57 protein-coding genes (2 of these 57 running past the window's edge) are annotated in these 57,186 nt (G+C 57.5%); 28 read left to right on the top strand and 29 right to left on the bottom strand.

Translation table 11 applies throughout. The features are described 5' to 3' along the window. The 3 genes in view from WNY39_RS14920 to WNY39_RS14930 are tightly spaced (each overlapping or abutting the next) and all read right to left on the bottom strand, a layout consistent with a single transcriptional unit that may run on beyond the window. Positions 1-412: the 5' end (the start) of a TIGR01620 family protein gene (locus WNY39_RS14920; protein ID WP_342846753.1), read on the bottom strand. The gene continues 602 nt to the left of window position 1, outside the view; the window shows 412 of its 1,014 coding nt (coding positions 1-412); it begins with the start codon at positions 410-412; its stop codon lies beyond the left edge, outside the window. Then, positions 412-855 (bottom strand): GNAT family N-acetyltransferase, encoded by a 444-nt coding sequence (locus tag WNY39_RS14925; RefSeq protein WP_342846755.1) that lies wholly within the window; start codon positions 853-855, stop codon positions 412-414. The genes WNY39_RS14920 and WNY39_RS14925 overlap by 1 nt, the downstream gene beginning before the upstream one ends. Beyond that, positions 852-2,264 carry a YcjX family protein gene (locus WNY39_RS14930; protein ID WP_342846757.1) on the bottom strand — a complete coding sequence of 471 codons (1,413 nt, stop codon included), beginning with the start codon at positions 2,262-2,264 and terminating at the stop codon, positions 852-854. Before WNY39_RS14930 ends, WNY39_RS14925 begins: the two co-directional genes overlap by 4 nt. Before the next feature lie 93 nt (positions 2,265-2,357). Between WNY39_RS14930 and truA the strand changes: the two genes are divergently transcribed. Beyond that, positions 2,358-3,128, top strand: a complete 771-nt coding sequence (truA, locus tag WNY39_RS14935; protein WP_342846759.1) for a tRNA pseudouridine(38-40) synthase TruA — start codon at positions 2,358-2,360, stop codon at positions 3,126-3,128. On the opposite strand, the gene gndA is transcribed toward truA, so the two are convergent. Next, positions 3,125-4,552 (bottom strand): NADP-dependent phosphogluconate dehydrogenase, encoded by a 1,428-nt coding sequence (gene gndA, locus WNY39_RS14940; RefSeq protein ID WP_342846763.1) that lies wholly within the window; start codon positions 4,550-4,552, stop codon positions 3,125-3,127. The two genes, truA and gndA, sit on opposite strands and share 4 nt — an antisense overlap. Positions 4,553-4,701: 149 nt before the next feature. Between gndA and WNY39_RS14945 the strand changes: the two genes are divergently transcribed. Continuing rightward, positions 4,702-5,160, top strand: a complete 459-nt coding sequence (locus WNY39_RS14945; RefSeq protein WP_341233438.1) for an NUDIX hydrolase — start codon at positions 4,702-4,704, stop codon at positions 5,158-5,160. 94 nt (positions 5,161-5,254) lie between these two features. After that, positions 5,255-6,736, top strand: coding sequence for an inorganic phosphate transporter (locus WNY39_RS14950; protein ID WP_342846766.1), 1,482 nt, complete (start codon positions 5,255-5,257; stop codon positions 6,734-6,736). Here WNY39_RS14950 and WNY39_RS14955 read toward each other — a convergent pair. From WNY39_RS14955 to WNY39_RS14965, 3 genes are all read right to left on the bottom strand, one after another. Beyond that, a complete protein-coding gene (locus tag WNY39_RS14955) occupies positions 6,733-7,722 on the bottom strand; it encodes a 2-dehydropantoate 2-reductase (protein ID WP_342846768.1) in 990 nt (329 codons plus the stop codon). The two genes, WNY39_RS14950 and WNY39_RS14955, sit on opposite strands and share 4 nt — an antisense overlap. Then, positions 7,719-8,624, bottom strand: coding sequence for an ornithine carbamoyltransferase (argF, locus tag WNY39_RS14960; protein ID WP_342846770.1), 906 nt, complete (start codon positions 8,622-8,624; stop codon positions 7,719-7,721). The genes WNY39_RS14955 and argF overlap by 4 nt, the downstream gene beginning before the upstream one ends. Before the next feature lie 74 nt (positions 8,625-8,698). Further along, positions 8,699-9,874, bottom strand: a complete 1,176-nt coding sequence (locus WNY39_RS14965; protein ID WP_342846772.1) for an aspartate aminotransferase family protein — start codon at positions 9,872-9,874, stop codon at positions 8,699-8,701. Between the two features lie 427 nt (positions 9,875-10,301). On the opposite strand from WNY39_RS14965, the gene WNY39_RS14970 reads away from it, so the two are divergent. Then, complete coding sequence (locus WNY39_RS14970; RefSeq protein WP_342846774.1) at positions 10,302-10,877, top strand: GcrA family cell cycle regulator; 576 nt, start codon at positions 10,302-10,304, stop codon at positions 10,875-10,877. A gap of 73 nt (positions 10,878-10,950) precedes the next feature. Here the strand turns inward: WNY39_RS14970 and WNY39_RS14975 are convergent, their stop codons facing one another. From WNY39_RS14975 to coxB, 9 genes are all read right to left on the bottom strand, one after another. After that, positions 10,951-11,535 carry a GNAT family protein gene (locus WNY39_RS14975; RefSeq protein ID WP_341233432.1) on the bottom strand — a complete coding sequence of 195 codons (585 nt, stop codon included), beginning with the start codon at positions 11,533-11,535 and terminating at the stop codon, positions 10,951-10,953. Beyond that, positions 11,535-12,797 (bottom strand): pitrilysin family protein, encoded by a 1,263-nt coding sequence (locus WNY39_RS14980; protein ID WP_342846776.1) that lies wholly within the window; start codon positions 12,795-12,797, stop codon positions 11,535-11,537. The genes WNY39_RS14975 and WNY39_RS14980 overlap by 1 nt, the downstream gene beginning before the upstream one ends. Continuing rightward, complete coding sequence (gene thrC, locus WNY39_RS14985) at positions 12,794-14,182, bottom strand: threonine synthase (RefSeq protein ID WP_342846778.1); 1,389 nt, start codon at positions 14,180-14,182, stop codon at positions 12,794-12,796. Before thrC ends, WNY39_RS14980 begins: the two co-directional genes overlap by 4 nt. A gap of 8 nt (positions 14,183-14,190) precedes the next feature. Continuing rightward, entirely contained in the window at positions 14,191-14,871 is a 681-nt protein-coding gene (locus WNY39_RS14990; RefSeq protein ID WP_342846780.1) for an SURF1 family protein, read from the bottom strand. A gap of 118 nt (positions 14,872-14,989) precedes the next feature. Beyond that, positions 14,990-15,793, bottom strand: a complete 804-nt coding sequence (locus WNY39_RS14995) for a cytochrome c oxidase subunit 3 (RefSeq protein WP_341233428.1) — start codon at positions 15,791-15,793, stop codon at positions 14,990-14,992. Between the two features lie 21 nt (positions 15,794-15,814). After that, entirely contained in the window at positions 15,815-16,390 is a 576-nt protein-coding gene (locus WNY39_RS15000; RefSeq protein WP_342846781.1) for a cytochrome c oxidase assembly protein, read from the bottom strand. Beyond that, positions 16,390-16,566 carry a cytochrome C oxidase assembly protein gene (locus tag WNY39_RS15005; protein ID WP_219578781.1) on the bottom strand — a complete coding sequence of 59 codons (177 nt, stop codon included), beginning with the start codon at positions 16,564-16,566 and terminating at the stop codon, positions 16,390-16,392. The genes WNY39_RS15000 and WNY39_RS15005 overlap by 1 nt, the downstream gene beginning before the upstream one ends. Beyond that, positions 16,563-17,501, bottom strand: a complete 939-nt coding sequence (cyoE, locus tag WNY39_RS15010) for a heme o synthase (RefSeq protein ID WP_342846784.1) — start codon at positions 17,499-17,501, stop codon at positions 16,563-16,565. Before cyoE ends, WNY39_RS15005 begins: the two co-directional genes overlap by 4 nt. A 63-nt stretch (positions 17,502-17,564) precedes the next feature. After that, positions 17,565-18,461 (bottom strand): cytochrome c oxidase subunit II, encoded by an 897-nt coding sequence (gene coxB, locus WNY39_RS15015; protein ID WP_342846786.1) that lies wholly within the window; start codon positions 18,459-18,461, stop codon positions 17,565-17,567. A 176-nt stretch (positions 18,462-18,637) separates the two neighbouring features. Here coxB and tldD point away from each other — a divergent pair, with 176 nt between their 5' ends. The 6 genes from tldD to WNY39_RS15045 all read left to right on the top strand — a co-directional run bounded on the left by tldD (position 18,638) and on the right by WNY39_RS15045 (position 26,406). Then, on the top strand, positions 18,638-20,059 hold the full coding sequence (tldD, locus tag WNY39_RS15020) for a metalloprotease TldD (RefSeq protein WP_342846787.1): 1,422 nt from the start codon (positions 18,638-18,640) through the stop codon (positions 20,057-20,059). 102 nt (positions 20,060-20,161) lie between these two features. Beyond that, positions 20,162-21,325: a DNA-processing protein DprA gene (gene dprA, locus WNY39_RS15025; RefSeq protein ID WP_342846789.1), complete on the top strand. Its 1,164-nt coding sequence runs from the start codon at positions 20,162-20,164 to the stop codon at positions 21,323-21,325. Positions 21,326-21,579: 254 nt separating this feature from the next. Next, positions 21,580-24,222: a type I DNA topoisomerase gene (gene topA, locus WNY39_RS15030; protein ID WP_342846791.1), complete on the top strand. Its 2,643-nt coding sequence runs from the start codon at positions 21,580-21,582 to the stop codon at positions 24,220-24,222. Between the two features lie 100 nt (positions 24,223-24,322). After that, on the top strand, positions 24,323-24,898 hold the full coding sequence (locus tag WNY39_RS15035) for a L,D-transpeptidase (RefSeq protein WP_342846793.1): 576 nt from the start codon (positions 24,323-24,325) through the stop codon (positions 24,896-24,898). Between the two features lie 187 nt (positions 24,899-25,085). Then, positions 25,086-25,781, top strand: coding sequence for a CoA transferase subunit A (locus WNY39_RS15040; protein ID WP_342846795.1), 696 nt, complete (start codon positions 25,086-25,088; stop codon positions 25,779-25,781). A 1-nt stretch (position 25,782) separates the two neighbouring features. After that, a complete protein-coding gene (locus WNY39_RS15045) occupies positions 25,783-26,406 on the top strand; it encodes a 3-oxoacid CoA-transferase subunit B (RefSeq protein ID WP_342846797.1) in 624 nt (207 codons plus the stop codon). A 58-nt stretch (positions 26,407-26,464) separates the two neighbouring features. On the opposite strand, the gene WNY39_RS15050 is transcribed toward WNY39_RS15045, so the two are convergent. Then, complete coding sequence (locus WNY39_RS15050) at positions 26,465-27,268, bottom strand: lytic transglycosylase domain-containing protein (RefSeq protein WP_342846799.1); 804 nt, start codon at positions 27,266-27,268, stop codon at positions 26,465-26,467. A gap of 366 nt (positions 27,269-27,634) precedes the next feature. On the opposite strand from WNY39_RS15050, the gene WNY39_RS15055 reads away from it, so the two are divergent. The 17 genes from WNY39_RS15055 to WNY39_RS15135 all read left to right on the top strand — a co-directional run bounded on the left by WNY39_RS15055 (position 27,635) and on the right by WNY39_RS15135 (position 44,520). Continuing rightward, positions 27,635-27,826, top strand: a complete 192-nt coding sequence (locus WNY39_RS15055) for a hypothetical protein (RefSeq protein ID WP_342846801.1) — start codon at positions 27,635-27,637, stop codon at positions 27,824-27,826. A 111-nt stretch (positions 27,827-27,937) separates the two neighbouring features. Next, a complete protein-coding gene (locus WNY39_RS15060) occupies positions 27,938-28,111 on the top strand; it encodes a hypothetical protein (RefSeq protein WP_341233416.1) in 174 nt (57 codons plus the stop codon). Between the two features lie 157 nt (positions 28,112-28,268). Then, positions 28,269-29,132: a Flp pilus assembly protein CpaB gene (gene cpaB, locus WNY39_RS15065; RefSeq protein WP_342846804.1), complete on the top strand. Its 864-nt coding sequence runs from the start codon at positions 28,269-28,271 to the stop codon at positions 29,130-29,132. Between the two features lie 196 nt (positions 29,133-29,328). Then, positions 29,329-30,768, top strand: coding sequence for a type II and III secretion system protein family protein (locus tag WNY39_RS15070; RefSeq protein WP_342846806.1), 1,440 nt, complete (start codon positions 29,329-29,331; stop codon positions 30,766-30,768). A gap of 61 nt (positions 30,769-30,829) precedes the next feature. Further along, positions 30,830-31,450: an OmpA family protein gene (locus tag WNY39_RS15075; protein ID WP_341233669.1), complete on the top strand. Its 621-nt coding sequence runs from the start codon at positions 30,830-30,832 to the stop codon at positions 31,448-31,450. Positions 31,451-31,718: 268 nt separating this feature from the next. After that, on the top strand, positions 31,719-32,957 hold the full coding sequence (locus WNY39_RS15080) for an AAA family ATPase (RefSeq protein WP_342846808.1): 1,239 nt from the start codon (positions 31,719-31,721) through the stop codon (positions 32,955-32,957). A gap of 38 nt (positions 32,958-32,995) precedes the next feature. Continuing rightward, complete coding sequence (locus WNY39_RS15085; protein ID WP_342846809.1) at positions 32,996-34,435, top strand: CpaF family protein; 1,440 nt, start codon at positions 32,996-32,998, stop codon at positions 34,433-34,435. 11 nt (positions 34,436-34,446) lie between these two features. Next, entirely contained in the window at positions 34,447-35,409 is a 963-nt protein-coding gene (locus WNY39_RS15090) for a type II secretion system F family protein (protein WP_341233411.1), read from the top strand. A 37-nt stretch (positions 35,410-35,446) separates the two neighbouring features. Then, positions 35,447-36,388: a type II secretion system F family protein gene (locus WNY39_RS15095; RefSeq protein WP_342846924.1), complete on the top strand. Its 942-nt coding sequence runs from the start codon at positions 35,447-35,449 to the stop codon at positions 36,386-36,388. Between the two features lie 44 nt (positions 36,389-36,432). Next, positions 36,433-36,984, top strand: coding sequence for a tetratricopeptide repeat protein (locus WNY39_RS15100; protein WP_342846926.1), 552 nt, complete (start codon positions 36,433-36,435; stop codon positions 36,982-36,984). A gap of 29 nt (positions 36,985-37,013) precedes the next feature. After that, complete coding sequence (locus tag WNY39_RS15105; protein WP_342846812.1) at positions 37,014-37,868, top strand: tetratricopeptide repeat protein; 855 nt, start codon at positions 37,014-37,016, stop codon at positions 37,866-37,868. Between the two features lie 6 nt (positions 37,869-37,874). Then, positions 37,875-38,369 carry a prepilin peptidase gene (locus tag WNY39_RS15110; RefSeq protein ID WP_342846813.1) on the top strand — a complete coding sequence of 165 codons (495 nt, stop codon included), beginning with the start codon at positions 37,875-37,877 and terminating at the stop codon, positions 38,367-38,369. A 65-nt stretch (positions 38,370-38,434) separates the two neighbouring features. After that, positions 38,435-39,742, top strand: a complete 1,308-nt coding sequence (locus WNY39_RS15115; protein ID WP_342846815.1) for an ATPase — start codon at positions 38,435-38,437, stop codon at positions 39,740-39,742. 4 nt (positions 39,743-39,746) lie between these two features. Further along, positions 39,747-40,541 carry an NAD(P)-binding domain-containing protein gene (locus tag WNY39_RS15120; protein WP_342846817.1) on the top strand — a complete coding sequence of 265 codons (795 nt, stop codon included), beginning with the start codon at positions 39,747-39,749 and terminating at the stop codon, positions 40,539-40,541. Positions 40,542-40,642: 101 nt separating this feature from the next. Further along, positions 40,643-43,093: a ligase-associated DNA damage response DEXH box helicase gene (locus tag WNY39_RS15125; RefSeq protein ID WP_342846819.1), complete on the top strand. Its 2,451-nt coding sequence runs from the start codon at positions 40,643-40,645 to the stop codon at positions 43,091-43,093. 290 nt (positions 43,094-43,383) lie between these two features. Then, the gene (gene pdeM / locus WNY39_RS15130) at positions 43,384-44,049 is read left to right on the top strand and encodes a ligase-associated DNA damage response endonuclease PdeM (RefSeq protein WP_342846821.1); all 666 of its coding nucleotides are present in this window, start codon (positions 43,384-43,386) and stop codon (positions 44,047-44,049) included. Between the two features lie 51 nt (positions 44,050-44,100). Beyond that, complete coding sequence (locus tag WNY39_RS15135; RefSeq protein ID WP_342846823.1) at positions 44,101-44,520, top strand: PaaI family thioesterase; 420 nt, start codon at positions 44,101-44,103, stop codon at positions 44,518-44,520. Here WNY39_RS15135 and WNY39_RS15140 read toward each other — a convergent pair. Then, positions 44,517-45,248: a LytTR family DNA-binding domain-containing protein gene (locus WNY39_RS15140; RefSeq protein ID WP_342846825.1), complete on the bottom strand. Its 732-nt coding sequence runs from the start codon at positions 45,246-45,248 to the stop codon at positions 44,517-44,519. The genes WNY39_RS15135 and WNY39_RS15140 overlap by 4 nt on opposite strands. 114 nt (positions 45,249-45,362) lie before the next feature. Here WNY39_RS15140 and WNY39_RS15145 point away from each other — a divergent pair, with 114 nt between their 5' ends. Then, entirely contained in the window at positions 45,363-45,761 is a 399-nt protein-coding gene (locus WNY39_RS15145; RefSeq protein WP_342846827.1) for a DUF2306 domain-containing protein, read from the top strand. Here the strand turns inward: WNY39_RS15145 and folD are convergent. The 11 genes from folD to tolQ form a co-directional block, all read right to left on the bottom strand. Further along, positions 45,758-46,660 (bottom strand): bifunctional methylenetetrahydrofolate dehydrogenase/methenyltetrahydrofolate cyclohydrolase FolD, encoded by a 903-nt coding sequence (gene folD / locus WNY39_RS15150; protein ID WP_342846829.1) that lies wholly within the window; start codon positions 46,658-46,660, stop codon positions 45,758-45,760. The two genes, WNY39_RS15145 and folD, sit on opposite strands and share 4 nt — an antisense overlap. A 94-nt stretch (positions 46,661-46,754) precedes the next feature. Continuing rightward, positions 46,755-48,431 carry a formate--tetrahydrofolate ligase gene (locus WNY39_RS15155; RefSeq protein ID WP_342846831.1) on the bottom strand — a complete coding sequence of 559 codons (1,677 nt, stop codon included), beginning with the start codon at positions 48,429-48,431 and terminating at the stop codon, positions 46,755-46,757. 162 nt (positions 48,432-48,593) lie between these two features. Next, positions 48,594-49,175, bottom strand: a complete 582-nt coding sequence (locus WNY39_RS15160) for a sulfurase (RefSeq protein ID WP_342846833.1) — start codon at positions 49,173-49,175, stop codon at positions 48,594-48,596. Between the two features lie 117 nt (positions 49,176-49,292). Beyond that, on the bottom strand, positions 49,293-51,209 hold the full coding sequence (gene ftsH, locus WNY39_RS15165) for an ATP-dependent zinc metalloprotease FtsH (RefSeq protein WP_341233397.1): 1,917 nt from the start codon (positions 51,207-51,209) through the stop codon (positions 49,293-49,295). A gap of 78 nt (positions 51,210-51,287) precedes the next feature. After that, positions 51,288-52,547 carry a tRNA lysidine(34) synthetase TilS gene (gene tilS / locus WNY39_RS15170; protein WP_342846836.1) on the bottom strand — a complete coding sequence of 420 codons (1,260 nt, stop codon included), beginning with the start codon at positions 52,545-52,547 and terminating at the stop codon, positions 51,288-51,290. Between the two features lie 4 nt (positions 52,548-52,551). Continuing rightward, positions 52,552-53,370, bottom strand: coding sequence for a tol-pal system protein YbgF (gene ybgF, locus WNY39_RS15175; protein ID WP_342846838.1), 819 nt, complete (start codon positions 53,368-53,370; stop codon positions 52,552-52,554). Between the two features lie 29 nt (positions 53,371-53,399). Further along, positions 53,400-53,921 carry a peptidoglycan-associated lipoprotein Pal gene (gene pal, locus WNY39_RS15180; protein ID WP_341233394.1) on the bottom strand — a complete coding sequence of 174 codons (522 nt, stop codon included), beginning with the start codon at positions 53,919-53,921 and terminating at the stop codon, positions 53,400-53,402. Between the two features lie 81 nt (positions 53,922-54,002). Next, positions 54,003-55,304 carry a Tol-Pal system beta propeller repeat protein TolB gene (gene tolB, locus WNY39_RS15185; protein ID WP_342846928.1) on the bottom strand — a complete coding sequence of 434 codons (1,302 nt, stop codon included), beginning with the start codon at positions 55,302-55,304 and terminating at the stop codon, positions 54,003-54,005. Positions 55,305-55,321: 17 nt separating this feature from the next. Continuing rightward, positions 55,322-56,452: an energy transducer TonB gene (locus tag WNY39_RS15190; protein ID WP_342846841.1), complete on the bottom strand. Its 1,131-nt coding sequence runs from the start codon at positions 56,450-56,452 to the stop codon at positions 55,322-55,324. 2 nt (positions 56,453-56,454) lie between these two features. Then, on the bottom strand, positions 56,455-56,934 hold the full coding sequence (tolR, locus tag WNY39_RS15195; RefSeq protein ID WP_219578819.1) for a protein TolR: 480 nt from the start codon (positions 56,932-56,934) through the stop codon (positions 56,455-56,457). Between the two features lie 3 nt (positions 56,935-56,937). Continuing rightward, positions 56,938-57,186, bottom strand: partial view of a protein TolQ gene (gene tolQ / locus WNY39_RS15200; RefSeq protein ID WP_342846845.1) — the 3' portion only. It continues 447 nt past the right edge of the window; only the last 249 of its 696 coding nucleotides appear in the window; its start codon lies off the right edge, out of view — the gene reads right to left on this strand; its stop codon occupies positions 56,938-56,940.

Genomic DNA, 57,186 nt, shown 5'->3' on the forward strand with positions numbered 1-57,186 from the left:
CCGCTTTCAAATCATCCTGTGCCAACGCTTCGCCAACGTCGTGGTGCAACCCGTCCAACCGTGCCAACCGGCTGAACGCCGCAAGTTCGCGCAGGCACAGCAGTGCAACCACCACCAGCAACGCGCCAATCAGCACGGTCATCGCCAGCCCGATCACCGGATAGCGGGCCATGAGCCCGGTGATAAAGTTCCACGCCGTGATCGACACCAATGCGCCGATAAATGCCGTCAGCAACCACCAGAACAGCTTGACCAGTTTTGACGGTTTGCGCGCCCCTAATCGCGCGGCAATTTGCATCGCTTGGCCCTGCGGTGCAGGCGCGCCGACGTCGGGTACGGGCGGCGCTTCGGAGACTGACGGGCGCGGGGCGACGTCTTCCTCAAGATCAAACAATACAGGGCCTTTGGCCATCACACAGTCTCCCGTTGCCATTCGTATTGAATATCAGGCAAGCGTTCATCGTTGCCGCTGCCATCCGTGCGCTGCACTTCGACGAACCCGTGACGCAGGTAGAACCGCTGGGCCGCCTCATTGGCCTGAAACGTCCATAATTCCAAACGGTCCACCGCGCTTTGCGCATGGCGCAGCAATGCCGCGCCAACGCCCTGCCCGCGTTTTTCTGCAATCACATAAAGCGCATCCAGATCGTCGCCATTCCTTGCGCAGAACCCGATCACCGTGCCGTTATCCTCGGCCACATGGACCCGTCCCAGATCAATCATACGCGCCGCATGGGCGACGTCTTCGGCGCGGGTATGAATGCGCGGCATCCAGTCGGATGTGTCAACGAACTCCGACAGGATCGCGCCCACCGCGCCTGCATCCAAGTCGCGCGCCATACGCAAGTTGGTCACAACCGGTCACCGATCAGAAACTCTGCCGCGCGGTCCAGCCGGATATGTGGTGGCCCGTCGCCGGGGCGCAGGTTTAGTTTCGCCGGGGCGAACCGCATGATTTTGTAATCCTGATCCAACCATTTTTCTGCCCCCGCCCGCGCGGGGCTCAGCAGATACGCGGGGTCTTTGGGCAGCTCACCGGGATAGAACGCCGCCTCATTTCCGGTCTCAAGCAGACTGCCGCGCACAACGTCCAAGGTTTCACCATCATGCTGCATCGACGCTTCGGTCGTGGCGCGTAGGGATGCCAGCGACATGGCGGAGGTCACGGCCCCCGCAAATCGCGCACGGTCACGGGCGTCGCGGGTCAATGCTTCCATAATCGCGGTCAGGCTGGCGTGCTGGGAATGGTGCAAATGATCGGCTTTGGTCGCGGCAAACAGAATTTTCTCGACCCGTTTCCCACGCAGGATCTGCGTCAGGAACCCGTTGCGTCCGGGTCTAAAGCTGCTCAGAATTTCGGTCATCGCGGCGCGCAGGTCTTCGACAGCACGGGGCCCCTGATTGATCGCGCCTAGCGCATCGACCAACACGACTTGGCGGTCTATCTTGGCAAAATGATCACGGAAAAACGGTTGCACGACTTTGCGTTTATACGCCTCGAACCGCCGCGCCATTTCGCGCAGCAGCGATCCGCGGGGGCCACCCTCGCCGGGTAGGGGCGCAAAGGTCAACACCGGCGATCCGGCCAGATCACCGGGCAGCAAAAACCGCCCCGGCGTGCAGTCGGAATAGCCATTGGCCCGCGCCTCTTGCAGATATCCGGCAAAGCTCGCGGCAAGCGCCTGCGCTGTGGGTTCATCAAGGGCCGCCTGCGCATTCGTGCCTGCAACCAGCGCGCGGTAGTCTTCTGCCTCGTCGCGCCCCTCGATCCGTTTTAAAACCTGCGCAGACCATTGCGCATAATCCACATCCAGCAGTGCCAGATCCAGTAGCCATTCGCCCGGGTAGTCCACGATATCCAGATGGATCGTGCGCGGCCCTTGAAACCCCGCGAGCAAGCCATTTGGCCGCACGCGCAAGGATAGGCGCAGTTGCGATATCGCGCGGGTGCTTTCTGGCCAATGGGGCGTGGGGCCGGTCAAAGCGGCAAGGTGATTTTCATATTCAAAGCGCGGCACAGTGTCGTCAGGCTGGGGCTGCAAAAACGCGGCCTCGATCCGCCCTTCGGATGCGGCGAGCAATCCCGGCATACGGCCACGGTCCAGCAGGTTCGCAACCAGCGAGGTGATAAAAACCGTCTTGCCCGACCGCGCCAGACCGGTGACGCCCAGACGGATAACGGGTTCAAAGAACGCTTCTGACACGCCGTCTTGAACGTTTTCCACCTGCCGCCAAATACCGTCGGCAATTCTTGAGAGTACCAAAGCCTGCGCCCGCCCTTACCTTGCTGTTGAAAGTGAACATAAGCACGGGGTGCAGGGATTGCCAGAAGCCACCACCCACGCTAAGCCCGCGCCATGTATCGCTATGCCCTGAAAATCGAATACCACGGCGCACCCTTTCACGGGTGGCAACGCCAGAACGACGTCCCTTCAGTTCAGGGCGTGATCGAGGCTGCGCTGGCCAAGATCGAACCCCGCGATCACAACATCGCAGCGGCGGGCCGTACTGACAAAGGCGTTCATGCAATAGCACAGGTCGCCCATTGCGATATGGAACGCGACTGGACCCCGTTCAGATTGGCCGAAGCGTTAAACTATCACATGAAGCCTAATCCGGTGGCGATTGTGGACTGTGTGCAGGTCGATGACACGTTCCACGCGCGTTTTTCCGCGCAAGAGCGACGGTATTTGTTTCGTATCCTCGTGCGCCGCGCGCCAGTTGCCCTGCAGGCGGGTCTGGTCTGGAATGTGAAAAAGCCGCTTGATCTGGATGCCATGCGCGAAGGGGCAAGCCATCTGCTGGGCAAGCATGATTTCACGACATTCCGGTCGACAATTTGCCAATCCGTGACGCCCGTCAAAACCGTTGACCGCCTAGAGATGACATGGGTGGACACCCCTATGGGCCCCGAAGTGCATTTCGATGTGCGCGCACGGTCGTTCTTGCACAACCAAGTCCGCAGTTTTGTTGGCACGCTGGAACGGGTCGGCGCAGGGTCCTTGCGCCCCGAAGACGTCAAAACCATGCTTGAGGCGCGCGACCGTCAGGCCTGCGGGCCGGTATCACCGCCACATGGGTTGTACCTGTCCCATGTCGGATATCCTGTGGATCCGTTCGCGGGTTAGGTTTTGGCGATCGGTGCCCAGTCGCCATGATGTGGCCCGTCTTGATCCAGACGTTCAAAACCGTGTGCGCCAAAGAAATCACGTTGCGCTTGGATCAGGTTCGCGGTGCCCCGCCCGCGTCTGATGCTGTCATACCACGCCAAAGACGCGCCAAGCGCAGGTACTGCCACGCCAGACAACACAGCGGCCGCCACGACCCGCCGCAACGCCCCGATTGATCCGTCCAGCAGATCACGGATAGCAGGGGCAAGGATCAGTTCGCCGCCGGGCAGTTCACTGCGGAATGCGGTCGCGAAATCATCCAAAAGGGCTGAGCGGATGATACATCCTGCGCGCCAAATCTCGGAAATGCGCGCCATGTCCAAGCTCCACGCAAATTCGTCAGATGCCGCGGCTAAAACGCGAAAGCCCTGCGCATGGCCGATGATACGTGCAGCCAGCAAGGCCTGTTGCAGGTCATCCGCATCGGGCATTGGTGTCGTTTGCGCGTGCGCCGCCAACAGCGGTTCAGCAATCTGGCGGGTTTGTTTCTCGCTCGACCAGCCACGCGCGCCCACGGCTGCCTCGATTGTGCTGGCCGATTGGCCCAGTTTCAGCGCCTCGATCAATGTCCAGCGGCCCGTGCCTTTTTGGCCCGCTTGGTCCTTGATCACATCGACAAGCGGGCTGCCCGTGGCGGCGTCAGTGGTTTGCAACGCTGCCGCCGACACCTCAATCAGGTACGAACTTAGCGGCCCGTTTTGCCAGCTTTCAAACAGACGGCCGATGTCAGCTGCGTCTTGCCCGCCCGCGTCGCGCAAAATGCCGTAAACCTCGGCGATCATCTGCATATCCGCGTATTCAATGCCGTTATGCACCGTCTTGACGAAATGGCCCGCGCCATCGGGGCCCAGATGATCTACGCAAGGCTCCCCTTCGAATTTGGCGGCGATGGCTTCGACCATGGGGCGCATGTGTTGCCAGCTTTCCTTGGTGCCGCCGACCATGATCGACGGGCCATGACGTGCCCCCTCTGCCCCGCCGGAAACACCCATGCCAACAAAATGGCATCCGGTCTTTTCAACAGCTATGGACCGCCGTCGGGTGTCGTGGAAATCAGCATTTCCGCCATCGATGATCGTGTCACCGCTGTCGAGATGCGGCAAAATCACGTCGATCATCGCATCCATCGGCGCGCCTGACGGGATCATAAACAGAATGCTACGAGGCCGCGATATCGCACCCACAAATTCAGCCAAGTCAGCAGCACCGGTAAACTGCCCGGCAAGGGGGCCTGATGCCGCAATAAACGGGGCAATCCAATCCGCTTCCTTATTGCTAACGGCCACCTTGAAACCATGTTCCGCAAGGTTCAGCGCCAATGCGCTGCCCATGGTGCCCAAGCCGAAAACCCCGATATCGGCACTGGTTTCGCGGTCTTTCATGACTATATCCCTTTCAAGGTGGCCCGCCCAAAGTGGAACGCGCAGCGCGCAGCCGCAAGGGGCCAAATCCTAAGAAATTGATTCCTTTTACAAATTCGTTTACAACTTAGGGATAAAAACCAAAAAACGATCTATTGGCAGGTATATAAATGATGCACGTATTAAAACGCGCATGGGATGAAATGTTTCTTCCTATGTGGCAGCGCCCGAAACGGCTGCAAGTGGCAGCGCTATGCTATCGCGAGACCAGCAAAGGCAAACAGGTACTGTTGATCACAAGCCGTGACACCGGACGGTGGATCGTGCCAAAGGGTTGGCCGGTTGACGGGCTTGATGGTGCCGAAGCAGCACTACAAGAAGCCTGGGAAGAAGCAGGCGTTTCAAAGGCCGACATCGAAAGCGACCCAATCGGGTATTACGACTATGACAAGCGTCTGGATCACGGGTTAACCACACCTGTAAACGCGCAAGTATACCTGACGCGCGTGCGGAACCTTGAGGACAAGTACCCAGAGGTAAATGAACGCAAACGCAAGTGGTTTGCGCCCGCAGAGGCGGCAGAGCTGGTGGACGAGCCGGACCTGCAGGATATTCTGCGCTCGCTTTGATCTTTTCTGCATTGGCTGCGCGGCCCATCGGCGCAGACTTGTATAGCTGCCCCGTTTCTGGCAGGACGCGCCAATCGTATTGATCGGAGCAGCTATGAGTGACGCGCCAAAAGGCCAGCAATGGAAGACGCTAGACACTGATCTGCACCGTATTTCGCGGGTGGAACAAGCCGCAACATATGCCGCCCGCCCGATGGTCGGCTTCGGGATTGCGCTGGCATTTATCGTATTCGCTGCGCTTTCTGCGGGCATTTTCCTTGGCTATTCGTCCTCTACTTACGTGGTTATCGCCGCTGCCGCCTTTGGTGCCTATATGGCCGTCAATATCGGGGCCAATGACGTTGCCAACAATATGGGCCCCGCCGTCGGTGCCAAAGCGCTGAGCATGGGCGGTGCCATCTTGATTGCTGCGATCTGCGAAAGTGCGGGCGCGTTGCTGGCTGGGGGCGATGTCGTATCGACCATTTCAAAGGGTATCATTGACCCTACATCGGTTGCAGATGCGCAGGTGTTTATCTGGGCGATGATGGCCGCGCTGATCTCCTCCGCGCTATGGGTGAACTTGGCCACGTGGGTCGGCGCACCTGTATCCACAACCCATTCCGTTGTCGGGGGCGTGTTGGGCGCGGGCATCGCTGCCGCGGGCCTGACTGCCGTCAATTGGTCTTCGATGAGCATGATCGCCGCAAGCTGGGTCATATCGCCTGTCTTGGGTGGCGTCGTCGCAGCCGGGTTTCTGGCGCTTATCAAAGCAAAGATCCTGTACCAAGAAGACAAGATCGCCGCATCGCGCCGCTGGGTTCCGATTCTGGTTGGCGTTATGGCGGGCGTTTTCGCCACCTATCTGTCGCTTAAGGGTCTGAAAAAGATCGTGCATATCGACATGGGCATGGCGCTGTTCATCGGCTTGGTTCTGGGCCTAGTTGCCTACGCTGTGTCACGCCCCGCCATCTTCCGCGCCTCAGTGGGGATGGAAAACCGCAACAAATCCGTGAAAATACTGTTTGGCCTGCCGTTGGTGTTTTCAGCCGCATTGCTCAGCTTTGCGCATGGGGCCAATGACGTTGCCAATGCGGTTGGCCCCCTGGCAGCGATTGTCCACGCGTCCGAGTTTGGCGGTTTTGAGGCCAAAGTATCCATTCCCACATGGGTCATGGTGATCGGTGCCTTTGGCATCTCGTTCGGGCTGTTTTTGTTCGGACCAAAGCTGATCCGCATGGTCGGCAGCCAGATCACCAAGCTGAACCCGATGCGCGCCTATTGTGTGGCCCTGTCAGCGGCGATCACCGTGATTGTGGCGTCCTGGTTGGGACTGCCCGTAAGTTCAACTCATATCGCGGTGGGTGGCGTCTTTGGCGTTGGGTTTTACCGCGAGTGGCATATGGAACGACGCTTGCGCGGGCCCGATGCCACCATTGTCCGGGTCAAACGCATTGCCGTCGAAGAACGCCGCCGCCGCAAGCTGGTACGCCGGTCGCATTTCATGACCATCATTGCCGCTTGGGTGATTACCGTTCCAGCAGCGGCTACGATGTCCGCGCTTATCTTTCTCATACTGACGGCGATTGTTCACTAAATCTGAGTAGGTGTTAGGTGGGGTGCCCCCTGCCCTGTGGCCCGATTGATGTGTTTCCGCACGCGTGTGCACAGCGGGGTCGGTACCGACTTTTCAGCGCCCAGCCTGATGATCACCCCTTGCAGCGCGTCGATCTCGGTCGGTTTTCCGGCCTCAAGATCATAAGACATCGACGTACGCGCCGTGGGGTCGATTGTAAGCATCTTGGCCGCGATCCGTTGAAAGATTGGCGTAGGGAGGCGCAGAACCCAAGGGATCAATGCGGATGGCAGCGGTGTTGAGGATTTCGTTTGAATACCATGGGCCTTGAGCACCTTTAGCGCCTCGGCCATCTGCGCGGCCATGACCAAGCGCCAAGGACGGTTGAGCAGTTGCGCCTGAAGCGTCAGACCCGACAGAGCATTCAGCGCATTGTTCAAATTGATCAACAATTTGCCCCATTGAACGGCGGCAATGTCATCGCTGTTTTCAAACACCAGATCAGGGTGCGACAGATGATCAGCTAGGGGCGTTTTGCCCGCCTCGATCACAATATTCCCGCTGGTGGACCGGTGATAGGAACCGGGGCCTGCAGGCACCACGTTGAACGGCACCATACCTGCGCGGACGTCATGCTTTGGCAGGAGATCACGTAGGGTTTGCGCCGCCTCCATCCCGTTTTGCAGGCTGATCACAACCGCGTCTTTGGGCGCATTCCGGTTGATTTCATGCGCCATCGCAGCAGTATCGGCCGTTTTGACCGTCACTAAAATCAGCGCCGCCGATCTAAGACAATCAGGATCATCGGTCAGCGTCAGGTTTTCGGCAGGCACATCCACGTTCAACCCGCCAAAGTCCGTCAGGTGAAGGCCATGTTCCGTGATCTGATCCATGACACGGCGACGCGCAAGCAATGTCACATCATACCCGCGCGCCGCCAAAAGACCGCCAACAAAGCAACCGATCGCCCCTGCACCCGCAACGACGATGGGCTGCTTTTCCGTCACTTACCCAAGCACCAGCGCATGATCGATTTTTGCGCATGCAACCGGTTTTCAGCCTCGTCAAAGATCACCGAATTAGGGCCATCCATAACCGCGCTTGTCACCTCGTCATCGCGGTGGGCGGGCAGGCAGTGCATGAACAATGCGTCCGGTTTGGCCTTGGACATCAGCCCGTCATTGACCTGATAACCGCGCAATTGGTTGTGCCGGCGTTCGCGTGCCGATTGCGGGTCATGCATAGAAACCCATGTATCGGTGACCACCAGATCGGCACCCTCGACCGCTTTGTTCGGGTCGCGTTCGGTGGTGTAGAGACCGTTCAATGCAGGTTCAGGGTCCAGTGTCGGCGGGCCGGTAAAGACCAGCTCGAAGTCAAAGCTTTTGGCGGCATGGGCAAAGCTGGCAAAGACATTGTTGCCGTCCCCCGACCAGACGACCTTTTTCCCTTTGATCGGGCCGCTGTGTTCTTCAAACGTCATAATATCGGCCATGATCTGGCAGGGATGCGTGCGGTTGGTCAGCCCGTTGATTACAGGCACCGTGGCGTATTCGGCCATCTCCAAAAGCGTCGCTTCTTCGAAGGTGCGGATCATGATCAAGTCGACGTAGCGCGACAACACGCGGGCCGTGTCGGCGATCGTCTCACCATGACCCAGCTGCATGTCTGCGCCGGACAGAACCATGGTCTGGCCGCCCATCTGGCGCACACCCACATCAAAGCTTACACGGGTACGGGTTGACGGCTTTTCAAAGATCAGCGCGACCATGTGGTCTTTGAGCGGTTGTTCGTCGTCAGGCGCACCGCGCGGACGCCCCTGACGATTAGCCTTCATAGCGGCGGCGCTGTCGATGATACCCCGCAGATCAGCAGGGTCGGTTTGGTGGATGTCTAGAAAATGTTGCATAGGTTATTCTTCTGTTTGAAAGGACGGGGGGCCAGCCCCCCGAACCCCCCGGAGTTTATTTGGCAAAATGAAGATCAGGCAGGGGTCAGGCTGCTGGCGGTTTTATCGAGCCGCGCGATCGCTTCAGCGATCTCTTCATCGGTGATTGTCAGAGGTGGTAGCAGGCGGATCACGTTGTCGGCAGCCGGTACGGTGACGATTTCATGTTTATAGCCGGCAGCGACCACATCGCTGTTCGTTGCTTTGCATTTGAGGCCCAGCATCAGCCCGTTGCCACGCACGGATTCGAAGACATCTGGGTGGTTGGCAACAAGGCCTTCGAGCTTTTGACGGATCATGCCAGCCTTGCGGTTGACCTCGGCCAGAAAGGCCGGATCGCCGATGATATCAACGACTGCGTTCCCGACGGCGCAGCCCAAGGGGTTACCGCCATAGGTGGACCCGTGGGTGCCCGCCGTCATGCCTGATGCCGCGTCTTCGGTGGCGAGCACTGCCCCCAAGGGGAAACCGCCGCCGATGCCTTTGGCAACCATCATGATGTCAGGTGTGATCCCTGCCCATTCATGAGCAAATAGCTTACCTGTGCGGCCAACGCCGCATTGCACCTCGTCCAGGATCAGCAGGATGCCATTTTCATCGCAAAGCGCGCGCATGTCTTTCAGGGTTTGATCGGGCACGGGGCGAATGCCCCCTTCACCTTGGATCGGTTCGATCATAATCGCGGCGGTATTATCTGTAATCGCAGCCTTGAGCGCGTCGTCATCGCCAAACTCAAGATGTATAAACCCTGGTAGGAGCGGGCCAAACCCTTTGATCATTTTCTCGGAACCCGCCGCCGCAATCCCTGCGGAGGAGCGACCGTGAAACGAGCCGGAGAAGGTAATAATCTCGACCCGGTCAGGCTGCCCTTTGTCGTAGAAATACTTGCGCGCCATTTTCAAGGCCAGCTCGCAGCTCTCGGTACCTGAGTTGGTGAAAAAAACCGTGTCGGCAAAGCTGAGGTCGACAAGTTTATCGGCCAGCGCCTGCTGCTGCGGGATTTCATACAGGTTCGACGTGTGCCAAAGCTTGCCCGCCTGCACCGTCAGCGCTGCGATCAAGGCAGGGTGGGCATGACCCAGTGCATTCACGGCGATACCCGCACCCAGATCCAGAAATCGGCGGCCATCTTCCTCGATCAGCCAGCTGCCTTCGCCTTTGACAAAGCTAAGGGGCGCACGGGAATAGGTCGGCAGAACAGATGGGATCATCGGGATCATCCTTGTGGGGTTGGCCGCATCAAAGCCACAAAAGGCCACGCGAGGCGGAAAGGGTCAATGGAATTTAAGGGGTTTTTGCGGATTATTACCGCATATGATCAAACACACCCCATAGGAGGGATGGCGAAGCTGTGGTCAGCTTTGGCGTCGTCGCGAAATATGTGCTACACAATTGATCATGCGGTTTTGTTACTGGAATGGACCCGTATTGCATAGCGTAAATTTTATAGCCCACCTATTTTCGTTCAGTTTAAGCCAAAGAGTTCAATTTTGATGTGGTTTTGCGGCCCCGATTAAGGACACAACCCGCCCAAATTCCGCATCGCGCCTTGCACCCAAGCTGTCAGTGATTAGTATAGGGCCTTGAGATTTTCCAAGGCGGTCCGGAATGGGGCCGCTTTTTAGCTAAGGACGCCAAATGTCTTGGACTGATGACCGCGTAGAGATTTTGAAGAAAATGTGGGGCGAGGGCCAATCGGCCAGCCAGATCGCAAAAGAACTGGGCGGCGTCACCCGTAATGCCGTGATTGGTAAGGTTCACCGCCTGGGCCTGTCGAACCGCACAACGACAGGTGCCGCAGCGCCCGCCGCCGCAGCCCCCAAGGCAGAGGCCAAGCCCAAGGCCGCCCCAAAGGCTGCCGCGAAGCCAAAACCGGAGCCGAAGGAAGAAGAAGTCGAGGCCGCACCCGCGCCACGGCCAAATCTGCCGGCACGTGCCAAGATTATTCCGGCGGGTCAGCCCCTGCCCCCGCAGCCCTCTGCAAACGAGATCAGCCCAGAGGCCTTGGCCAAGGTCAGCGAGATCGAGAAGAAGTCGAAAAAGATCGGCCTGATGGACCTGACAGAGCGTACCTGCAAATGGCCCGTTGGTGACCCCGCGACAGATGATTTCTGGTTCTGCGGTCTGCCCGTTCAACAAGGCAAACCTTATTGCGAAGCCCATGTTGGTGTGGCGTTCCAGCCCATGAGCGCACGCCGGGATCGCCGCCGGTAACAGAACGAAAAATTTGAGATGATGTAAGGGGGGCTTTGGCCCCCTTTATTTTTGCCCGATAGTGACGGCAAGACTACCCAGCCGCGGTCTTACCACGCCTGTCATTGCGCAGTTGTGCATAGAGCACGTGATTGCGCCAGCGGCCGTCGATCTGCAGATAGCTTTGCGCGACACCCTCGTATTTGAAGCCCGTCTTTTCCAGCAACCCGCGCGAGGCAACGTTTTCCGGCAGGCAGGCGGCTTCGATCCGGCTGAGGTCCAGGCGGGTAAACGCATAATGAACGGTCGCCTCGATCGCCTCGCGCATATAGCCGCGGCGGGCAAACCTCTCGCCGGTCCAATAGCCCAGCGTGCCAGCCTGCGCTGGCCCGCGGCGGATGTTATCAAGGGTGATGGCCCCGATCAGCGCATTGTCTTTGCGTCGGACCAGAAACAGCGGCAGCGCTGTCCCGCCCGAAACTGACCGCGAGGCCCAATAGACCCGGTTCGTAAAGGATTTGCGCGACAGGTGGTCGCTGGCCCAAGACGGCTCCCACGCGGTAAGGTAATCAATGCTTTCGGCCCGCAAAGTGGCCCAAGGCCGGAAATCGGAATGGATCGGAGGGCGCAACGTCAGCCGCTCCGTCTCAATCGCGATTTTCCGTTTAACCAATAACATCAGGCCGCGCGACGCTCTTGTAGGGCTTCCAGCGTTGGGGCCGCATCGACCGGTCCGTAAAGCGCCAAGGCAGCCGGGGCCGTTGATGCCATCTGCTGGGCGAAATCTCGTACGTCGCCTGTGGTCACGGCATCGATTTGCGCAATCGTTTCCTCCAAGGGTGGAATGCGATCCCAAATCTGCATGAGCCGCGCCAGACGTTCGGCGCGGTTGGACGGGCTTTCCAGCCCCATCAACAACCCGGCTTTCATCTGGGCGCGGGCGCGTGCGACCTCCGCGGGTGACATATCCGAGGCTGCGCGCTTCATCTCGTCGATGGTGATGCCGGCAAGTTCCGGCAGTTGTTCACCGCTGGTGCCCGCATAGATCGTCATCATTCCGGTGTCGGCATAGGCCCCCGCTTGGGCAAAGATCGTATAGCACAGCCCCCGATTTTCGCGGATTTCCTGAAACAGACGGCTCGACATGCCGCCGCCAAGTGCGGATGCGTAAATTTGCGCGACATAGATATCATCAGCGCGGTAACCGGGGGATTCAAATCCAAGGGCGAAATGCGCCTGCTCAAGCGGTTTGATCTGGCGGATTTCTCCGCCAGAAAATTTTGCAGCGTCCACATCGAACAGCGGCTTGGCTGGCATGTCACCGAATAGTTTCTCGGCCAGTCGAACGATCTCGTCGTGATCAACGGCACCCGCTGCCGACAGGATCATCTGTTCAGGCCCGTAATGCTGCGCGATGAAACCAGACAGGTCTTCGCGGGTGAAATTGGAAACGCGTTCTTGGGGGCCAAGAATGGTGCGGCCAAGCGGTTGATCCGGATACGCCTCTTCCTGCAACCAGTCAAAGATCACATCATCCGGCGTGTCCAATGCTTGGCCGATCTCTTGCAAGATCACGCCGCGCTCGACCTCGATCTCGTTCTTGTCCAAGATCGGATTGCGCAGAATATCGGCGATCACGTCCAACCCAAGGGCTACATCGTTTTCCAGCACCCGCACGTAATAGGCCGTCACCTCACGCGAGGTATAGGCATTGATATAGCCGCCGACGTCTTCAATCGCCTCGGCAATTTGCAGCGACGTGCGCTTTGCCGTCCCCTTGAACGCCATATGCTCAAGAAAATGCGCGATGCCGTTCTGTTTCGGCGTCTCATGGCGCGCACCTGCCGTCACCCACACCCCGATGGAGGCCGAAGCCAGACCGGGCATATGCTCTGTTACGATGCGAAACCCGTTGGACAGGCGGTGTTGTTGCAGGCTCACTGGGCGATGCCCCCTTTGATGATATCTTTGAGGGCCGAAAGATCGTTGGGCACACGTGTCATGCGTTCCTCGCGGTCGAACAGGTCGGCCATATGCGGCGGCAATGGTGGGCGCACGCCTGTGGCCGCCTCGACCGCGTCGGGGAATTTGGCGGGGTGCGCTGTGGCCAATGTGATCATGGGCGTCGCCGGATCACGCAGCGCTTGGGCCACGCGCACACCGATGGCCGAATGCGGGCACAGCAGCTCGTTGGTGTTGGCGTAGAATTCCTTGATCGTGGCCGAGGTTTCCTCTTCCGACACGCGGCCAGACTTGTAGGTGTTCTTCAGATCGCGCAGGGCGTTGTCGCCGACATCAAAACCGCCATTTGCAAGATCGTCCATCAAGCCGTTGATCGCGTCACTGTCCTGCCCATAGGCGAAATACAGTGCACGTTCAAAGTTCGAGCTGACCTGAATATCCATCGACGGGCTGATTGACGGATGCACCTCGCCCTTGTGGTATCCGCCTGTGGTCAAGCAGCGGTGCAAAATGTCATTCTGGTTAGTTGCCACCACCAGATCGGCAATCGGCAGGCCCATCTCGCGGGCGATGTAGCCCGCAAAAATATCGCCAAAGTTGCCCGTTGGAACAGTAAAGCTTACCTTGCGATCCAGCGCGCCCATCGCCAGCCCTGCGGTAAAATAGTAAACAACCTGCGCCAGCACACGGCCCCAGTTGATGCTGTTCACGCCAGCCAGCTTTACGCCGTCGCGGAATTCATGGTCGTTGAACATATCCTTGAGGCGGGCCTGACAATCGTCGAAATCGCCGTCCAGCGCCAAGGCATGCACGTTGCTTTCGGATGGGGTGGTCATCTGGCGGCGCTGCACGTCGGACACGCGGCCATGCGGGTACAGGATAAACACGTCGACATTGTCCAATCCGCGAAATGCCTCGATCGCGGCTGAACCGGTATCGCCAGAGGTTGCGCCGACGATGGTTACCCGGTCACCCTTGCGGGACAGAACCGCCTGAAACATGTGGCCGATCAGCTGCATGGCGAAATCTTTGAAGGCCAGCGTCGGGCCGTGGAACAGCTCTAGCAGGAAATGCCCCTGATCCAGCTGCACCAAAGGCGCGCGGACCGTGTGGTTGAACCCGGCATAGGCCTTGGTGATCAGCTGTTTGAATTCGGCATCCGTAAACGTGTCACCGACAAAGGGGCGCATCACTTTGAATGCGACGTCTTCGTAAGACATCGTTGCCATCTCGGTCAGGTCTTCGCGTGATAGGGTCGGGATCGTTTCGGGCACATAGAGCCCGCCATCACGGGCAAGGCCGGTCAGCAATGCTTCTTCGAAGTTCAGAACAGGAGCAGATCCACGAGTAGATACATAACGCATAAGGAAGGTCAGCTTTCGACTTTGGATGCGCCACGGCGGCGCAGGAAAAATAGGCTCATGCCAAGCCAGATGGCGGCAAGAGAGAACCAGGTGATCGCGTATTGCAAGTGATCATTGGGAATACGGGCCGTATCAACCGGCAGGGCGCTCACCCCCGGCTCGGGCAAAGAGCTTGACCGTGCCACCAGCAAGATCGGTAGGGTTTGTAACTGAGCGGCCATCGCATCGACATCGCGCGCGAACCAGATGTTGGCCTTCATGTCCGGCGCAGGGGTAAAGCCATCGGTTTCTTGGGGCCATTGCAGATTGCCAATTACCGTCGTTTGCCCGATGGCGCGTTCGGTGTCTTTGGCTGTGGTCAGGGCAAACCCGCGGTCGACCATGATCTGGCGACCATCTTGCAATTCGAACGGCGCGATAATGCGGTAGCCTGCACCGATGTCTTTTTGCGAGACCAGCACGTGAATTTCGCCGCCCTCTATGACGCCATCTGCGGTAATCGGCAGATAGGCGTCGGTCAGCGGGTCGACGCTTTCAGGCAGCGTGACAGGTGTTGCGGTAATACGCGCGTTGATATCGGCGATGATTGCCTGTTTCCAAGCAAGCCGCTGTACCTGCCAGACCCCAAGCGAGATCAGGATAGCAGCCCCCCCAAGGCCGATAATCAGCAGGAATAGCGTGCGGCGCATACGGCTCTCTTGTGGTTGGTTACCAACGGGGCAACATCAAGACAAAGGCGCGCAAGGTTCCCCTTACGCGCCTGTTGCTTTTAGTGATTACCTGCCGGTTTGCAAGCAGGCGGGGCGTTTAGATGCCCCACATGTAGACGGCGAAGAAAAGAAACAGCCATACCACATCAACAAAGTGCCAGTACCATGCTGCGGCTTCGAAACCGACGTGCTGCTCAGGCGTGAAATCGCCCCGCATCGCGCGGATCAGACACACGGTCAGAAAGATCGTGCCGATGATCACGTGAAAGCCGTGAAACCCGGTTGCCATAAAGAAGCTGGAGAAGAACAGATCACCGCCAAAGGTCCAGTCATCATGCGCAAGCAGCTCATAGTATTCATATGCTTGGAACGCTGTGAACATCAGGCCCAGACCAATCGCGACGGCCAAGCCAGTGACCAGGTCCTTGCGGTTGTTTTCATGCACCAAAGCGTGGTGTGCCCACGTGACCGCACAGCCGGACAGCAGCAAAATAAGCGTGTTGATCAGCGGCAGGTGAAATGCGTCAACGGGTACGATGTCAGGCTGAACATAGGTGGAGCCGAAGAAGGCATCCATCGGGTACAGCGCTTCTTTGAAGAAGGTCCAGAACCATGCAACAAAGAACATCACCTCGGACATGATGAACAGGATAAAGCCATAGCGCAGACCGATGCGTACGACAGATGTGTGATCGCCGATCTTGCTTTCAGCGACAACTTCGGACCACCAGCCAAACATGCAATAGAGCACGCCCGCCAAACCAGCAAAGAACACGAACGGTGTAATGTCGTGCATCCAGAAAACGATGCCGGCCAGCATGGCACAGCCAGCCAAAGAGCTGAGCAGCGGCCATGTCGAGGGCGCTAGAATGTGGTAGTCGTGGTTTTTTTCATGGGCCATGGTGGCGTCCCTCACCTTTTGCTAATTCAGGTTTGTCTGGCTGCCTTGATCAAGGGCGGCATATCCCTCGGGCAAATCAATTTCATAGAACGTATAAGATAGTGTGATCGTATGTACATACTTGCCATCAAGGTCTTTGACGATTTCCGGATCGACAAAGAAGCTTACCGGCATCTGAACCCGCTCGCCGGGGGCAAGCACCTGTTCAGTAAAGCAGAAGCATTCGATTTTCTCAAAGAATGGACCAGCCGAATAGGGCGTGACGTTATATGACGCCTGCCCCGCAATCGGCTTATCGGTCGGGTTATATGCCTCGTAAAAGGCAAGACCCGTTTCACCGATGCGCAGTTCCATCTCGGTTACGGCAGGCTTGAATTCCCAAGGCATGCCCTGATTCAGGCTGCCGTCGAAGCGGATCTTGATCGTTTGATCCAGAATATCGCCTGCATTGGCGCTGACCTGGCCCGGCGTGCCGCCGAACCCGGTAACCTTGCAAAACCAGTTGTAGAACGGCACCGACGCCCAGGCCAGCCCGCCCATCAGCACAACAACTGATACGGTCTGCGCCACAGTCTTTGCCGGACCGGACATTGCCATCAGTTGCTCTCCTGCGTTTGGATGGCACCACCGGGCAGATCACCAAAATCGATATTGGTAATCTTAACAAAGGTCAGGGCCATCACCAGCAGGACGAACGCGCCCAGCATCAGACCAATGCCCAGATTGCGGCCACGGCGCCGTGTGTGCAGCTCGTGTTCGACGCGAATGCTCATGACCAACCTCCTAGACCATAGGGACGCAATGTAGCCTCGGCCAAAATCGCACCAAAATGCAGGAACAGATACCACAGGGACAATCTGAAAAACTTGCGCTCGACCAAGAAGTTATCGGCTTCGCTGTCGTCTTCGTTCCGCTTCCAAATTTTCACGGCACCAATCAGGAACAGCGCGTTCAGCACAACGGCGGTCACCAGATAGATCGGCCCGCCAATCGATGTGAACCCGGTACCAACGGCAAGGATCACCAGCAAAACTGTATAGGCAAGGATATGGCGGCGCGTGGATGGCCGACCATGGGTGACGGTCAACATCGGCACCTTGGCATCATCATAATCATTGCGCATGAACAGCGCCAAAGCCCAGAAATGCGGGGGTGTCCACATGAAGATAAGCGCGAACATCAGCCACGCCTCGACCGAGAAACTGCCCGTGGCGATGATCCAGCCGATGACAGGTGGAAACGCACCGGCAGCCCCACCGATAACGATGTTCTGCGGCGTCGCACGTTTCAGCCACATGCTGTAGAAAACAGCGTAAAATAGGATAGTGAACAGCAACATGCCTGCGGCCAGCAAATTCGCCGCCAGCCCCAGCATCATCACCGACAAGCCAGACAGCGCAATACCGATTGCCAATGCCTCGCCCGGTTGAACACGCCCCGACGGGATCGGACGGCCTGCGGTGCGGCGCATGATGGCATCGATATCGGCATCCCACCACATGTTCAAAGCACCCGATGCGCCAGCGCCAATCGCCACGAACAAGATCGACGCAACGCCAACGACAGGATGCACGGATACAGGTGCCGCCAACATGCCGACCAGCGCGGTGAAAACGACCAGCTGCATCACACGTGGCTTCAGCAGTGCGAAGTAATCACCCAGCTGCGACTCGTAGTCGCCAGAAGTGGTTGTGCTCGTGTCTGACATGTCAAAAACTCATATACAGGAGGGCCGGGCCACGCAGCGCGCGCCCCGGCATCTTACATTTAGTTACTTCGACGCGATGGTCAAAGGCTGTGCAATACCTGCGTATTCGGCTTTCGCCTGACCCAGCCATTGGGCGTATGCCGCCTCGGATACGACTTTGACGGTGATCGGCATATAAGCATGCGCGTTGCCGCACAGCTCCGAACACTGACCAAAGTACACACCTTCTTTTTCAGCGGTGAACCATGTTTCGGCCAGACGGCCCGGAACGGCGTCTTGTTTGACGCCAAAGGCGGGAACGGCCCAAGAGTGGATCACGTCGGAACCGGTGACCTGAACAACAATTGTCTTACCCACGGGGATCACGACAGCGGTGTCGGTCGCCAAAAGGAACTGCTGCTCGGTATAGCCTGCGGCTTCCAGCTCGGCGACGACCTCGGGTGTTTTGCGGTTTTCACCGCCCAAAGCCGGGGCACCGATCATGTAGCTGTCAAAGCCGAAACCATCGTCCACGTATTCATACGACCAGTACCACTGGTTCCCGATCGCCTTGATGGTCAAATCAGCCTGCGGGATTTCCTGCTGGCGGAAAAGGATCGGCAGCGAATAGGCACCGATCAGCACAAGGATCAAAATCGGCGCAATGGTCCACGCGATTTCAACCGGGGTGTGGTGCGTAAAGGACGCTGCGGTCGGGTTGCGTTTTTTGTTGTAGCGGAACGCGACCCAAAGAATCAGGCCCGTTACGAACAACGTGATCAGCGTGATGATCACCAAGATCAGATAATCCAGATCATGAATGTCTTGTGCGACGCGGGTTACGGCAGGCTGAAAGCCCATTTCCCCGTCAATCGGTTCCCCGATGATTTCGAGGCCATCGATGCGAAGGTTTTCCTGTGCCCATGCGGGGGCGGCAGAAAAGGCGGCCATGAGACCTGAAAGTTTAAGAAGATGTTTCATATGTCGTCCTGATCTTGTGACCATTGATAGCGAATCTTAGCAGCAGGTGCCGTTTTGGACCACGTGCCGTTGTAATCTCTATGCTTACAATCATATTCTAACTTCAAGATAAAGACTTCTGCTTGTGTCAAACGGACGCGAAGCGATCTTTTTGACACAAATCAGGGAACATCTTGATGAGCCAACCTCGTTTTAACCCTTTTGAGGGTGACCTTGACCGCGACACGGCCCTTGCTGTGCTGAAAGATGCTGTAGCAGGCGCGGATGACGGCGAATTGTTCTTTGAACGGCGTCGGTCTGAGGGGCTGATGTTTGATGATGGTCGCCTAAAAACAGCAAGCTACGATGCATCTGAGGGGTTTGGCCTGCGCGCCGTACGCGGCGAGGTCGCTGGATATGCACATTCGTCGCAAATCACCGAATCTGCCCTGCGCAGGGCCGCCGAGACCGCGCGTTTGGCCGTCGGCGACGGTGGCGGTACATGGGCTGATGGTCCAACTGCGACCAATCGACACCTCTATACAGATGAAGACCCTATTGCCGGTGCGACATTTTCGGTAAAAGTCGAAACACTTCGTGAAATCGACGATTTCGCCAGAAGTTTGGACAAACGCGTGGTGCAGGTGTCTGCCTCTATATCCGCGTCGATCCAAGAGGTCGAAATACTGCGCCCCGAGGGCACGACCGTCCGCGATATCCGCCCCATGACCCGCGTTAACATTTCCGTCATCGTTGAACAGAACGGTCGGCGCGAAAGCGGCACAGCCGGTGGTGGCGGGCGCGTTGGGCTGGACGGTTTGATCGCGCGATCCGATTGGCAGGCAAAAACCCGCGAAGCTTTGCGGGTTGCCTGCGTTAACCTTGAGGCCGTCCCTGCGCCCGCGGGCATGATGGATGTCGTGCTGGGCCCCGGCTGGCCTGGCATCCTGCTGCACGAGGCCATTGGCCACGGGTTAGAGGGTGATTTTAATCGCAAAGGCAGCAGCGCATTTGCCGGGTTGATGGGCCAACAGATCGCCGCCAAAGGCGTGACCGTGCTGGACGATGGCACCATCCCTGATCGGCGCGGGTCCATCACCATCGATGACGAAGGCACGCCATCGGCCAAAAACACATTGATCGAAGACGGGGTTTTGGTCGGCTATATGCAAGACCGCCAGAACGCGCGCCTGATGGGCGTGAAATCGACAGGAAACGGACGGCGCGAATCTTATGCGCATATTCCGATGCCGCGCATGACCAACACCTATATGCTGGGCGGTAACGTGGCACCCGGTGATATTGTCGCCGACCTCAAGGATGGTATTTATGCCGTCGGGTTTGGCGGCGGGCAGGTCGACATCACAAATGGCAAGTTCGTGTTCTCTTGCACCGAGGCATATCGCGTTCAAAACGGTGTTGTCGGTGCACCGGTAAAGGGTGCCACGCTGATCGGCGACGGGGCGACCGCCCTGAAACAGATCCGCGCCATTGGCAATGATCCGACGCTGGACCCCGGCATGGGCAACTGCGGCAAGGCCGGTCAGTGGGTGCCTGTCGGCGTAGGGCAACCGACCCTGATGATCGGCGGCCTGACCGTCGGCGGTGCCGCGACTTAATTGATTTTCCCCAGCCCATTTAGCGAAAATGGGCGGGGAACCGTTCACGCGTTGTTAACCAGGTCTGCCTATACCTGATTCTGCAACAAGCGGAGACACGGGATGACTGACAAGGACCACAATCCTTCTTCCACTCACCCCCCAATCCCACCCACCTCGGAAGACGAAAGTTTTGCCCGTCTTCGTTTGTTGCGCTCGCGCCGGGTCGGCGTATCAACGTATAAACGACTGCTGACCGAACATGGCACTGCGCAGAATGCGCTGGCCGCGCTGCCAATGGTGGCGCGCGCCGCGGGCGTCCAAAATTACGAGGTGTGCCCCGAGGGCGTTGTTCATGCAGAATTGCGGGCGGGCAAGGCCGCCGGTGCACGGCTGATCATGCACGGCACAGCAGATTACCCCAAACCCCTAGCCGAGCTTGACGATGCCCCGCCCTTTTTGTGGGTGCTGGGAAATATTGATCTGCTGAACCGCCCAACCGTTTCAATGGTCGGCGCACGCAACGCGTCGTCACTGGGCACGCGTATGGCCAAAGCGCTGGCAAAAGGTCTGGGCGAGGCTGGTTATATTGTGGTGTCGGGGTTGGCGCGTGGGATTGATGCGGCGGCCCATCTTGCGGCACTTCCCACGGGGACCATTGCGGTGCAGGCAGGCGGCATCGACGTGATGTACCCGGCCGAAAACACCCAATTGGCCCATGACATTGCAAAATCGGGCGTGCGCGTGTCGGAACAACCGATGGGCCTGCAGCCGATGGCGCGCCATTTCCCCAGCCGCAACAGGATCATCGCAGGACTTAGCCGCGCAACAATCGTGGTCGAAGCCGCCGCCAAGTCAGGCAGCTTGATCACCACACGTGACGCCTTGGATCAGGGCCGTGATGTTTTGGCCGTGCCCGGTCACCCCTTCGACGCACGTGCGGCCGGATGCAATATGCTGATCCGAGATGGCGCAGGGCTGGTCAGAAACACCGCCGATGTGATCGAAGCTTTGGGCAAAGAGTGCCTGCCTGCGTCCCCCTCCCCTCAGCCAGAGCTTAATCTTGCACCCGGCGAAAAACAGGCGACCTCGCAAAGAACGCTGAGGGAGACCGCCGCCCTGCACATGCAAATTCTGTCACGCTTGGGGCCAAGCCCCATCGCCGAAGACCAGCTTATCCGCGATTTGAAAGCCGCCCCGGCCAAAGTTGCACCCGCCCTGATCGACCTTGAATTGGAAGGGCAAGTGCTGCGCCAGCCCGGAGGTTTGGTTTCGCGGGCGGGATGAGAAATCGCATACCACCGCTGCCTGTGTTTCCCTGCGCACATTCCCGGCAAAACCATTCGACAATCACATTCATCACGCCGGCCCTATTGGCTTGCCGTCACTAAAATCTGATACACGCGCAACTTGCATCTGCCGCCGCTATGGGTGAACGGACTGTCCAGTTTCAAACGCCCTGCGCATTGACAAAACACCCGCTACGCCACATGTCACAGCACACGCAGACCCATTCCAATTGATCCAAGGTACGGAAATATATGCCAGTTGTTGTCGTCGAATCACCTGCTAAGGCCAAAACGATCAACTCTTATCTGGGCAGCAATTACACTGTTCTAGCCTCATATGGCCACGTACGTGACCTTCCGCCCAAGGATGGATCGGTCGACCCCGATAATGATTTCGACATGCTTTGGGAGGTCGCATCGGCCAGCAAGAAGCACGTAAAAGCGATCGCCGACGCGTTGAAGAACGACAACGAACTGATCCTCGCGACTGACCCCGACCGCGAAGGGGAAGCGATCAGTTGGCACCTGCAAGAGGCGCTGACCGCCCGCAAATCGATCAAGAAAGACACGCCTGTCAGCCGCGTGGTTTTCAACGCGATCACGAAATCCGCCGTCACCGAGGCGATGAAAAACCCGCGCCAAGTGGATATGCCATTGGTCGAGGCGTATTTGGCACGCCGTGCGCTGGATTACCTCGTCGGGTTCAACCTGTCCCCGGTTTTGTGGCGCAAGCTACCCGGTGCGAAATCGGCAGGTCGCGTGCAGTCGGTAACTTTGCGGTTAATCGTCGAACGCGAAATGGAAATCGAAGCGTTCCGAAACCGCGAATATTGGAGCGTGAAAGCACTGGTCGCCACACCGCGCGGTCAGGAATTCGAAGCGCGGCTTGTCACCCTTGCTGGCAAAAAGCTGGATCGTTTCGATCTGGGCAATGACACACAGGCCGAAATGGCTGTGCAGGCGATCACCAGCCGAGATCTAACGGTCACCAGTGTGGAGGCAAAACCCGCCAGCCGGAACCCTTCGGCGCCGTTCATGACGTCGACCCTGCAGCAAGAGGCCAGCCGTAAATTCGGTATGGGTGCCCGCCAAACCATGAGCACCGCCCAACGTTTGTACGAGGCCGGTCACATTACCTACATGCGGACAGACGGCATCGACATGGCCCCCGAAGCGATGACTATGGCCCGCGACGCGATCAAGGATCGCTTTGGCGCGGAATACGTGCCGTCAGCCCCGCGCATCTACAAGAACAAAGCCAAGAACGCCCAAGAAGCGCACGAATGTATCCGCCCGACCGATATGGCCAAGGATGCAGCCGCGTTGAAATTGACAGAGCCGGATCAGCGCAAGCTGTATGACCTGATCTGGAAACGCACGTTGGCGTGCCAGATGGAAAGCGCTCGGCTGGAGCGGACAACGGTCGAGATTGGCAGCAAAGACGAACAGGTCGGCCTGCGCGCGACAGGTCAGGTTGTTCAGTTCGACGGCTTCTTGCGTGTCTATGAAGAAGGCCGCGATGATGTCGTCGACGAGGACGACAAGCGTCTGCCCCAAATCAGCCAGGGCGATAAAATGGACAAACGCTCGGTCACGCCCGAGCAGCATTTCACGCAGCCGCCACCACGCTATACCGAAGCCACGCTCGTCAAACGCATGGAAGAGTTGGGGATCGGACGCCCGTCGACATATGCAAGCGTCGTGACCACCATCCAAGACCGCGAATACGTCCGCAAGGAAGGCAACCGTCTGTTCCCCGAGGACAAGGGGCGGCTTGTGACCGCATTTCTCGAGAATTATTTCCGTAAGTATATCGGCTATGACTTTACAGCCGATCTTGAAAACCAACTGGATAAAGTCAGCGCGGCGGATGCGGATTACAAAGACGTTTTGGGCCGCTTCTGGAAAGATTTCTCAGCGGCGATTGCTGAAACGGCCGATCTGCGGATCACCGAAGTGCTCGAGAAAATTAACGAAGTTCTAGAGCCGCACCTGTTCCCACCAACCGAAGATGGCTCGGATCCGCGTCTGTGTCCTAACTGCGGGACCGGTCGATTGTCGATGCGCACAGCGCGGTCGGGTGGCGCGTTCATTGGCTGCTCGAACTACCCCGAATGCCGCTATACGCGCCCCTTCGGCCCGCCTGACCCCGAGGCAGAGAAATCGGCTATCCCGCCGGATGGCAAGCTTTTGGGCGAAGACGATGGCGACGAAATTCGCGTGTTTAAGGGACGTTTTGGCCCTTATGTGCAGCGCGGTGCCGTCACCGAAGAGAACAAGAAACCGCCACGCCAATCGGTGCCCAAAGACTGGCCCGCAGAAGAGCTTGAGCTGGACCGCGCATTGATGCTGCTGTCCTTGCCGCGCGAGATCGGCCCCCACCCCGAAGACGGGATCATGGTTTGGGCCAATATCGGGCGTTACGGCCCCTATATCAAACATGCGCCCAGCACGTCGGATCGTGGCGGCACAAACGCCAACCTTGAAAGCCTCGACGAAGTATTCACCGTTGGCATGAACCGTGCCGTGCAATTGCTGGCCGAAAAGGTTGCCAGCCGGGGCGGGCGTGGCAAGGCCGCAAAACCGATCCGCGAAATGGGCGAGCACCCAGATCTGGGCGGCGATGTGAACATCATGGAAGGAAAATACGGGCCCTACGTGAAATGGGAAAAGGTCAACGCGACCATTCCCAAAGAAGTCGAGCCTGCCGACCTGACCATGGAACGTGCCGTCGAGCTGATCGAGGAGAAGCTGGCCAAGTCACCGGCCAAGCGCAAGGCCGCCACCAAAAAGGCACCTGCAAAAAAGGCCGCTGCTAAAAAGCCCGCAGCAAAGAAGCCCGCCGCCAAAAAGAAAGCGCCCGCGAAAAAGGCGCCCGCCAAGAAGGCCGGGTAACCATTTCGTGAATGCATTGCAATTCATGAATACGTGAATTGCCGCTTGGCCATCCAAGTGTCACCTGTGCAGTGAATGCCACAGCATAAGGAGCACAAGGATGGCCGAGCAGAATATTCCACGTCGCAAATTTTTAACGGTGGCCGGTGCCACCCTATTCATGCCCTCTATTCTTCGCGCGCAGTCAGCCGAGCCGGAAAGGGAGGGCGACCCTGTACGCCACAACACCTCTAGCTTTACCCAGCAGCGCTGGCAGGACCACTTTGATGATCTTGGCAAGGCCGCCATCGTTGCGGACACGACATCGCGTGCCTTGCATTTCTGGAGCGGTGACGGCGAAACTTATAATATATATCCGACCTCTGTGCCGCGCAGTGACGAGCTGACCAAGCGCGGCTACACCAAGATCATGCGCAAACGTGTTGGCCCCGACTGGACCCCGACCGCCAGCATGATCGAACGCAACCCCGAATTGAAATACATGCCCCCCGGCCCGGACAATCCGCTGGGCACCCATGCGATGTATCTGGGCTGGCCCGCCTATCTGATCCACGGCACCCACGACACCCGCAAGATCGGGCGGCAAAGCTCGGACGGGTGTATCGGTCTTTACAATCACATGATCGAAGCGCTGTTTCAAATCGCGCCCATCGGCACCCAGGTTCGTATCGTCTGAGAAAAAGCAGCGCGCGAATGAGCGGCTGAGCAGCCCAATAATCCCTCTTCACTTACAATTAGAACAGTTTTCAGGCGCATCTTAACCGGTGCGCCTGAGCCATATTTGACACCTGCGAAACGTAGCGTCATAGAAGTGAATATGCATGGAGACGCGCGGGATGGCCCCGCTATCGAAAGGACCCGGAATGAAGAAAATCTATGGTAGCGCCGCCGAAGCGCTGGACGGCGTATTACGCGACGGCATGCTGATTGCCGCTGGCGGTTTTGGCCTCTGCGGCATCCCCGAACTGCTGCTTGCTGCGATCCGCGACGCTGGCACCAAGGATCTGACGTTTGCGTCGAACAACGCGGGCGTTGACGATTTCGGGATCGGCATTTTGCTTCAGACCAAGCAGGTCAAGAAAATGATCAGCTCTTACGTGGGCGAAAACGCCGAGTTTATGCGTCAGTATCTCAGCGGCGAGCTGGAATTGGAATTCAACCCACAAGGCACGCTGGCTGAACGTATGCGTGCCGGCGGCGCGGGCATTCCCGGCTTCTACACCAAAACGGGCGTTGGTACTGTCATCGCCGAAGGTAAAGAGCACAAAGATTTCAACGGCGAGACCTATATCATGGAAGAGGGCATCTTTGCCGATCTGGCCATCGTAAAGGCGTGGAAAGCGGACGCGACAGGCAATCTGGTGTTCCGCAAGACCGCCCGCAACTTTAACCCGCCCGCCGCGATGTGCGGCAAAATCTGCATCGTCGAGGTCGAAGAGATCGTTCCGACAGGCAGCCTTGACCCTGACACGATCCACCTGCCCGGCATCTATGTGCACCGCATCGTTCAGGGTGAGCATGAAAAGCGGATCGAACAACGCACGGTAAGGAGCGCATAATATGTGGGATCGCAATCAAATGGCGGCGCGCGCCGCGCTCGAACTGCAAGACGGCTGGTATGTGAACCTGGGCATCGGGATTCCGACGCTGGTGTCAAACTACATCCCCGAAGGCGTCGAAGTGACCCTGCAATCGGAAAACGGCATGCTCGGCATGGGCCCGTTCCCGATTGACGGGACCGAAGACGCCGACCTGATCAACGCGGGCAAGCAAACCATCACGGAACTGCCCCAGACCGCCTATTTCGATAGTGCGACGTCTTTTGGCATGATCCGCGGCGGCAAGATTGCCATGGCGATCCTTGGTGCCATGGAAGTTGCTGAAAACGGCGATCTGGCAAACTGGATGATCCCCGGCAAGCTGGTCAAAGGCATGGGCGGCGCGATGGATCTGGTGGCTGGTGTTGGCCGCGTGGTCGTTGTGATGGATCACACCAACAAACACGGCGACAGCAAAGTCCTTAAGGAATGCAGCCTGCCGCTGACCGGCAAGGCCGTGGTGGACCGCATCATCACCAACCTTGGTGTACTGGATGTCGTCGAAGGTGGGCTAAAGATCGTGGAATGCGCCGATGGCGTTACCGAGGAAGAGCTGCGCGCCGCGACCCAAGCCACAATCGTCTAATTGACCAAGACATTAAGAAAGGGGCGCGACTTGGTTGGCTGCGCCCCTTTTTCGTGGGCTATTTCATTGCCACGAAAACGCAGCCGTCTGAAATAAGCTCTGGCGGGGTCTGGCACAGCCCTTTGGCCACTTGGAACGCGGCCAACACCTTGGGCACATAATCGCGGGTTTCTGCGAAAGGTGGCACGCCTGCATGGTCGCGTACCGATCCCTCGCCCGCATTATATCCTGCCAGCACCAGAATGGGATCACTGTCAAAATGGCCCATTAACCAATCAAGGTATTTCACACCGCCCAAGATATTTTGGGTGGGCTTCATACTGTCATCCACGCCAAAACGCGCGGCCGTGTCTGGCATCAACTGCATCAACCCTTGGGCCCCTGCCCCGCTGATGGCGTCTGCTCGCCCCGCCGATTCAACAGTGATCACCGCCAAGACCAATGCAGGTGACACCTTGGTTCCGATGGTTGAACGTAAGATGTCTATTCCGTTGGCTTGCGCGATCTGCTGCATTTGCTGCATTCGGGGTGCCGGCACCTTGCTGCCCGCGGTGGCGAGCGTCGTCATTGCAACTTCTAGCCGTCCGGGTCCTGACTTGGCCCGATCAGGCGATACCTTATCCCAGAACCAGTCAAACTGCCCCGGTGCAGCAGGCGCGATGGCCCCCGATGGCGTCGCCACGACCTGCGGGGTGGCTGGTGCTTGGGGTTCAATGAAGACGTTAATTCGGTTCCGGCTTCCCGGTTTGGGCGGCTTTACACGTTTTGCTTCGAACTGTGGAAAAGGTTTGGGCGCGTCAGCCCAGAGCATTGGCCCCGCCAATACCCCCGCCATGAGCGAGATCGTAAATAATCGAAACATCTTCGCCTGCTTTTTATGCTTATTCTGCTCGATAGGCTGAACATCGCATGAAAAACCTCTAAAAACCAGCCAATCATGGCAGGGATTGTGGCTAAATCGCCTTAATCTAAGCCCCAAACCCTGCCCAAGCGGGGGATTCAGAAAAAGTTGAAACTTTTTTTCATTTAGATTCAGGCGCGTAAAATTAATCTGCAGTTAATCGTCGCAGAAAGCGCAAATGTCACAATTGACGCCAAATTCATGCCTCATTCAGGGGGCTATATAGCGTCATACCAAGTCGGACAGACGCTGAATAAGCAGACACAGCGCCGCAGACATCGACACGGTTGAGATTGAAATTCTTTGTGATCCTTGGAGGGACATACCATGATGAAACTTATCAAAAACTTTAAAAATGACGAATCCGGCGCAGTAACAGTTGACTGGGTTGTTCTGACCGCCGCCGTTGTTGGCCTGGCCGTTGCTGCTTACTCATCGATCGAAAGTGGCGCGTCCACACTGACCAGCAACACCAAAACTTACATGGACACGGTTAAGCCAGCCAAAGTCGGAAGCTAACACTCCGATAAGATTGCAAAAAATCTTGATTGTTCAACAAAAATTGGCCGCATTTTATGCAGCAAGATGCGGCCAATTTGATCGAGATTTTAACCCCTAAAGGCATCATTCATGTACAATAAAATCAAAAATTTTATCACCAAGGCCGACGGTGCGATCACTGTTGACTGGGTTGTACTATGTGCTGCCATTGTCTTCTTCGCGCTCATGATCGTTACGGCCACCCGTGATGGCACTGTCGATCTTGCCGACCGGACAATCGTCATGAAACCTGGCGGTTCTTGACCCACAAATATCTACTAGAGCCGACCAATTACCCCATAACAAACTGTCGGCTCATTAATGCCGCCTCTGCTCCATAGTCAGGCCATAATTTACCGGCATCTTGGGCGCGATATACGCCAGAAATATTTTTGGCGGATGAATTTACGAGGGAAACACCATGCGGATGTTATTTGGACTGGTCCTGTTGGCGGGCATCGCTCTTGCGGGCGGTGCAGTCTATCTGGCCAAGGGCCGCATCGGCGAATACCAGATGGCAAACGCACAGGCACAGGCCGCGTTGGCCCAGATCGTGCCGACGGTGAATGTCTTCGTCGCCGATAAACCTCTGAAATACGGCCAACAGCTTTCGCGCGATGATGTCCGCCAAGTCGCATGGCCTGAAAATGCAATCCCCGAGGGCACGTTTCTGGACGCTGCCGTTCTTTTCCCAGAAAACAGCGACCAGTTGCGCGTGGTGCTACGCGCCATCGAAAAAGACGAAGCCATTATGGCCGTCAAGGTCACTGAGCCGGGCCAAGACACAGGTCTGACATCTCGGCTGGAACGTGGCACGCGCGCTTTCACAATCATGGTTGATGCATCCAGCGGCGTTTCCGGTTTTCTGCGCCCCGGTGACCGCGTCGATGTCTATTGGACCGGCCGCATTAACTTGGACGGGGCCAGTCAAAACGGATCGGGTGATGTCACCAAGCTGATTGAGGCGGGCATCCAACTGATCGCGATTGACCAAAGCGCGGGCGGCGAACGCAGCGAAGCCGAGATCGCACAAACCGTGACAGTTGCGGTCAAACCCGATCAGGTCGCCGCATTGGCGCAGGCGCAGTCCACCGGCAAGCTGTCGCTGTCGCTGGTCGGGGCAGAAGATGACACAGTCGCCTCCAGCATCGAGGTCGACCAACGCAAGCTATTGGGCATCCAGACAGAAACCGCGAAGGTAGAAGTCGAGAAAGAACGCGTATGCACAATACGGACGCGCCGGGGTGCAGAAGTTATGGAAATTCCGATCCCCTGCACAAACTGAGTTTTCGGTAAATCACACCAAATGCCGCGCCATGATGCGTGGCTTTTGGTCTTTAAAGGCACATGTTGCCCTTAATCCACAGCAAATTGCACCGTTGCATCATTGATTCTTGCAAAAATGGCCAAATACGCTCAAGGTGTGGGAAACGACGGGCAACAAGACCCACCCCAGAGGCGTGATCACAAAGGCAGGTCACATGAAAATCGATAAATTATTTACAGCGGCCTTTTTGGGGCTGACCCTATGTGCAATGCCAATGATGATGGCCGCCCCGACCGCCGTGCAGGCTGACACCCTGCGCGTGGTCAAAAAGGGTACCAACCGCGCGCTTGAGGTTCCGATGAACCGCGCGGTCGTGGTTGAAAGCGACATCCCCTTTGCAGAGCTTAGCATCGCGAACCCCGGCATCGCCGACATTTCGTCTTTGTCTGAACGCACCATCTATGTTCTGGGCAAATCCCCCGGTCTGACCACGTTGACGTTGTTGGACGCGGCCGGCCAGTTGATCACGAATGTCGATGTGCGCGTCGCCTCGGACATCTCGGAATTCAAAGAACGGCTGCGCCAGATCCTTCCCGGTGAAAAGATCGAAGTGCGCACAGCAAATGACGGCATCGTCATGTCCGGCATCGTGTCATCAACGCAGCGTTTGCAGCGCGCGCTGGATTTGGCGGAACGCTATGCACCGGAGCGCGTATCGAATTTGATGAGTGTGGGCGGCATTCAGCAGGTCATGATGAAAGTCCGCTTTGCTGAAATGCAGCGGTCGGTTTCAAAATCGCTTAGCGCGTCCTTGGCGCTGGACGGTCTGGGTGCCGCAAGTCGCACCTTGAGCGGCGGGACCAATACAACCAACACATCCGGGGCCATTGCCAATTCGCTTGCCGGATCGACCCCTTCGACCAACACCAATGCGGGCGCGGTCCTGTTCGGCTTTAACGCCGGTTCTACTCAGGTCGGCTTGCTGCTTGAAGCGCTTGAACAAAAAGGCGCGGTGCGTTTCCTTGCTGAACCCAACCTTGTTGCCCTGTCCGGCCAAGAGGCGAAATTCCTGGCGGGTGGCGAATATCCGGTTCCTGTGTCGCAATCTGATGACCGCGTTTCGGTCGAATACAAACCCTTCGGCGTCGAGATGAGCTTTATCCCCCGTGTCGTCGATAAGGATCTGATCAATCTAGAACTCAACGCCGCTGTGTCAGCAATTGACGCGTCAAATTCGGTGTCTTTGGGCAATGGCTTTAACATCGCGGCCTTCACCCGCCGCGAAACATCGACCACGGTCGAAATGCGCGATGGTGAAAGCTTTGCTATTGCGGGACTTTTGCAAGATGACTTTACCGACACCTCCAGCCAACTGCCGTGGATCGGCGACGTTCCTGTTTTGGGGGCCCTATTCCGCAGCGCGAACTATCAACGCCAGCAGACCGAGCTGGTGATTATCATTACCGCCCATCTGGTGACACCAACCCGCGGCGAGGCTTTGGCACTGCCCACGGACCGGATCACCCCGCCCACCGAAAGCGATTTGTTCCTTAACGGACGGGTGACCGGTGGCACGCGCGCACCGACGAAAGGTGCTGCAGGCGAAGTTGCCAAACAGGATTTCAGTGGCTCTTACGGCTACGTACTGGATTAAAGCGATGAATTCTCAGATCACAGCCAAACTTGGTTCAGCCAGCCTGATCGCAACCCTTACGATGCTCGCCGCTTGCGGGCAAAGCTCGGATCCAGTGTATACGCAATTCTATCGCGAAGCTGGTTCAATCACCGATATCGGCACCTTTGGCGACGCCACGCTGAACAACCGCCTGATCATGACAGGCGAAAAACAATACACCTTTGATCTGGCAAATCGTTTTGCCAGCGAAGTGCCATCAACGGTGACGTTCGCATTTAACTCTGCCCAGCTGGACGGGCCAGCGCAGGCGGCTTTGCGGCAGCAGGCGAACTGGATACGCCAATTCCCCGAGGTGCGTTTCCGCGTGTACGGACATACCGATGCCGTGGGTTCAAACCGTTATAACAAATCGCTTGGCATGCGCCGTGCACAGGCCGTTATCAGCTTTTTTGCGACGCAAGGCATCGGGCGCAGCCGGCTAGAAGCCGTTGTTTCCTTTGGCGAAACACAGCCCTTGATCGTCTCGCAAGGGCGCGAACGTGCAAACCGGCGGACCGTTACCGAAGTTAACGGTTTCGTAAAGCGCCATCCGACCGTGCTGGACGGGAAATACGCGCAGATCATTTACCGCGATTACGTGGCCAGCGCGGTGCCACCAACACAGTTGACGGGCAGTACAACCGCGCTCGCGACCGAATAGCCAAGGACGGTGCATTGCAACTGGCGTGCGCCCTAGCTGGGATCGCGCCGAAATCACCAATCCGCTGCACGACCCATGATCGTTTCAAAATACCCAACAATAGAAGCTTTTTAGCCCCAATCTCGCCCTAGTTCGCTGAGATATCCTGTGCAACGGGCAAATTGCGACTGGTTAACAGATCCGGCGCAAGCGACCGCAAAGATGTCTAATCCGGCGCTCTGCCATGACGTCTCTGCCAAGCACCCAATATGGAAGGAAGAAAGAGGCCATGGCCAGCACAGTGCCACAGATCGAAGCCCCGCAAATCGTCGCCTGCACGGTCAGTCGCGATGTGCAAAACTTCGACCTTCTGATCGAAGATATGGAAGGTGCTTTGGGCGAATGCTGGGGCGATCTTAGCTTTGCCGAAGCGCTGTCTTTTCTAGGACAACCGGAATCCCAAACGCTTGAGCTAATCGCACTGGCTGTCGATGCGGCGGATGAAGATAACCTTGCCCTCATGGGTCAGGTCATCAGCCAAGCCAAAGCACAAGATTTAAAGGTTATTCTGATCGCCGAGGACATGAGCCCGGTTTCGCTTCACTCATTGCTGCGCCAAGGCGCGGATGAATTTGTCCCCTACCCGCTTCCCGAAGGGGAATTGGCAGCGGCCATTGAGCGTGTGCGCGCGGCCCCCGTCCAAGCGCCGCAGCCAGAACCCCAGACCGCGCAACTCACATCGGGTGCGCAAAAGGATGGTGCGCTGATCGTTGTGCACGGTTTGGCCGGTGGTACTGGCGCGACGACCATGGCTGTAAATCTCGCGTGGGAACTGGCCACAGCGGACAAGAAAAACCCCGCCAAAGTATGCCTGCTGGATCTTGATCTTCAGTTCGGATCGGTCGCGACATATCTTGATCTGCCGCCCCGCGAAGCGGTCTATGATATGCTGTCCGAGACCGAAACCATGGACGAAGAAAGCTTTGGCCAAGCGCTTTTGACTTACGAAGAGCGGCTTCACGTTTTGACGTCACCGCCGGAAATTCTGCCGCTTGATCTTATTACATCCGATGATGTGAAGCGCATTCTTGATGTGGCACGCAACCAGTTTGATTACGTCATTGTCGATATGCCATCGACCTTGGTGCAATGGACGGAAACGGTGCTGACCAACGCACATGTCTATTTCGCCCTGCTTGAGCTGGACATGCGCTGTGCGCAAAATACCCTGCGGTTCAAACGCGCGCTGCAATCCGAAGAACTGCCAATTGAAACATTGCGGTTCATCCTGAACCGCGCGCCAAAGTTCACTGATCTTACATCAAAAAGCCGCGTAAAGCGTCTGGCTGAAAGCTTGGGCATCTCGATTGATGTGCAGCTTCCTGATGGTGGCAAGCAAGTAACGCAGGCCAATGATCATGGTACGCCCTTGGCCATTTCCGCCCCCAAAAGCCCGTTGCGCCGCGAATTCGCGAAATTGGCCGCCTCTATTCACGAGCTGAAGAACGACGGCGTCAAAGCTGCCTAAGACCGATCAAAGCGCCCGCTAAACCAGAAAGTCGCCCAATGTTTTCCAAATACAAAAAACCGAACGTTGCCGTGCCTACAAAACCAGCGGCCCCCGCAAAAGCGGAACCGCCAAAACCAGCGGACCAACCGGCGATCAAACCTGTCACAATGCGCCGGGCGGCGGTGCCCGCGATGGCGGCCCCCCAGGACCGCGAGCTAAAGCGCAAACAGCGGATGAGCGAGCTGAAGCTGGAGCTTCACCGTGCACTTTTGGACAACCTGAACCTTGCCGCACTTGAACACGCGACCGAACAAGACCTGCGCCAAGAGATCAACGATATTTCGGCTGAAATCCTGTCCGAAAAATCCATCGTGCTGAACCGCGAAGATCGGGTTCAGCTGAACTCTGAACTTTACGACGAAGTCACCGGTCTTGGCCCGCTTGAGACATTGCTGAAAGACGATACCGTCAACGATATTCTGGTAAACGGCCCCCAACAGATTTTCGTGGAACGTGCCGGTAAACTGCAACTGACGGACGTCACGTTTAAAGATGAAAAGCACCTGCTGCGGATCATCGACAAGATCGTTTCAGCTGTGGGCCGTCGCGTGGACGAAAGCAACCCATACGTGGATGCGCGGCTGAAAGACGGGTCACGTTTCAACGCCATGGTGCCGCCAATTGCGGTGGACGGCAGCCTTGTATCCATTCGTAAGTTCAAAAAAGACAAGCTGGGCATTGATGATCTGGTGTCTTTCGGTGCCTTTTCCGAGGAAATGGCCGCCTATCTGCAAGCGGCTGTGGCCACCCGCCTGAACATCATCGTATCGGGCGGCACCGGGTCAGGTAAGACAACCACGTTGAACGCTCTGTCATCCTTTATCGACAATGACGAACGCATTCTGACCATCGAAGACACCGCCGAACTTCAACTGCAACAAACCCATGTCGGCCGGATGGAAAGCCGCCCGCCCAACGTCGAGGGAAAAGGTGAAGTGACAGCCCGCGATTGTCTGAAAAACGCGCTACGGATGCGCCCGGACCGCATCATCGTGGGGGAAACCCGCGGTGACGAGGTGATCGATATGTTGCAGGCCATGAACACCGGCCACGACGGATCAATGACCACGATCCACGCCAACTCTGCCCGCGACGGTATCAGCCGTTTGGAAAATATGATTGCGATGGCAGGCATTGAAATGCCACTCAAGGCCGTGCGCAGCCAGATATCAAGCGCTGTAAACCTGATCGTGCAGGCCTCGCGCCTGCAAGATGGCTCGCGGCGTATGACATCGATCTCGGAAATCACCGGGATGGAGGGCGACGTGATCTCGATGCAGGAATTGTTCCGCTATCAGCGGGTCGGGTTAACGCCTGAAAACAAGATTATCGGCCATTTCACCGCCACAGGCGTGCGCAGCCATTTCTCAGAACGGTTTAAGATGTGGGGCTATGATCTGCCGTCCTCGATCTATGAACCCACTGTGGTCAAGTAAGGGAACACGTCATGAGCATTGAACCTATCATCTATGGTCTGATCTTTATCGGCGTTCTGGTGCTGGTCGAAGGTTTGTATCTGGTCGCCTTTGGCAAATCCATCAGCCTGAACAGCCGCGTGAACCGGCGTCTTGAAATGTTGGAAAAAGGCACCCGTCGCGAAGAGGTGCTGGATAAGCTGCGCAAGGAAATGCAGCAGCACATGGATCGCAAATCGATCCCGATCTATTCCATGCTGGCTGAAAAAGCACAAAAAGCCGCAATCGCGTTTTCGCCGCAGCAGTTGGTTATGATCATGGCCGGGCTGTCTATTGTAGCGTTTTTCGGTCTGACCATTGGCACCAGCACCGAACCGCCCGTGCGGATGATCATCTCAATCGGTATCGGCATCGGGGCGGTGTATTTCTGGGTCGCCACAAAGGCGAAAAAACGGATGAACATGATCGAAGAGCAACTGCCAGATGCCGTTGAACTTATGGTCCGTTCCCTGCGTGTCGGGCACCCGTTTTCCAGCGCGATTTCCATCGTCGCGAAAGAAATTCAAGACCCGCTTGCGTCGGAATTCGGCATTATCGCGGATGAATCCGCCTACGGGCGCGACGTCGGCGAGGCGCTGAAAGACATGGCGGAACGGCTGGATATGCAAGATCTACGCTTCCTTGCGATGGCCGTGACCATCCAACAACAATCAGGTGGCAACCTTGCTGAAATTCTGGCCGGTCTGGCCAAGGTGATCCGCGCCCGTTTCAAATTGTTCCGCCGCGTAAACGCCATCACAGCCGAGGCGAAATGGTCCGGCAAGTTCCTGTCGGCGTTCCCGATTGTCGCATTGATCGTGATCAAGCTGGGCGACCCTAATTACTATGACGAGGTCATGACCCACCCGCTGTTCGTGCCCGGGTGTATCGCGGTCGTCGTGTTCTTAAGCGCAAACCTGTTGGTCATGCGCAAACTGACCGACATTAAGGTTTAAGGGGGCTATCGTGGATATTTTTTCGACCATTGATAATATGATGGGCCCGCTTGGCTGGATCATCTTACTGGGCGTTATGGGCCTGATGATGATCGGCGGGACCGTTCTGATGATCCTCCGCCAGCCAGAGGACCCGTTAACCAAGCTTAAGCGTAGTCAATCCGCCGCGTCTGGGCCTCGGTCCTCGCAACAGCGTCTGCGGCAGTCTGACCGGAATGAGCAGCTTCAGAAATTCGCCAAGTTTCTTGAGCCCGAAAATCTGGAAGAGCTTAGCGCCAAAGAGCTGATGCTGCGGCAGGCCGGCTATTCCTCGCGCGATGCGGTGCGGTTTTTCCACTTTGCCCAGATGATCCTTGGCATATCCGGGCTGGTGATCGGGGTTGTCTACGTCAACTTTCTGGGCGGCGGCGAAGGTCTGACAACCCAAAAAATGATGCTTTATACGGTTGGTCCCGGCGGCATCGGCTATTACCTGCCCCGCTACTGGGTGACCAAACGCGCGGCCGAGCGCAAAGAACAAATCACCCGTGGTTTTCCCGACGCGCTGGATATGATGCTGGTCTGCGTCGAGGCGGGGCAATCACTGGATCAATCTATCGTGCGTGTTGCAAGCGAGCTGCGTGCGTCCTATCCCGCATTGGCCGAAGAGTTCGAAGTCGTTGCCTATGAAATGAAGGCTGGCAAGGACAAGATCACCGTCTTGAACGATATGGGCGAACGCTGTGGCGTTCAGGATATCTCGTCCTTTGTGACCGTTCTGGTTCAATCTGCCGCCTTTGGTACATCCATTTCCGATGCCCTGCGGGTCTATGCAGAAGAGATGCGCGATAAACGCGTGATGCGCGCCGAAGAGGCCGCAAACAAGTTGCCAACCAAGATGACCCTTGCCACAATGATGCTGACAGTACCGCCTTTGCTACTTATCCTCGTAGCGCCGTCCGTACTGGGAATTACACAGCTGGGTGCAGGTACAAGATGATCATACGCCAAGGTCTCAAACGCAGCGCTGCGTTTGTGCTTTGCCTGACAGTTGCCACCGGATTAACCGCCTGTTCACCGGGCGGTTTTCCTGCGTTAGGGGGCCAGCGCAGCGACCCCAGCCCCTTTGCCCCCGGCGTGAACATGCGCAAAGATGCCGAAGACGGGGTCGAAGTGGCGCATCGTCTGATGGCCGCCGGAGAATACGAACTGGCCATCCGCGCCTTTAACCGTGCGGCACTGGCGACCACACTGAGTGCCGAAATCCTGTCTGGTCTGGGCAGTGCCAATCTGGGTTTGGGGCGGTTGGGACAAGCCGAAAAGCTGCTGCGCGAGGCCGTGGCCAAGGACGCCACCCAGCCCGAGGTATGGAATAATCTAGGCGTGGTTTTGATGGAGCGTGGCAAATTGGCCGAAGCAAAGCTTACGTTTCGTAAGGCTTATGCGCTCGACAATGGCGAAAGTGACGCAATCCGCGACAATTTACGCTTAGCACTCGCAAAAACAGAAAACTCTGTTACGATCCAAAATCAAGAAGACGATTATAAATTGGTGCGGCGCGGTTCGGGTGACTTCCTGATCCGGTCAGTACCATGACCGAGACAGAGCAGTAAAAGGACGCACAAATGCGCCACCCCATTATATTGGCCGCCTGCATTGCAGGCGCGACTATCGTTTCAGGCTGTGGTGACAAGTCTGGTGACAACGCCGTTTCGCGTGCATTTCAAGATGTAAATGTCATCGATGAAACCAACCTTAACGATGTGATGCTGACCGTCGCGGATCCGAACGAGGCGGTGAACTACTTTTCCCGCACCGCGCAGGAAAACCCCGAACGGATCGAAATCCAACGCGGACTGGCGAAATCCTTGGTTCGCGCAAAACGCTATCCCGAAGCGGCAACCATCTGGGCAAAGATCATCAAAATGGAAGACGCGACACCGGATGACAGTGTCGACTATGCGGACGCGCTGATCCGCTCTGGCGATTGGGCAAAGGCTGAAAAGACATTAGACACAGTGCCCCCGACCCATGAAACCTATAACCGCTACCGGCTTGAGGCGATTGTCGCAGACAGCAAGCAGGAATGGGAAAAGGCCGACAGCTTTTACGAAATCGCAATCGGTCTGACCATGCAGCCTGCGTCGGTGATGAACAACTGGGGCTATTCCAAACTGACACGTGGCGAATACAAAGCAGCCGAGCGGTTGTTTGGCGACGCGATCCGTCAGGACCCCACCCTGTTTACCGCCAAGAACAATTTGGTGCTGGCGCGCGGCGCACAGCGCGAATATTCGCTCCCCCCGATCGAGATGGACCAGACAGAACGCGCGCAGCTTTTGCACACGCTTGCCTTATCAGCGATCAAGAAAGGCGACGTCGAAACCGGCAAAGGCCTGTTGCAAGACGCCATCAGCACCCATCCGCAGCATTTTGAAACCGCCGTTCGGTCACTGCGTGCTTTGGAAAACTCGGGCTGACGGGTGATGTCGATCACCGTTTACGCAGCCCTATGGTTTCTGCCCTTCGTCGTCCCCCTATGCCTCTATGCGGCCTATACGGACATGGCATCGATGCGGATAACGAACCCGACAGTGCTGGCATTGGCTGCTGTTTTTGTGGTGATCGGCCCGATTGCACTGCCCTTTGAAACCTATCTTTGGCACCTGCTGGCAATGGCTGTCGCGTTGGTGGTCGGGATTTTTCTGAACGCTGCCGGGGTCATGGGGGCGGGCGATGCAAAATTCATTGCTGCCGCTGTTCCCTTTGTCGCTTTGGGCGATCTGCGCCTTATGCTTGCACTGCTCATGGCCACAATTCTGGCTGCTGCCGCCACCCATCGCGGTGCCAAATACACCCCGATCCGCAAGATGGTGCCCCATTGGACCAGCTGGGAGCAAAGCAAGAAATTCCCGATGGGTTTGGCCCTTGGCCCTACCCTTGCCATCTATTTGATCCTTGGTGCGCGTTTCGGGGCCTGATTTACGCCATATTCGCCCGTTAACCAGATCGCCAAATCCGATCCGTTGATCCAAAGGGCCTTGTCATGAATGTGCAAACCTCTGCTGTGATGGCACCACCACCGCCACGCACCATCCAAGACATGAAACTGCCAGTGGTCATGATGCGCGATATCATGATCAAAACCATGTTCCGCAAGAACGTGACACAGGTCAGCGAAACCGCCGACGCGCTATGCTTGCCGGTGCAGGTCACCCAAGAATTGATCGATATGGCCCGCGACCAACGTCTGGTCGAAGCGACGGGCACATTGAACGCCAATAACAGCACCGAAATGGGATATCAGCTTACGGATCTGGGCAAATCACGCGCGCTCGACGCACTGGCGCAGTCCGAATATTTCGGCCCGATGCCTGTCCCGCTCGATGTTTACCGCGAGCAAGTCGAACGCCAATCCGTGCGCAACATGCAGATCACCCGCATCCAGCTTGAACGAGCAATGGGTCATCTTGTGTTGCCGGACGAACTGCTTGGCAATCTGGGGCCTGCGGTTTCTGCGGGGCGTTCCATTCTGATGTATGGCCCGCCGGGCAACGGCAAATCCAGCATCTCGAACGGCATCCGCGCCGCCCTTGGCGACGAAATCTATGTGCCGCGCGCAATCGAATATGCCGCGCAGGTGATCACTGTTTATGATCCCATCGTGCATTGCGCCATCGCGCCCGACGAACAGAACCCCAACGCCCTGCGCCGGATCACCAGCTATGACAGCCGCTATGTGAAATGCGAACGGCCCACGGTTATCACTGGCGGGGAATTGTCCCTTGATATGTTGGATCTGGTGTATAACCCCACGGCCCGAACCTATCAGGCCCCGCTTCAGCTAAAAGCAACCGGCGGCATCTTCATCGTCGACGACCTTGGCCGCCAGAAAGAAAGCCCGCAAAGCATCGTCAACCGTTGGATTGTCCCGCTTGAGGAAAACAAGGATATCCTCGCCCTGCAGTCGGGTGAAAACTTCGAGGTGCCGTTCGACACGCTGGTGATCTTTTCGACCAACTTCCACCCGAACGAAATCTTCGACCAAGCCGCCCTGCGCCGCATCTTCTTCAAGATCAAGATTGACGGACCGGATCAGAAAAACTTCCTCAAGATTTTTGCGATGGTTGCAAAGGATCGCCAGATGCCTTTGGATGAAGCCACGGTAGTCCATTTGCTCAACACCAAATACCCCACCATCGACAACAGCTTTGCCAACTATCAGCCGGTGTTTTTGATCGACCAGATCATCGCCATCTGCGACTTCGAAGGAACCCCCTACCAAATGACCCCCGACCTGATGGACCGTGCTTGGGCCAACATGTTCATCGACGACGAAGACATCGCGAAATGATGCAATGCGGTCTTTGATCGGCGTCGCAGGCTGTGGCCGCATGGGCGCGCCGATGTTGGCAGCGCTGCGGGCGGCTGACCTGCCCGCGCGTGGCTACGATGTGGTGCCGTCCGAAGCGGATCACATCACCGACGACATCGCTGTCTTCTCCGAAGACCTTGATACCCTGATCACCGTCGTGCGCGACATTGATCAAACCGATGCGGTTTTGTTTGGGGATCAGAATTTCACCGCCATTCCCAGCCTGCGCCGCATCATCCTGTGTTCCACCCTCAGCCCCCGATATGTGCTGGGTCTACGCGACCGTGTGCCGTCTCACATCACCCTGATCGACGCGCCCATGTCGGGGGCCCAGATCGCGGCAGAACAGGCGCGGCTCAGCTTTATGCTGGGCGGAGACAGCGATGACCTGCACGCAGCACAGCCACTATTCGGCGCAATGGGCAAACACTTCCATCATATGGGCGCGTATGGCGCAGGCATGCAGGCCAAGGTCCTCAACAACCTGCTCGCCGCCAGTAACACCGCCATGACCCGGCTTGTGCTGGACTGGGCCGATCAATCGGGCCTGGACGAAGGCGAGCTCCTGAACCTGATCCACACGTCCTCGGGTCAGAACTGGTTCGCTTCCGGGTTTGATGACATCGAATTCGCCCGCGACGGTTTTGCCCCCGACAACACCATCGGTATTCTGGTCAAAGACGTCGCCAGCGCCCTTGATGCCGCCCCAACGGACGCCAACACAGCGCTCCCCGAACTCATCCAAACAGCCATCAAGAACCTCAAGCCCCGCCCCTGATTTCATTTTTCCAAGTAAACTCCGGGGGCGTGGGGGCTGGCCCCCACTTAAACCTTCTGCGCAAGGCTGGCCCCCAAGCAGACCCATGCTATCTAAACACCATGCATTCTTTACCGCCCCAATTCACCCAATGGTTCGCTAGCAAAGGCTGGACGGTTCACCCCCACCAGCAAGACATGCTCGACCGCGCAGATGCCCCGGCCTTGCTCCTGATCGCCCCCACGGGCGGGGGCAAAACCCTGTCCGGTTTCCTTCCTACCCTTGTCGATCTGGCCGATGGCGATCACGAGGGGATGCACACGCTCTATATCTCCCCGCTCAAGGCGCTTGCCGCGGATATCAAACGCAACCTCACCACGCCGGTTACCGAAATGGGGCTGCCGATCCGCATCGAAGACCGCACCGGCGACACCTCGCAAACGCGCAAACGCCGCCAACGCGCCGACCCGCCACATATCCTGCTGACCACCCCCGAAAGCCTCGCCTTGCTCACCTCCTACGAGGATGCACCGCGCATGTTCAAAGGGCTGAAACGGGTGGTGATTGACGAAATCCATGCGCTGGCCGAAAGCAAACGTGGCGATCAGTTGATGCTGGCCTTGGCGCGGCTGCAAACACTGTGCCCCGATCTGAAACGTGTGGGCTTGTCGGCAACCGTCGAAGACCCCGCCGCCATCGCCCATTTCATGGCCCGCCACCCAGACCCCTGCCCTATCCTCTTGGCCGACCCCGGCCCGCCCCCCGACATTCAAATGCTCCGCACGGCTGAGGCCCCGCCATGGGCTGGCGGCGGTGCGGCCTATGCCATCCCTGCCGTTCTCGATCAAATCCGGCAACACAACACGACGTTGATCTTTCACAACACCCGCGCACAGGCCGAGATTTTCTTTCACAACCTGTGGCTGGCAAATGACGACAGCCTGCCCATCGGCATCCATCACGGTTCCCTCGACCGTACACAGCGTGAACGCGTCGAAGCCGCAATGGTACGCGGCGATCTGCGGGCGATCGTTTGCACCGGCAGCCTTGATCTGGGCATCGACTGGGGGGATGTTGATCTGGTGATCCAGATTGGCGCACCCAAAAATGTGAAACGTCTTGTCCAACGCATCGGCCGCGCCAACCACCGTTACAATGCCCCATCCAAGGCCCTTCTGGTGCCTGCCAACAGGTTCGAAGTCGTCGAATGCGTCGCCGCACTCGAGGCCGTGTTGGACGGGGAACTGGACGGAGAGCCGCGCGGCCCCGGCCCCCGCGACGTATTGTGCCAGCATATCCTGATCACCGCCTGCGCAGGCCCGTTTGATGCCGACAGGTTGTTTGACGAAGTGATCTCCGCCGGGGCATATGCCACCCTGACCCGACCCGAATTCGACGCCTGTCTCGATTTTTGCGCCACCGGAGGATACGCCTTGCGCGCCTACGACAAATGGCAACGGCTCGTGCAAAGGGACGGGCTCTGGTCTCTGCGTGATCCCCGCAGCAGCCAGCGCATCCGCATGAACATCGGCACTATTCAGGACACCGACACCCTCAAAGTCCGCATGAAACGCAACCGCGGCGGCAAGCCGCTGGGCGAGATCGAAGAAGGCTTTGCCGCGTCCCTTACGGCTGGCGACACATTTTTGATCGGCGGCCAGATCGTGAGATACGAAGGCCTGCGCGAAATGACCGTCGAGGTCAGCCGCGACTCCGCAAAAAAACCCCGTATCGCCTCCTTCATGGGCACGAAATTTGCCACCTCAACGCAGCTTTCTGCGCGGGTCCAGCGGATGTTCACCCAAGACAGCTGGCCCGAACTGCCAGATCACACGGCAGAGTGGTTGGCGCTGCAACGCGAGGTTAGCCAATTGCCGCAGCCCGGCCGCTTGTTGATCGAAAGCTTTCCCCATGACGGGCATGCGCAAACCGTGTTCTACGGCTTTGCGGGGCGCAATGGTCAGCAAACGCTTGGCCTGCTGATCACCAAACGGATGGAGGACCTTGGCCTGCACCCCCTCGGCTTTGTCGCAACGGATTACGCCACATTGATCTGGGGCCTTGATCCGGTTACGGACCCGGCCCCTCTACTCGATCCGATGGCGCTAAAAGACGGGTTGGATACATGGCTGGCAGGCAATGCCATGATGAAACGAACCTTCCGCGCCTCTGCCACAATCGCCGGCTTGATCGAACGTAACACACCCCAAGCCCGCAAGTCCGGCAGGCAGGCAACGTTCAGTTCCGATATCCTCTACGACACGCTTAGCAAATACGACCCCGACCATCTCATGCTTGACATCACCCGCCAAGAAGCCCTGCGCGGCTTGGTCGACTTTGGCAGGATTCAAGAGATGCTCGCCCGCATAGAAGGGCGGATCGATCATAGGGTTCTGTCCAAAGTCAGCCCCCTTGCCGCCCCCCTGTTTCTAGAGATGGGGCGCGTCCCGGTGAAGGGCGAAGCAGAAGAACTGTTACTTGCGAGAGAATCTGCCCGTTTGATGGAAGCATCAGGACTGGCCAATATTAGCCCCGCCCCTTCGGACAAACCCCGCTGGCGGGTGGGGTGGTAAGCACGACCCTATCAAAAGGCTTCAACGCGCGGGTTTTGAGTATTTTTAAAAGGGTGAAGATCGGAAGACGTCCCGGTTAGGCACAATAGCCCTTCCAAGACGCCTTCACCCTTTACGGCTATCGGCTCTCCAGCCTGTACCGCACTGTGAGCGTACTCTGTACATAGTTAACGGCGCGTGAACGCCTCCGGCTTCACCCTTTTAAAAGTACTCATAGCTCCCCCATCTCGGCAAATGCTAACGCCTGCATCCCTCTTGCAGTTGGCGCATCAATACCCCATGAACGAAGCATGAACTTTGGCTATGATTTTTCCCTGTCCGGCGCGCGGTTGACGGCGCTTGGCTCTGGCGCGCTTTGGTGGGCCGAGCATGGGTTACTATGTATTTCCGATCTGCATTTGGGGAAATCCGAGCGCATCGCGCGGCGCGGCGGCACCACGTTACCCCCTTATGAGACGCGCGATACCTTGGCCAAGCTGGCGCATGATCTTGAACGCTGTAATCCGCAGATTGTTGTCGCCTTGGGGGACAGCTTTGATGATTTAGGCGCGGCAGATGCTTTGCCCGCCGACGAGCGTGCCTGGATCGCCCGATTGCAAGCTGGGCGCAAATGGGTCTGGATCGAAGGCAACCACGACCCCGGTCCGGTGGTACTTGGCGGGACACATCTGAGCGCGTTTAAACAAGACGCATTGGTTTTCCGACACATCGCAACACAGAGCACGCAGGGCGAGGTTTCGGGGCATTACCACCCCAAAGCCGCGCTAAGCCTAAAGGGGCGAAACATCTCACGGCCTGCGTTCCTTTATGATGATGCCCGCGTGATCTTGCCTGCATACGGCACATATACCGGCGGGCTGAGGACAAGCGCTGATCCGCTTCGCTCGCTTATGTCACCTCAGGCTTGCGCCATTCTTACGGGGCCTCATCCCACCGCTGTGCCGATGCCGCGATAGGCGTTTGCATGTTCTTCGGAATATGCCAGCTTGGGGCAAAAGGAGCACCACATGGACGCAGCGATAACGACCCGAATTCACGCCAGTTTTGATGCGCAGTCCATGATGGCAACCCTAGGGGCCACGCTAACAGAAGTGTCACATGGCACCGTCAGAATCGAAGCACCGATTTTACCAATCGCGCTTCAGCAGCAGGGGTTCGGCCACGCTGGTCTTACGTTCTCTATCGGCGACAGTGCGGCTGGCTATGCTGCCTTGACCAGTCTGCCGCTGGATATGGAGGTCGTCACGGCCGAGATCAAGATTAACCTGATAGCACCCGCGCGCGGCGACCGGCTGATCGCAATTGGCAAGCTGATCAAACCCGGCAAACGGCTGTGCGTGGTCACGTCAGAAGTATTTGTGGTTGAGAACGGCCAAGAGAAACTGATCGCGATCCTGCAAGGCACGATGGTGCCTGTGCCCGCCTAGATAAGGCCTGCCTCTATCACTGCTGGTCGAAAGCTCCGGCTGACAGGGATTTCTTCCCCCGACTTGAGCAATAGGAAATCGCGCCCTTGGACACGGCGGTGCTGCGCGACGGCATTCGTGGCGACCCAATGTGATCGATGGACCTGCAACCCATCTGCAGCTTGCAGCGCGGCAACAGCATCTTGAAGGCGCAGCAGCACAAGCGCGCTGCCCTTCTGGGTTACCACATTCAAGTAATGATCCTGCGCTTCGATCCTGATCAGCGGGCCCCGCCGGTCCAGCGGAAGGTGCCGCAGAAACGCCGCCTCTGGATCACGCACTGGCCCCTCGGCCTGTGGTATAAAAACATACCGTGCCAAGGCGACACCGCCATGCAAGACCAGCACAGTCACCGCGATGATCACGCTCAGGTACAACAGCTGGCCCGCGCCGCGCCACTCTGTGAAAATCCAGCTGTTCAGGGCGTGGATAAGCGCAGAAAGCGCTACAACAAAACCGCCCCAAAGCGCGATGTGTTTCCAAACTGGCGCGCCCTTTGCCGCGTGCAACACCAACGCTGAACCGAACACAGACAGTGCAATAACACCCGCCCAATAGATCAACCTAGGTCCGGGTGCCAAAGCGTCATGGGTGCCGAATGGGCCCGCAATCGTGCTTAGCACAGTTGCCAGCACCCAAGCGCCAAGCCACACCAACTGGCCTTTTCGTTCACGACGCGTCGATGACATTCTTAAACCCCAACCTGCAATTCACGAAGCCCCGGCGCCGTTCGCGCAAACCCGCTTGGGGTTTGCAGGCCAAGTCTGACACGCAAGGGGCAGTGAACACAACGGAGTTTCCAAATGTCCCTGTCCCCGCTTTTGAACGCCAGCTTGGTAATTCAGATCCATACGTTTCTTGCCATTGCTGCGGTCATCCTCACCATCACGATCTTTATCCTACCACGCGGGTCCACCGCGCACCGCTGGATGGGATGGACATGGGTCACCCTGATGGCAATCGTAGCACTTAGCAGTTTTGGCATCCACGGGATTGGGCTGATCGGCCCCTTTGGCCCGATCCATATTCTGTCGGTCTTTGTGCTATTTCAGCTTGTGATGAATGTCCGTGCCGCCCGAACCAGAAACATCCGGGGCCACGCCCGGGGCATGAAGCTGCTGACCCTGGGCGCGCTTGTGGGCGCAGGTGCCTTCACCTTTCTGCCCGGGCGTATCATGTATCAGGTGGTGGCCGGCGGTTAAGCGGTCAAACCTTCAGGCTCGGCCAGACCATTGGCGCGGCAACAGGCGGTCACGGTGTTGGCCAACAGGCAGGCAATCGTCATTGGGCCAACGCCACCGGGCACCGGGGTAATGGCACCTGCAACTTCGACACAGCTGGCGAAATCCACATCACCCACCAGACGTGTTTTGCCTTCGCCCTTTTCCGGCGCGTCAAGGCGGTTGATCCCCACATCGATGATGGTGGCACCGGGCTTGATCCAATCACCGGGGACCATCTCGGGGCGGCCAACGGCGGCGACCACAATATCCGCACGACGCACGACATCTGCCAAGTCTTTGGTCCGCGAATGGGCAATCGTCACGGTGCAACTGTCATTCAGCAAAAGCTGCGCCATCGGTTTGCCTACGATATTACTGCGCCCGATAATCACCGCGTCCATGCCAGACAGGCTGCCATGGTGGTCACGCAACATCATCAAACACCCCAGCGGCGTGCAAGGCACCATCGATTTTTGCCCGGTCCCCAACAACCCCACGTTCGAGATGTGAAACCCGTCGACATCCTTGGCAGGGTCAATCGCATTGATCACCAAATCCTCGTTCAGATGTTTGGGCAACGGCAGCTGCACCAATATCCCGTGGATTTCCGGATCAGCGTTCAAATCAGCGATCAACGCCAGCAAATCAGCCTCGGCCGTATCAGCATCCAAGCGATGCTCGACCGACTTCATCCCGACCTCAACGGTCATCTTGCCCTTGGAACGCACATAGACTTCGGATGCCGGATCGGACCCAACCAAGACAACCGCCAGCCCCGGCGTAATCCCGTGATCTGCTTTCAGCCGGGCCACATGGGTGCCAACCTGTCCCCGCACGCGGGCTGCGAACTCTTTGCCGTCAATGATCTTTGCTGTCATGAAAACCGTCCTTCATCTTCTCTGGCTCTTAAATATCCCTGCCAGAGGCAGGAAAGGGCGCGGGGGTATTCCCCTGCACCCTTTTCATAAGGCTTTAGAACAGACCTTCAACATCACCGACGTCATTCAGGCGAATATTCTCGGCTGATGGTACCCGCGGCAGCCCCGGCATGGTCATTATTTCACCACAGATCGCGACGACAAACCCTGCCCCTGCAGACAGGCGCACCTCGCGTACTGGAATATTGAACCCTGTCGGCGCGCCGCGACGTTCAGGATCGGTGGTAAAGCTATATTGCGTCTTGGCCATACAGACCGGAAGATTGCCGTATCCCTGTTCTTCCCAATCCTTCAGCTGGTTCAGGATTTTGCCATCCATCACCGCCGCATCTGCGCGGTAAATCTTGGTCGCGATGGTGTTGATCTTATCGGCAAGGCTCATCTCATCGGGATAGATCGGGGCGAAATTCGCCTCACCCTTTTCAATCACTTCAACCACTTTGGTTGCCAGATCCGCCGATCCTTCGCTGCCCAGCTCCCAGTGCCGTGACAGGATCGCTTCTGATCCCTGGCTAGCGACATAATCCTTGACCGCCTGCACCTCGGTATCGGTGTCGGTGACAAAGTGGTTGATCGCGACAACCACGGGCACACCAAAGGATTTCAGGTTCTCAATATGCCGGCCAAGGTTCGGGCAACCGGCCTGCACCGCCGCAACATTTTCGGCCCCCAGATCGGCCTTGGCGACGCCGCCGTTCATCTTCATCGCGCGCACTGTGGCCACGACAACCACACAAGACGGGGCCAGCCCCGCTTTGCGGCATTTGATGTTCAGGAACTTCTCGGCCCCCAGATCCGCGCCAAAGCCCGCTTCGGTCACCACATAATCCGCCAGTTTCAGCGCCGTGGTAGTGGCAATAACCGAATTACAGCCATGGGCGATGTTGGCAAAGGGACCGCCGTGCACAAAGGCTGGGTTGTTCTCGAGCGTCTGAACAAGGTTCGGCTGCATCGCGTCTTTTAATAGTACCGTCATCGCGCCATCCGCCTTGATGTCACGCGCGTAGATTGGTTTGCGTTCGCGGGTATAGGCGACGATCATATCGCCAAGTCGCTTTTGCAGATCGCTTAGGTCCTTAGCCAGACACAGGATCGCCATCACTTCGGATGCGACGGTGATGTCGAACCCCGCCTCGCGCGGGAAACCGTTTGATACGCCGCCCAGCGATGCGGTGATCTGGCGCAGGGCGCGGTCATTCATGTCGACGACCCGGCGCCACACAACACGGCGCAAGTCGATCTCCAGATCATTGCCCCAATAGATATGGTTGTCGATCATCGCGCTCAGCAGGTTATGCGCCGAGGTGATCGCGTGAAAGTCACCGGTAAAATGCAGGTTCATCTCTTCCATCGGCACAACCTGCGCATAACCGCCACCCGCGGCCCCGCCTTTCATCCCAAAGTTCGGGCCCAGCGACGCCTCGCGGATACAGATGGCTGCGTTTTTGCCGATACGGTTCAGCCCGTCGCCCAAGCCAACGGTCGTGGTTGTTTTGCCTTCGCCTGCGGGGGTCGGGTTGATCGCAGTCACAAGGATCAGCTTCCCATCGGTGCGGTCCTGAACCGAGTTGATGAAAGACTGCGACACTTTGGCTTTGTCATGCCCGTAGGGCAGCAAATCATCGCTGCTAATGCCCAGCTTTTGGCCGATTTCCTGAATGGGTCGCTTTGACGCTTCCCGTGCTATTTCGATATCGGTCTTAAAAGCCATTCTGTGATCTCCCTATCGCAGTGGTAGTGTTTTTCCCTGCATACGCGGCCAACACCACATGCCGAGGGCGCATTTCCGACATTTCCACCGCTTGATGCGGCGATCGGGCCGCCATGCGTTTCATTTTGTATCTATTTTTTAGGTTTTCCACGATCCGGTGCGTTAGCTGTGCGTCCACGCCCGCTGATCCGGGACGAACAGATGCAGGCTGTCGCCGACTTTCAGCGCCCCTTCCCGCTCGATCCATCCGGTCACACCGCGGCGACCTTTTGCTGCCGCTTTGAACTGGGGGCCGTGGCCGGGGCTGTCTTGCTCGATCTCGCGTCCGGGCAACACGCAGGGGCGATTTTCCATATCGATCGTAATCGTCGCACCCGATGCCGCCTGAAGCCGCGCACTGGGCGGAACATAGGTAAAGTCGGGTATCCCCTCGATCACCATCGATGTACCCAAATGCTCAGGCTCCAATGTTTCAAGGCCCATTTCCGCTGCGATCCGGGCCATTTCCTCGGCTGAGAGGATCGACAGTTGGCGCACATTCGCGATCTCGGTCCCTTGGGGATACACGTTTTTCACGCGAACGCAGGACGGACGGGTCAGCCCGGCATGCACGTCTTCTTCAAACCCCGCGTAGCTGGCAAAGACCTCATCGCGCGGTTCTGCGCGGATGCCCTTGGCAAGTTTTGGTACGACCCCAAGCCATGTGATGGTGGCCACGAAATCAGTTTTCTTGAGGGTGGGCATCCTGACAATCCTTTAACAAACACGTGCCATCAGAGTGCGCGGTGCCGCCACAAAAGAAAAGGCCCCGCTGGTGCAGGGCCTTGTGATTTATTTTGATGGTGCCATCAACAATGTTGATCAGGCAGTTGGTTCCGGCTCAAGCCCACCCGAAGGGGGCGACTTTTTGCCCTTGGCCTTGGGGATCGACGTAACACTTGGCTTGTCCATGCCGCTGGTGTCTTCGCCGTCAGGGTCCTGTGGCGGTTTGCCATCCATGATACGCTGAATCTCTTCGCCGGTGAGGGTTTCATATTCCAGCAGGCCTTGGGCAAGACGCTCGAATTCTTCCTCATTTTCAGAGATCAGCTTGAACGCACGATCATAGCCGGTGTCGATGATGGCTTTAACTTCGCTCTCAATCAGTTCCTTGGTCGCGGCAGAGACGCTAAAGCCGCCCGCCCCGCCATTGGCCTGATAGCCAGCAGCCGCTTCGGAATAGTCGATGTTACCGACCTTATCCGACATGCCCATCCGCATCACCATGCCGCGCGCCAACTGGCTTGCCTGCATGATGTCACCCATCGGGCCAGAGGAGACGCTGTCCGCACCATATTTAAAGATTTCAGCCGCTTTGCCCGCCATGGTCATGGCGATTTTCTGTTCGGCTTCGTCCTTGAACATTTGCAGCTTATCCATTTCGGGCAGGCTCATCACCATACCCAAGGCACCGCCGCGTGGAATGATTGTGGCCTTATAAACGGGGTCGCATTTATCCAGCTTCATACCGACGATGGCGTGGCCTGCTTCGTGATAGGCGGTTTTCTCTTTCTGGTCTTGGGTCAGAACCATCGAACGCCGTTCCGCGCCCATCATGATTTTGTCCTTCGCAGATTCGAAATCCATCATCGCCACGAAGCGGCGACCCACACGCGCAGCTGTCAAAGCGGCCTCGTTCACGAGGTTCGCCAGATCGGCCCCCGAGAAACCGGGCGTCCCACGTGCGATGATCCGCAGATCAACGTCGGGGCCCAGCGGTGTCTTGCGTGCATGCACGCCGAGGATTTTCTCGCGGCCTTTGATGTCGGGGTTGCCGACGCTTACCTGACGGTCAAAACGACCCGGACGCAACAACGCAGGGTCAAGAACATCTTTGCGGTTTGTCGCCGCGATGATGATCACGCCTTCGTTGGCTTCAAAGCCATCCATTTCGACCAGCAACTGGTTCAACGTCTGTTCGCGTTCGTCATTGCCGCCACCGTAACCGGCACCGCGCGAACGGCCCACAGCATCGATTTCGTCGATGAATACGATACATGGCGCGTTCTTCTTGGCCTGCTCGAACATGTCGCGCACACGGGATGCACCCACACCCACGAACATTTCAACAAAGTCGGAACCCGAGATTGTAAAGAACGGCACGCCAGCCTCGCCCGCGATGGCACGCGCCAGCAGGGTTTTACCGGTACCGGGAGGGCCCTCAAGCAACGCGCCTTTGGGGATCTTACCGCCAAGGCGGCTGAACTTTTGCGGGTTACGCAGGAACTCAACGATCTCTTCCAGCTCCTCCTTGGCCTCGTCGATGCCAGCAACGTCGTCAAACGTCACGCGGCCATGCTTTTCTGTCAGCATCTTGGCCTTGGATTTGCCAAAGCCCATGGCCCCGCCTTTGCCGCCACCCTGCATCCGGTTCATGAAATAAATCCACACACCGATCAGCAGCAGGATCGGCAACAGCGACATCAGGAATGTCTGGAAACCAGATTGCTGCTGCGGCTCTGCGCGCACGGGCACATCATTTGCCATCAGCAATGATGTGACTTCGGCGTCTTGTGGCATGATCGTGACATAGTCAGAGCCATCTGCACGGCGGAAGCGAACCTGCTCGCCATCCAGCGTGACATTGCGGACATCGCCCGCCTCGACTGCTGTTACAAATTCGGAATAGCTGATTTCGCGACTTTGCAGGCCGCCGGTTGATCCGCTGAACAGGTTGAACAACGCCAACACCAACAACATCAACACGACCCAAAAGGCGAGATTACGCATATTACCCAAGGAAACTCTCCTAAATCCGGGGGACGACATCAAGACGATGTGCCCGTTGTCTATAAGATAGAGACGCTGGGCGCATGTTCAATGCGTTATGTGTGCGGCAAAAAAGGTATCTTCACCGCGATTAAGCCGTGCTTGCCAGTTTTGCGACCAACCAGCAAGGGGTGCAGCGATCAAGTGCGCGCCATTCCATACTGCCGGTGTCGATAAAAGCACGGCGCGCGGAATGCCCAAAGCGCGCCAATCTGTGCAGTACTGTAACCCTTCGGCCCCAAGCGCGCAAAGGGTTGGGGTGTCTTTTGGCCCAATTCCGCCCACGGGCGGCACCAGATGCCATCGGTTATCCCACAATTCCCCCGGTTTTGCCTGCGTATGGGCGACTGCATTCAACTCTCTGAAAATCCAGAGAGTTTCATCCTTTCGCCGCAACTCGCACCCTTGCAATGTGGCGGACGGCGCATGTTCAAGCGCGTCCAACACAGACATGATCGCGCTATTGCGGGGCGCGTAATAGGCACCGTTGACCCATTTTAACGCATGCACAATAAGGCGTCGGCGCAGTTCGGGATGTTGGGCGGCCAGTGCATTTTCATCGATCGCAACAGCGCCCGCCCGCAGCGTCACAATATCGCGGGCAATTGTAAGCATCTGATGATTCAGGGCGTCTTTTGCGGCCAACAGGTTCTGCGACACATCGCTGATCGCATCTGCGTCGATTCCCAATTCCGATAGAATCGACAATGCCTTGCGGGTTCGAACACGGTCAAACCGGTCGTCATCGTTGCTTGGGTCATCGACCCATCCGATATTCTTTGCCGTTAGATAATCACGCAAATCCAGCCTGCGCGCCCGCAAAAGCGGTCTGACCCATTGCATGCCTTCACGCTCGAAACTCTGTGGCATCGCGGCCAAGCCGTCGACGCCCGCACGACGCCCGACACGCATCAGGAAGGTTTCCGCCTGATCGTCCATGGTGTGGCCAAGGGCGATGCAATCCACCCCCACCTGCTGTCCCCAGTGCGCCAGTAATCCATAGCGGGCTTTTCGGGCTTCGCCTTGCAGATTACCGCTGCGATCCCAGTCTTTCCAATCAAGCGTATGATGGCTTAGACCAAGCTGCGCGCAGACAGACGCAACCATCGCCGCCTCGTCGGCCGCTTCGGCGCGCAATCCGTGATTAACCGTTGCAACAGAAAGTGTAATACCGCGATCACCCGCGAAACTGTGCAGTAGATGCAGCAGCGCCATGGAATCGCTGCCGCCTGACACGGCGATGCCGATTGCCTTTGGGGAAGTGTCTAGAAACTGGTCAGCGATCAACCGCGCCAGATCGCCCGTCATCGGATCACTGGCAATTCAGCGCAGCACGCTCGCTTGCGGCTTGCGACACAAAGGAGCTGGTTGGAAAGCGCGTTGCGACCTCGCCCAGTGTCACACATGCCTCTTGAACCTGATTAAGTGCGCCAAGGGCCTTGCCCAAGTGGAACAACGCCTCGGGGGCCGTCGGGCCAACCGGATCGGCGCTAAAGCTGGCAAGGTAGGCGCGCGCAGCTTCGCGTGTATCGCTCAGGCCAGATAACGCCTCACCCCGGCGCAAATCGGCTTCGGGGCCTAGCGGGCCACCTGGGTAGGTCTGATTAAAGGTCGCAAACTGGTCCGCGGCGGCGCGAAAGTCACCGGCAGCGAGCGCCGCCTTCGCCCGCTCAAAATCATCAGCTTCGCCAACGGCAAGTTCGGCAGTGTTAGTAGGTGTCGGCGCGGTTGTCGGCACATTGGTAACCGGTGCTTCGCCACCGCCAAGGGTCGAGGTTTCACCGATTGCGCCCACATCACCACCTTCAAGCTCGACCAGACGGAACTCAAGATCGCCGATCCGGTTGGTGCCATCGACAACAACGCGGTTGATCTTGTTCTCAAGCTCTTCGGTTTTGGAGGTCAGACGCTGCAGTTCGCTTTCCATCGCGTTCATGCGATCCAACACGGAACCACCGGTCAGGTTTAAAGATGCCCCGCCGGTGGTGGAAAGTTCGCGCCGCAGCTTTTGGACTTCGACATTTAGAACGGTCAGTTCCTGACGCACATCCGCCAAGGTTTGCGTATCTTGCGCCTGTGCGGCGACAGGCCCAAAGGCCAGCCCCAACACCACCATCATAACAAACCGCATTGTCATCATCCTAACCGTTTCGTTCTAGTTTAGCTCGACAAGCCACCGGCCAGCACTGTGACGGCGCGGCGGTTCTTGGCATAGCATGCTTCTTGCGAACACACTTCGATCGGGCGTTCCTTGCCATAGCTGACAGTGCGCAAACGGTTACCGGCAACGCCGCGTGACACCAGATATTCGCGTGCAGCATTTGCCCGACGCGCGCCAAGGGCAACGTTGTATTCACGTGTGCCTTGTTCGTCTGCGTGGCCCTCGATGACGGCCTGATAATCCGTGTTGGTGTTCAACCAGTTGGCTTGGCCGTCCAGTGTTGCCTGACCAGCAGGGGTCAAAGACGACTGGTCAATATCGAACAACACACGGTCACCGATGGACTGCTGAAAATATGCGGTCGATGCAGGGTCATTTGCGCTGCCGGGGATGATGCTGCCGTTTGCGCCGGTCAGGCCGCCCGCACCATTCATGTTATCGCCGCCAAAGCGGTTTGGGTTCGTACACGCCGACACGGCAAGCGCGGCGATCAAAAGAGTGCTGGTCAGAATACGGTTCATGGGGTCTGCCTCTGTAAAGTTGGCGTTAATCTAGTTTCATTTGTGTTAGCACAGCGCCTTGGCGTTGGGAATCACCAAGGGTTAGTACTGGAGCGGCGACCATGACGGGTCAGACCCGCCTTCTTGGGTGCGCACAGGTTTCAGGTTTCGGCCCGAGATATCGACGGAGTACAAAGAAGACGATCCACCGATCCCTTGGGTTTCGCGCGCAAACATGATCACGCGGCCATTGGGGGCCCATGTGGGGCCTTCATCCAAGAACGACGCCGTCAGCAGACGCTCTTCGGAGCCGTCCAAACGCATCACACCGATATGAAAGCGGCCCTTGTTCTGTTTGGTAAACGCAACAAGGTCGCCGCGCGGGGACCAGACAGGCGTGCCATAGCGGCCTTCGCCAAACGAAATACGCTGCGCCTCTCCGCCGCTGGCGGACATGACATATAGCTGTTGGCTGCCCGAACGGTCGCTCTCGAACACGATCTTGCTGCCGTCTGGCGAATAGCTGGGTGCCGTTTCAATTGCGGGGGTATTCGTCAGGCGCATAGATTGCCCGCTGGCAATATCCATCGTGTAGATATCGGTGTTGCCCCCTTGGGTCAGCGAATACACAACCGTGTTGCCCGAAGGCGAGAAACGCGGCGCAAAGCTCATCGTGCCCTCAGCGCTTTCCAGAACACGGCGTTGCACCGACCCGATATCCAGCACGTAAATCCGCGGGAAACCGCTTTCGTAGCTGGTATAAAGAATTCGGTCACCCGTCGGCGAAAACCGCGGGGCCAGTACGATCGACGAACTGTCGGTCAGATAGCGCACATTGGCACCGTCATAATCCATGATCGCCAGGCGTTTTTGACGTTCATCCTTGGGACCTGTTTCAGAGACATAGACAACGCGGCTGTCGAAATACCCACCCTCGCCGGTGATCCGCGAATAAACCGCATCGGCGACCTTGTGTGCCATGCGACGCCACCCATCAATGGTACCAGAAAACTGCAAGCCCGAGCCTAGCTCAGCACCCGAGAACACATCGTAAAGGCGGAACTTTACGTTCAACGTGTTGCCCGAAACGCTGACGGCACCAGTGATCAGCGCCTGCGCGTTGATCGCCTTCCAGTCGGCATATTGCACCGGCGCGTTGAAATCGCTGACCGTTGAGATGAACGCGCTTGCCGGGATTTCGCGGAACAGGCCCGAGCCAACCAGATCTTCGGAAACCACACGCGCCAGATCGACAGCCATCTGTCCCGCGTCGCCGCTTTCAGGTTGAAAGGTCGGCACGGCAAAGGGCAACGGTTCGATCACGCCTTCGGTGATTTCGATCCGCAGGGGGCCTTGCTGGGCTTGGGCGGTTCCTGCAACGGCACAGATCAGTGCCAGACACATGCTCAATACTCGTAAAATCATTTGATGCGCATCCTTTCAGGATTAAAGGTCATCTCAATATTCTGCCATTGGCTAAATTTATCTACAGGAAGCTGATATCCACGCGATCCGCAGCGGATAATTGCCCGTCTGGCTGCCTCGAACGCTTGCCCAGCGGCAGCTGGTGCCCCGCCGGAGCTGCCCGTCATCTTGATGCTATTGGTTTGCGGCGTGCCGTCTTGGTTCATTTGAACGCTGACGATAACAGTGGTGCGCAACGCCTCTGACGACAGCGACCCGACGTTCCAACAAGCCGAGACCGCCAGGCGCAGCGATTCTTTTTCGCCGTTCGACAATGGTGGGCCGGAGGGGGCTGCCGCCGGCGATGCAGGCGCAGGTGGTGCGGGTTTCTCCTCGCCGCCCATTGCCTCGGCCAGAGCCGCGGCAACGGCATCTTGATCAACAGCGGGCTGCGCCGGTTTGGGCGTTTCAACAGGTTCGGCGACCTGTGGTGCAGGCGGTTTTGGCCTGCGTGCAGGCGGGCGGACTGATTGATTGGGCGCGGCCTTTGGGGCCTCGGCAGCCTCGGTGACAATCTCTGTCGTGGCCTCTTCCGGTGCGGTTGCCTCTTGCGCTTCTTCGACGACTTTATCGGCAGGGGCATCAGGCGTCGCGGCCTCCTGCTCGATCACGTCAGTGCGTGCGTCTGGGTCCGGCTGTTCAACGGCTTCAGGCGCGACACGGTCAACCGGACGCGGCACGGCGACAGGTGCGACCTCGGGGGCCAGAACGGCGACCTCGGCTGGGGGTTCGGGCCGCTCCGGCGCGGGTTCGCTCACCTCTGCAGCAGGGGGCGGCGGGGTTGGCTCAACAACTTCTGGCTCAGGCTCCGGTGCTTCAGGCTCAATGGGTGCAGGTTGCTGAATTTCAGGTTCCTGTGCCACCTCAGGCGTCTCAGTTGGCGCTTGTGGTGCTTCTGGTTGCGGGACTTCGGTCAATTCCTCAGACGATTGCGATGCCGCCACGATAGCATCAAACTCGGCTGCAGACAGCACAGACACTTCTTGCATCTGAAATGGTTCTGGGTCCGGCCTGAAAACGCCGCCAAACAGCAAAAAGGCAATCAGCCCGACATGCCCTGCACCAGAAATGTAATGCCCCGTGTGCATGATTAACCGCCCGACGTCCCTGTGCCGTCCAGCTTTGGGCCACCCGTTTCAGTCACCAGACCAATGTTTGAAAAACCACCCGCATTCAGGGCACCCATCACTTCCATGACCATGGCATAGGAAACAGCCCCATCCGCGCGCAGGAACACACGGTCGCTTGCCCGCTCTGTCGCAATGGCGCGCAGCTTGGCAATCAGGTCATCGCGTTCTGTTGGCGTCTTCTGAATTTGTACGGATCCATCCGCCAATAGCGTGATGGTCAAGGGTTCCTCTTGATCAGAGGGCAATGCCGTCGCCGCCGTTTTCGGCAACTCAACGGGAACGCCCACCGTCAACAACGGGGCCGCGACCATAAAGATGATCAGCAGTACCAGCATAACGTCTACGAAAGGCGTAATGTTGATCTCGGCCATCGGTTGCGCGCGACCACGACGCCGCCCGCGCCCGCCACCGCCTGATTTTTTTGCGATACCAGCGCCCATCGGTCAGCTATCCAACTGGCGACTTAGGATGGTCGCGAATTCATCGGCGAATGCTTCATAGCCGCCCAAGATACGGTCTGAATCCGCACTTAGCTTGTTATAAAAGATAACCGCTGGAATAGCGGCCAGCAGACCAATGCCCGTCGCCAACAGCGCCTCGGCGATACCGGGGGCCACTACGACAAGGCTAGTATTTTGCTGCGATGCAATTTCGATGAACGAATTCATGATGCCAAAAACCGTACCAAACAG

Origin of the sequence: Sulfitobacter sp. AS59 (assembly GCF_038899995.1) — a bacterium.
GTDB lineage: Bacteria > Pseudomonadota > Alphaproteobacteria > Rhodobacterales > Rhodobacteraceae > Sulfitobacter.

Excerpts from the sequence above, each read along its gene's own strand:
- tldD (WP_342846787.1), top strand. The coding sequence starts at position 18,638 with ATGAGCCAACCTCGTTTTAACCCTTTTGAGGGTGACCTTGACCGCGAC.
- pdeM (WP_342846821.1), top strand. The coding sequence starts at position 43,384 with ATGAACTTTGGCTATGATTTTTCCCTGTCCGGCGCGCGGTTGACGGCG.
- ybgF (WP_342846838.1), bottom strand. The coding sequence starts at position 53,370 with ATGCGGTTTGTTATGATGGTGGTGTTGGGGCTGGCCTTTGGGCCTGTC.
- WNY39_RS15040 (WP_342846795.1), top strand. The coding sequence starts at position 25,086 with ATGAAGAAAATCTATGGTAGCGCCGCCGAAGCGCTGGACGGCGTATTA.
- WNY39_RS15045 (WP_342846797.1), top strand. The coding sequence starts at position 25,783 with ATGTGGGATCGCAATCAAATGGCGGCGCGCGCCGCGCTCGAACTGCAA.
- coxB (WP_342846786.1), bottom strand. The coding sequence starts at position 18,461 with ATGAAACATCTTCTTAAACTTTCAGGTCTCATGGCCGCCTTTTCTGCC.
- WNY39_RS15140 (WP_342846825.1), bottom strand. The coding sequence starts at position 45,248 with ATGTCATCGACGCGTCGTGAACGAAAAGGCCAGTTGGTGTGGCTTGGC.
- WNY39_RS15115 (WP_342846815.1), top strand. The coding sequence starts at position 38,435 with ATGAATGTGCAAACCTCTGCTGTGATGGCACCACCACCGCCACGCACC.
- cpaB (WP_342846804.1), top strand. The coding sequence starts at position 28,269 with ATGCGGATGTTATTTGGACTGGTCCTGTTGGCGGGCATCGCTCTTGCG.
- tolR (WP_219578819.1), bottom strand. The coding sequence starts at position 56,934 with ATGGGCGCTGGTATCGCAAAAAAATCAGGCGGTGGCGGGCGCGGGCGG.
- WNY39_RS15055 (WP_342846801.1), top strand. The coding sequence starts at position 27,635 with ATGATGAAACTTATCAAAAACTTTAAAAATGACGAATCCGGCGCAGTA.
- gndA (WP_342846763.1), bottom strand. The coding sequence starts at position 4,552 with ATGAAAGACCGCGAAACCAGTGCCGATATCGGGGTTTTCGGCTTGGGC.
- WNY39_RS15080 (WP_342846808.1), top strand. The coding sequence starts at position 31,719 with ATGGCCAGCACAGTGCCACAGATCGAAGCCCCGCAAATCGTCGCCTGC.
- WNY39_RS15035 (WP_342846793.1), top strand. The coding sequence starts at position 24,323 with ATGGCCGAGCAGAATATTCCACGTCGCAAATTTTTAACGGTGGCCGGT.
- WNY39_RS15060 (WP_341233416.1), top strand. The coding sequence starts at position 27,938 with ATGTACAATAAAATCAAAAATTTTATCACCAAGGCCGACGGTGCGATC.
- WNY39_RS14950 (WP_342846766.1), top strand. The coding sequence starts at position 5,255 with ATGAGTGACGCGCCAAAAGGCCAGCAATGGAAGACGCTAGACACTGAT.
- WNY39_RS14945 (WP_341233438.1), top strand. The coding sequence starts at position 4,702 with ATGATGCACGTATTAAAACGCGCATGGGATGAAATGTTTCTTCCTATG.
- dprA (WP_342846789.1), top strand. The coding sequence starts at position 20,162 with ATGACTGACAAGGACCACAATCCTTCTTCCACTCACCCCCCAATCCCA.
- WNY39_RS15090 (WP_341233411.1), top strand. The coding sequence starts at position 34,447 with ATGAGCATTGAACCTATCATCTATGGTCTGATCTTTATCGGCGTTCTG.
- topA (WP_342846791.1), top strand. The coding sequence starts at position 21,580 with ATGCCAGTTGTTGTCGTCGAATCACCTGCTAAGGCCAAAACGATCAAC.
- WNY39_RS15145 (WP_342846827.1), top strand. The coding sequence starts at position 45,363 with ATGTCCCTGTCCCCGCTTTTGAACGCCAGCTTGGTAATTCAGATCCAT.
- thrC (WP_342846778.1), bottom strand. The coding sequence starts at position 14,182 with ATGCGTTATGTATCTACTCGTGGATCTGCTCCTGTTCTGAACTTCGAA.
- tilS (WP_342846836.1), bottom strand. The coding sequence starts at position 52,547 with ATGACGGGCGATCTGGCGCGGTTGATCGCTGACCAGTTTCTAGACACT.
- WNY39_RS15190 (WP_342846841.1), bottom strand. The coding sequence starts at position 56,452 with ATGCACACGGGGCATTACATTTCTGGTGCAGGGCATGTCGGGCTGATT.
- WNY39_RS15110 (WP_342846813.1), top strand. The coding sequence starts at position 37,875 with ATGTCGATCACCGTTTACGCAGCCCTATGGTTTCTGCCCTTCGTCGTC.
- WNY39_RS14970 (WP_342846774.1), top strand. The coding sequence starts at position 10,302 with ATGTCTTGGACTGATGACCGCGTAGAGATTTTGAAGAAAATGTGGGGC.
- WNY39_RS15095 (WP_342846924.1), top strand. The coding sequence starts at position 35,447 with ATGATGGGCCCGCTTGGCTGGATCATCTTACTGGGCGTTATGGGCCTG.
- truA (WP_342846759.1), top strand. The coding sequence starts at position 2,358 with ATGTATCGCTATGCCCTGAAAATCGAATACCACGGCGCACCCTTTCAC.
- folD (WP_342846829.1), bottom strand. The coding sequence starts at position 46,660 with ATGACAGCAAAGATCATTGACGGCAAAGAGTTCGCAGCCCGCGTGCGG.
- WNY39_RS15105 (WP_342846812.1), top strand. The coding sequence starts at position 37,014 with ATGCGCCACCCCATTATATTGGCCGCCTGCATTGCAGGCGCGACTATC.
- pal (WP_341233394.1), bottom strand. The coding sequence starts at position 53,921 with ATGAACCGTATTCTGACCAGCACTCTTTTGATCGCCGCGCTTGCCGTG.
- WNY39_RS15000 (WP_342846781.1), bottom strand. The coding sequence starts at position 16,390 with ATGGCAATGTCCGGTCCGGCAAAGACTGTGGCGCAGACCGTATCAGTT.
- WNY39_RS15085 (WP_342846809.1), top strand. The coding sequence starts at position 32,996 with ATGTTTTCCAAATACAAAAAACCGAACGTTGCCGTGCCTACAAAACCA.
- WNY39_RS15135 (WP_342846823.1), top strand. The coding sequence starts at position 44,101 with ATGGACGCAGCGATAACGACCCGAATTCACGCCAGTTTTGATGCGCAG.
- WNY39_RS15120 (WP_342846817.1), top strand. The coding sequence starts at position 39,747 with ATGCGGTCTTTGATCGGCGTCGCAGGCTGTGGCCGCATGGGCGCGCCG.
- WNY39_RS15155 (WP_342846831.1), bottom strand. The coding sequence starts at position 48,431 with ATGGCTTTTAAGACCGATATCGAAATAGCACGGGAAGCGTCAAAGCGA.
- WNY39_RS15070 (WP_342846806.1), top strand. The coding sequence starts at position 29,329 with ATGAAAATCGATAAATTATTTACAGCGGCCTTTTTGGGGCTGACCCTA.
- WNY39_RS14995 (WP_341233428.1), bottom strand. The coding sequence starts at position 15,793 with ATGGCCCATGAAAAAAACCACGACTACCACATTCTAGCGCCCTCGACA.
- WNY39_RS15125 (WP_342846819.1), top strand. The coding sequence starts at position 40,643 with ATGCATTCTTTACCGCCCCAATTCACCCAATGGTTCGCTAGCAAAGGC.
- WNY39_RS15050 (WP_342846799.1), bottom strand. The coding sequence starts at position 27,268 with ATGTTTCGATTATTTACGATCTCGCTCATGGCGGGGGTATTGGCGGGG.
- WNY39_RS15075 (WP_341233669.1), top strand. The coding sequence starts at position 30,830 with ATGCTCGCCGCTTGCGGGCAAAGCTCGGATCCAGTGTATACGCAATTC.
- tolB (WP_342846928.1), bottom strand. The coding sequence starts at position 55,304 with ATGTGTCTGGCACTGATCTGTGCCGTTGCAGGAACCGCCCAAGCCCAG.
- argF (WP_342846770.1), bottom strand. The coding sequence starts at position 8,624 with ATGCAACATTTTCTAGACATCCACCAAACCGACCCTGCTGATCTGCGG.
- cyoE (WP_342846784.1), bottom strand. The coding sequence starts at position 17,501 with ATGTCAGACACGAGCACAACCACTTCTGGCGACTACGAGTCGCAGCTG.
- WNY39_RS14990 (WP_342846780.1), bottom strand. The coding sequence starts at position 14,871 with ATGCGCCGCACGCTATTCCTGCTGATTATCGGCCTTGGGGGGGCTGCT.
- WNY39_RS14975 (WP_341233432.1), bottom strand. The coding sequence starts at position 11,535 with ATGTTATTGGTTAAACGGAAAATCGCGATTGAGACGGAGCGGCTGACG.
- WNY39_RS15160 (WP_342846833.1), bottom strand. The coding sequence starts at position 49,175 with ATGCCCACCCTCAAGAAAACTGATTTCGTGGCCACCATCACATGGCTT.
- WNY39_RS14965 (WP_342846772.1), bottom strand. The coding sequence starts at position 9,874 with ATGATCCCATCTGTTCTGCCGACCTATTCCCGTGCGCCCCTTAGCTTT.
- WNY39_RS15005 (WP_219578781.1), bottom strand. The coding sequence starts at position 16,566 with ATGAGCATTCGCGTCGAACACGAGCTGCACACACGGCGCCGTGGCCGC.